The following is a 57,671-nucleotide window of genomic DNA, read 5'->3' on the forward strand; positions in this document are numbered from 1 at the left end:
TGTTACAAGCTAGCCTATCCCCAAAAATAATGTTACCAACATTCTATCAGACCCACTTAAAAAAACAACTGACACATGCTCAGTTTATTTTACTCACAATCTTGCTCTCCTTGATACAATCAGAAAAACAAGTGAGATTAGAACGGCTCTCCCGGGTATTTCCCTATCCAATTACAACAGAAAGTCGGCGTAGAAAACTACAAAGGTTTCTCGATTTGCCGAACTTAACTATCTCACTAATTTGGTTCCCATTAATTACTTATTGGTTGATTACTTATTGCCGTGTTGGTACTCGTTTATCCATTGCAATCGACCGCAGTCAATGGGGGCGCATTAATCTCTTTATGGTTAGCCTGATCTGGGAGCGAAGAGCAATTCCATTATACTGGTCACTGTTGCCCAAATTGGGAAACAGTAACTTTGAGTCACAAACTACCAATTTACAGCAAGTCTTACCATTATTTTCAGAATATAAAGTCATCGTTTTAGGAGACCGTGAATTTTGTTCTGTCGATTTGGGAAACTGGCTGAGGGAAAAGGGTGTATTTTTTTGTTTAAGACTGAAAAAAAAATCATTGTATGGAAACGGAACATTTAGTTTGGCAACGGCTAGATGAATTAGGAATAGTACCAGGAACCTCTTTATATTTTCAAGGTAAAAGAGTGAGAAAAACTCAGCCTGCTACTGGATTTGATGTTGCTTGTAAGTGGAAAAGAAACTACGGGGCATGGAAGGTTGATGAAGCGTGGTTTATACTCACAGATTTAGGGTCATTGCCGGCAGCTATCGATGCTTACAAGCAACGGATGGGCATTGAAGAAATGTTTCGAGATTGTAAAACAGGAGGCTACGATATTGAAGGAACTAGCTTAAAAGGAGACCGACTTATTAACATGATTTTGCTCATGACGCTCGCCTACAGTTCGGGAATATTTCAAGGCACTGAAATGAGGAAAAAGCAGGTACAAAAATATGTATCTCGCCGCAAAGAACCTAAAAAAAGATATCGAAGACGGAGTACATTTGGTGTTGGTTTAGATGGAAAAAAGTGGGTTAATTATCTCGAACAATATTCTGACGAGGTAGAACAGTTAATGAAGTTAACTCCTTCTAAACGCCGCTTTTATCAACAAGGTATGCGGGCAGCAACCCTTATACAGTCTATCTCGTAGACCTCTTTGTCACCCCCCCAGGCGGGCAATGCAGTCATTTATCGAACTCGATTTGCCTGAAAGTTTAGCTAACGAGATTGGTGACATCTGTTCGACCTGAATATTTGAAGCTGTGTAGAAGGGTTCAGCCCCGCCGAGAATAGTTTTTTCGGGATAGCGCCTTATTTTTGAGTGAGATACGACGCTAGTTCTGGAATTTCACCGGCGCGCTGCCACTCGGCTTCCCCGCGCCGCACTTTGGTTCGGGCTGTGATTTCCTGAACCTCCCATAATTGCAATTTGGTATAGGGCCCTTTGGCTTCACCGCTGCGAAACACGTACCATTGAGCAACTTCAGGAGTTGGCTGGGTCGTCTCACAGGCTTCATCCGATTCATTCCAGTTGTGGCTTTGATTGAGTGCCAGTTGCGTAAGTCCTGTTTAACTTTTTATGTTGAAAAAGGATTAAGATTAGGATGAGGCTAATATTTTCCAGGAATAACAAGTTTTTGACTTACAACCGCAGAAAAACACAAATGACAACAGATGGATATAGGCTTTGGCAGCATTCTTAAAAAATTCTCTACATCAAACCCGACTCTTTTTCACCACCACTTCCAACTTTTCCGTCGTCCATTCCTCACTCGCATCAGTCACAACCGTAATCTTCCGCTTAGGATTTTCTTCATCCACAACCGCTGTTAATAACTGTTCTAAAGCATTGGTCGGTTTTTTATCCCCAACTCCTGGTCGAGGTTGGTCTAAAGCCGGCAACTCTAACAATTGAAAATTTGTTGCATCCACCGTCGCAAATACCTTAATAACTTCTACCCCTTCCCGATAATTTTCTGGTAATGATATGTTGAGTTTTCTGTTTATCTCTTTTTCAGGAGCCAAACATTCATAATCTGCTTTTTTGGGATAACTTTTAACTATACTAAAATCCTCCTGAAGATCCAACATGGTGATATTTAATGTTAAATGAGAGTCATTGCGAATCACTAGGGTAACATTCTCTTCACCTTCTTCTAAAATCGGCACCTTACCATCAGCATTCAAAACTATTTGTTCTCGTTTTACTGATTTAACTAACTCAACCTTAAGTTTGCCATTTAAGGGAGCAAAAGCATCCTCATTATCCAGCTCCCAAATAGTCTCATATCTGGCAACATGGATTAAGCGATTAATTAGCCTTGCTGTGGCTTCAGGTTCATCAATTCTTATCGGAAAAATCAGATTTTTGAGGGGTTCTTTATTTGCATCTAAAATCCCATATTCCCCTTCTGAATTGAGGGCAACAAAATAATCTACATTCTCATCTGTTTCTGTTTCAGAGCAAAATTCTATCCAGCGATGACCTTCTACTTCCTGTTTTTGAGTTTCGATACTATGAGAAAGTGAGGCTACATTATGGACACCAGGAAATTGTGGTAACGGGTCAGGTAAGAGAAGGCGAACTTTGCGAATTTGTTTTAATCCTGGCCCTAAATAGACAGCAGGCGAACCGATTTCGAGCATTCCTTCTGCTAATTTATTATTGATGGTTCGGAAACCAAATAGCTGTGTTACTTCTGCCCAACAGTCCGATGCTCCCAATTCTACTACTTTAGCGGTTGCGATGCGGTTCTCACTATCTTTAAAATCCCTAGTTCTGAATTTAAAAATATCAAATTTTGCCCCTTTTTTAATACCGCTAGCTTGACCCATTTGTAGTTGTACTCGGTTTTTATTAATATCTACTTTCATCACCGGCACCTTACGGCTAGCACCAACAGATTGACCACCAAAAAAAGTGCGATCGGTCTCTCCCATCAACATGGGTGTTTGTCGTACAAATTCCTTGTGAACTTGATTAGAAATTTTATCGAACACATCCTCTACAGAAATTTCTGTCCCGTGTTGCCGCAAAGCTTTTAATAAAAAATAAGTCAAAGCACCGTTGCGTTCCGTCCCTTCAAAAACCTTTTCATAAGCAAATTCATGCTCCCGGCAAGCAGCGATTAAGGTATAACCTTTCGGTTCGGGTAACAAGCCATTGACAACCGTAATATTGCGGCTATTTTCTGTTGCAGTTTGCCAATTTTGGGCTAATTCCTGAAGCGATGCGACTAAACTATCCCTAGGTCGAGGAGTGGTATCAATAAACCCTTCCCCGCGAATCCGGTCATCTCCGCTCATTTCTCTCGTTGCACCACCGGAATGACAGCTATCGAGTACGAGGGTGACAACCAACTCTTTTTCCACCATTTCTTCCAGCAATTTAGCAAATTCCAAATCGCGCAAATAGCGGGAATTGGGTTGACCGATATCTGTCGGAACTAAGGCTTCATCTAAACCCCCAAAACCCTTGAGGCTTTCAAAAATTGTTTTCGCCCGTCCGCCGTGACCAGAGTAGTGAATATAGACTCGATCTTGCGGTTGGGCTTTAGCTGTTATTTCTTTTAATTTAGCAACAATATTTTCATAAGTGGGTAAGATGTCTGGGGGTTCTTTGGGTTGGTTGGGATTTTCATAAGCAGTTGCAGTGAGTTTAATAATTTGGTCGGGGGTGAGGTTAAAAGTAGTTTTTAAATAGGTTTCGATATGGTTGATATCTTGGACGCATCCCCGCAGGTTTTTGTAACGTCCATCGGGTAACTCATGGGGAAAATAAAAATCGATACCGATGAGGAGGGCGTAGAAGTTGGGGGTTTGGTTTGTCATGGTAGAGGCTGGGTAAGGGGTTTAGGAAAGATTTTATTTTTATATAGGAGTAAAGTGGGGGTTTTTATGCACTTTTCTATCTAAAACTATCAAAGCTTCTTGCATAAATTTCTGTCAATTTCCAGGGCCTCTTCATCATTAGGATTAGGTATGAGGTAATTGTCTATAAAATTGCATCCTTCCTTGAGTAAATAATCAAAATCTAACCGCCACAGTTTCACGGTGTTGTCAGCACTGCCAGTGGCCAGCAGCTTGCCATTGGGGCTGAAACTGACAGCATTAACCCAGGTTGGATACCCAGTGAGGGTTTTAATTTCCTTGCCGGTGGTGGTATCCCACAGTTTCACGGTGTTGTCAGCACTGCCAGTGGCCAGCAGCTTGCCATTGGGGCTGAAACTGACAGCACTAACCGGGTTTGGATGCCCAGTGAGGGTTTTAATTTCCTTGCCGGTGGTGGTATCCCACAGTTTCACCGTGTTGTCAGAACTGCCAGTGGCTAGCAGCTTACCATTGGGGCTGAAACTGACAGCATTAACCAAGTCTGTATGCCCAGTGAGGGTTTTAATTGGCTTGCCGGTGGTGGTATCCCACAGTTTCACGGTGTTGTCATCACTGCCAGTGGCCAGCAGCTTGCCATCGGGGCTGAAACTGACAGCCCTAACCAAGTTTGTATGCCCAGTGAGGGTTTTAATTTGCTTGTCGGTGGTGGTATCCCACAGTTTCACGGTTTTGTCAGAACTGCCAGTGGCTAGCAGCTTACCATTGGGACTGAAACTGACAGCATTAACCCAGTCTGTATGCCCAGTCAGGGTTTTAATTGGCTTGCCGGTGGTGGTATCCCACAGTTTCACGGTTTTGTCAGCACTGCCAGTGGCCAGCAGCTTGCCATTGGGGCTGAAACTGACAGCTAAAACCCAGTTTGTATGCCCAGTGAGGGTTTTAATTTCCTTGCCGGTGGTGGTATCCCACAGTTTTACGGTGTTGTAATCACTCAGTGGCACGGTGTGGTCACCACTGCCAGTGGCCAGCAGCTTGCCATTGGGGCTGAAACTGACAGCTAAAACCGACTTATACTCAGTGAGGGTTTTAATTTGCTTGCCGGTGGTGGTGTCCCACAGTTTCACGGTTTTGTCAGAACTGCCAGTAGCCAGCAGCTTGCCATTGGGGCTGAAACTGACAGCTAAAACCCAGTCTGTATGCCCAGTGAGGGTTTTAATTGGCTTGCCGGTGGTGGTGTCCCACAGTTTCACCGTGTTGTCACCACTGCCAGTGGCCAGCAGCTTGCCATTGGGGCTGAAACTGGCAGCCGTAACCCAGCCTGTATGCCCAGCGAAAGTTTTAATTGGCTTGCTGGTAGTGGTATCCCACAGTTTCACGGTTTTGTCAGAACTGCCAGTAGCCAGCAGCTTGCCATTGGGGCTGAAACTGACAGCTAAAAGCGGGTTTTTATGCCCAGGGAGGGTTTTAATTTGCTTGCCGGTGGTGGTATCCCACAGTTTCACGGTTTTGTCAAAACTGCCAGTGGCCAGCAGCTTGCCATTGGGGCTGAAACTGACAGCCCAAACCCTGTCTGTATGCCCAGTGAGGGTTTTAATTTGCTTGCCGGTGGTGGTATCCCACAGTTTCACGGTGTTGTCACGACTGCCAGTGGCCAGCAGCTTGCCATTGGGGCTGAAACTGACAGCATTAACCGAGTTTGTATGTCCGGTGAGGGTTTTAATTTCTTTGCCAGTGGAGGTATCCCACAGTTTCACGGTGTTGTCAAAACTGCCAGTGGCCAGCAGCTTGCCATTGGGGCTGAAACTGACAGCATTAACCGAGTTCGCGTGTCCCCCCAAGGTGTTTGGTGCTGCCACATTGGAAACTGTATTTAATAATGACAGTTCTACTTGGCTGTGAGTATCAGCATCTACCCAGGGTGTACGTTGCATTTGCACAACCGCTTTTAAAATTGTTTTGACAGCTTTTGACCCAGTAAGCACATCGGAATATTGAGCCAGAAAATTAATTTCATTAATAGCAGCACGCCACAAACCAAAACTAGCTAACCCTGCTAAACCCAAAGTTATCGCCGAAAAGCCACTTAGCCCGATAATCGTTAGTCGCCGTCCGCGTTCCCGTTCCTGTCTCTCTCTATCCCGTTCTTTAACGCTAACCTGAATAAAAGCTTGCTCCTCCTGCGTCATTTCATCTGCGCGTTTACGCAACCACTCTTCTGCCACACTCAATAACGCGCCCCACAACAAAGCCCCAGCGTCATAGTTATTATTTTTCCACTCCCGCAGGGCCACCTTCAACCGTTCTTGCCAAGTCCGAAACTCACGGTTCGTATTCATCCACTCGCGCAAAGTTCCCCACTCTCGAATTAGCGCTTCATGCACTACCTCTACCGTATCTTCCGGTTCAAGCCGTCCCGTCACTACCAAACGCGCTGGATATCCCGCCAAATAACTGACCAAATTCCAGTTATCTTCCCCCACTTCCGCACGGGTAGCAACGCGCCTAGTATCCTCTGTTCCTTCCCCCGGACGCACTAATTGCACAAATATTCGCTGTGCCTGCTTTTTCTGTGTTTCACTCAATTTTTGATAAACCTGTTCGGCATGATTGGCAATGGCTTTTTTCACCCCGCCAATTTCTTCATAAGCTTGGTGAGTTAACTCTCGATTGATTTGCTTTTCCCACAAGCGAGTTAGGGCAAATTCTAATAATGGCAAATTCCCCGGTTCTTGCCCCACATCATCGAGAATGCGTTGGGTTAATCGCGGTTCTAACTGTACTTTCAAATTTTGAGCGGGTGATTCAATTGCTGCCTGTAATTCTTCCCGCTTCATGGAACTGAGTAATTGCGGTGTATACTCTTGCAAGGCATCCCGCAACGGACGATAGGAAAGCACATAACCGTAAAAGTCAGCCCGTAACGTCAAAACTAAGGTAATATTTTCTTGAGCGATCGCCCTTAGCAACTCATTAACAAAGCGTTCCTGTTCTTCCTTCACCTGACAAAGCGTGTACAGTTCCTCAAATTGGTCTGCAACCAACAACAACCGTTTACCTGAGTTGCGCTCTAAAATCCGAGATACCGCTTGCTGCAAAGTGATTCTACCTTGCTGCAGATCGCCTGCTAATCCCACCGCTTCCCGCAGTTGTTGAGTTTCACCTGCTTCTGGTTCTAATTGCCGCACCAAGGCAGACGCTAACGGCAAAAACGGTTCTTTCCCCGGACGGAAAATTTCAATTAACCAGTTTCCCTCTTTTCGCAATTTGGGAATTAATCCCGCAAATACCACAGAAGACTTACCGCTGCCACTTGGCCCAACCACCGCCACCAACGGTTGTTTGTGCGTTACTTCCGCTAAATTATTCACAAATTTTTCTTGCCCAAAAAAGAAGTCTGCATCTTCTTCTCCAAAGGCAGCTAATCCTTGGTAAGGGTTAGGCGGAATAACTTCTTCAAAATTAATTGCAATATCATCAATCGCCGAATTAGGTAATTTTTTTTTGTGGAGAACAGGAATTTCGTTTTCCCCAAAGCTCATCATCTGAGAACGACCTAACTCGCATGCTTCTTCTACCTCCCACCCAGCCGCAATCGCATCATAAAACGCTACAGCAAAGGCAACGGCTGCTCTATCTCCTACGGCTCTCTTCATGCCAACTACATCATTAACGTATTGGCTAATTGCCTCCGCCTGTACTTCCGAATAACAAGCATTGAGAACTACGCAATCTACACCTTTTTTGGCAAACGGTTTAAACATATCGGCGAGGGCATTTGTCTGCACCAGCTCCATTTTTCCAGTATCATCTTCTAGGACTATTCCATCTTCTCCCGCACCATGTCCGCAAAAGTGAACAATATTCGGTTGATAATCTAAGATAGCCCGGTAAAAGTCACGGGAACGCACTGCCAATTTTTGTTCTAATTTATACAGTTCTCGTTTATTGGCCCGTCGTAATCCTTCGTCAATTTCCCGGATTTCTCGCTCCAATCGCAAGGGAGCAGTGTTTTTGGGATTGGCTGCCAGAATCAGAATTGTTTTGACGCGGGGGCTGTTACTCATAAGACAAACGAATAAGAGGAGAATTTGGCGTTGCTTAATCAGGGTATGAAAAAAATAAGTTAGAAACTCAAAATCCTTGTGGATACTGGTTTGTATGATTTCTATAGCACCCATTTAACATCTATTGCTGTAAACGTAAACTTTGTGTGATATGGCTTTCAGCTTTTTTGCCACCATCGCTTCATGATTTCTCGTCTTGTGGCTATTGACTTATGTAAGACGGCTTGTTTGTGTGCCTCATTTTTTAAGAAAAGATGTCAAATGGGTTCTATATTTAGCTTTTCATACCGTAACCAGCAACTCCGGAAGGATTATTTAGAAGCGCTAGCAGAAGGTAACAATTCCGTTTATGGAAATGCCACAACCTCACTCTCCTCCGTTTATGGAAATGCCACAACCTCAGTCTCCTTGTGGATACTGGTTTCTATAACTGGCATATTTAGCCTTTCATACCGTAAATCCGCAACGCCGAGAATTTTTCAACAGGCTAGACGGCTATCCTGAGTTTTAGGTGATTATAAAAATAAAACTTCCCGTGGTACAGGCCGGAAATCCTGCGTCAGCGAGACGCTCACACTACCGTTTCCACCACAAATCCAGAAGAGCTATTCATCCAAATTAAATGTATACTTATCTTGATTTTTTAGATACCAGAGAAACTTTTCATTGCGGGGTGAAAAGAACTTGCTGCCCGCAACTCCCGCGCCGTAATTCCAGACAACTTCTTGAATCAGATAAAAAGGCACTTTGTCCCAAAGCAGGTAGGAAATCGGAATTGCTTTTGCCCGATCGCGAATTGACAAATAGCCTAAATTCAGCCCAAACGCTCCTCAATCGAGCGTTACCCGGTAAACCTCTGCTATCCACTGCTCGCACCAGTTTAAATACTCATCTAACACCAAGGATTTTTCGTACTCTTTGCCGATGTTATAAGGCGGGCTGGTAACGGTTAAATCTACAAATTGATCGGGCAGCAGCTTCAATGCTTCCAAGCAATCCATGTTATAAATTAAGCAATTAGGAGCTTGAAAGTACGGTTTACCTAAAATCTTCGCGATATCAGTCAAGCTCATGAAATATTGGGGAGATATTTTGTTGACAAAGTGTAAAATTTATAGTAAGTGAGTTTAGAAATATTGTCAAACTCATCTGGACTGCGGAATCGCCCTGTCGGAAACAAAAGGTTACAATCACAAATACATTCTATTTCCATAACATTTTATAGCTTGAACTCCTCAGTGCCAAATAACAACTCCTCAACACAATTATTTCAATTTGACTCGATCGACAGCGCCCTCGCAGACCTCAAAGCAGGTCGCATGGTGGTAGTAGTCGATGACGAAAATCGCGAAAACGAAGGCGACGTGATTTGTGCCGCCCAATTCGCCACCCCCGACAACATCAACTTTATGGCCGTGAACGCGCGGGGTTTGATTTGTCTAGCCTTGAGTGGCGAAAGGCTCGATCGCCTGGAACTGCCCCTCATGGTCAGCAAAAATACCGACAACAACCAAACTGCCTTCACTGTCAGCATCGATGCAGTCAACGGCGTCAGTACCGGTATCTCGGCCGAAGACAGAGCCCGCACCATCCAAGTAGCCATCCACCCGGACACCAAACCTCAAGACTTGCGCCGTCCCGGTCACATTTTCCCCCTGCGGGCGATCGACGGTGGCGTCCTCAAACGCGCCGGTCACACCGAGGCCTCCGTTGACCTCGCCAGACTCGCCGGCCTGTATCCCAGCGGCGTGATCTGCGAAATTCAAAACCCCGACGGTTCGATGGCGAGGTTGCCGGAATTAATCGAGTACGCCAAACTCCACAACCTCAAAATAATCAGTATTGCCGACTTAATTAGCTACCGACTCAAGCACGATCGATTCGTCCGCCGCGAAACCGTCGCCAAATTGCCCACTCAATTCGGCGAGTTTATGATTTACGCCTACCGCGACACCCAAGACAACTCAGAACACGTTGCTATTGTCAAGGGCGACCCCGCAGAATTTAAAGACAAACCCGTGATGGTGCGGGTGCATTCCGAATGCCTGACCGGCGATGCTTTGGGTTCCTTGCGCTGCGACTGCCGGATGCAACTGCAAGCGGCACTGAAAATGATCGAAAATGTCGGTTCTGGCGTCATCGTTTACTTGCGCCAAGAAGGTCGGGGTATTGGATTGGTAAATAAACTAAAAGCTTACTCGCTGCAAGATTTGGGATTGGATACGGTAGAAGCCAACGAACGGTTGGGATTTCCCGCCGACTTGCGGAACTACGGCGTCGGAGCACAAATGCTCAACGATTTGGGAGTTAAAAAAATTCGGTTGATTACCAACAACCCGCGCAAAATTGCGGGTTTGAAAGGTTACGGCATTGAAGTAGCCGATCGCGTCCCCTTACTAATTGAAGCCACAGATTACAACTCGATCTATCTGGCAACAAAAGCCGAAAAACTCGGTCATATGCTACTGCAAACTTATTTAGTAACAGTGGCTATTCAGTGGGACGAAACGAAGGAAGAAGGTAGAAGCCAGAAAGCAGAAGGAAAAGAGGAAGATTCTGCCATTCAAAATCGGTACGAACACCTCGAAAAGTTGCGGCATTTGGCTGCTAGCCAGCACTTGCTGCTACAAGAAGAAGCGCGGCCGGTGGGAATAGCCCTTTTCGGAGAAGGCTCTCTCATCGTTCACCTCGGCTTCGATCAAGCCGGACTCGCAGCCCCCGATTGGTACAAAGATCCAAACCATCCTTACGTCAGGGCGATCGGCAAAATTCTGGGCGAAATCAGCACTCAGCCGAATTTGCAAACATTAGAATTCATGGTTTCCTCCGGTGGAGATCCGCTCAAAACCCTGCAAGTCCAGCTCGATCGCGAGACATTCCTTTTGTCGGAATTAACCGGAATTTGCGATCGGCTCGAACCTCAAAAAATCTACAGTTTTGCTCCTGTTGCCTGAAGGCAGAAGGTAGAAGCCAACCCCCCCCTACCCCAGCGGGGGGGAAGGCAGAAGCCAAGAAAAACTGTGAATTTCAGAATAATACTTGTTGATACCAGCATCTTCCTTTCGTCAGAAAGCAGCCACCAATAAAAACAGTTAATAACAATGTTGATGGCAGTCTAACAAGTCGATGTAGCGAATACTTGAGAGAGAATCGTCGATGCACATTTATCTTCTTAAGCAGTATTAATAGTTCTTAAATTATTTACTAGGACTTTTAGTTAATGTTAATTTTTTTAGACATTGATGGTGTACTTATTCCTGACAGAAGAAATGAAAGAGCGAGCTTGCCAACAGATATAATGAAATTTAATTCAGGTTGCCATAATCACTTTAAAAATGTCCTTCGTTCCTATCCTAATGCGCGAGTAGTAATTTCATCTTCCTGGCGTGAAATATTCCCCTTCGAGGTAATCCCGCCATTATTTTCACCAGATATCGCTATGCGTATTATCGGAATCACCCCTTTTCTAAACCCCAAAAATATTCACCAACACAAATATTTACGACACCAGGAAGTTCTTGAGTATCTTCGACAAAATCAAGCAGAAAACTCACCTTGGGTAGCCATTGACGATATTCCAGAACACTATCCGCCAGATGCGCCAGTTGTGGCTATTGATGATTACAATGGTTTTGACCAGAACTCAGCAAAGGTACTTTCAGAATATCTAACTTGATTTCAAAGGTTAGGAAAAAAGTATCGGAATAGAGAGGGTGAATTTGACATGGAAATGAACGTTGGTGACTTTCTGCACCGACTCGACCTCAGGGGACAAGCACTTAAAGGCACCAACCTCGGCGGTGCGGAACTCCGGGGAGCCAACCTCAGAGGCACCGATCTCCGAGAAACTAACCTCAGCGGCGCTATGCTCAGGTATGCAGACCTGATTGAAGCCGACCTCAGCGGCGCTAATCTCAGCGGGGCGGATTTAGCTGAATCATTTCTTAATTTAGCTAACCTCACTAGAGCTGATTTGACTGGTGCTGTCCTCCGAGAAGCTAATCTCGTAGGAGCCGAATTCACCGGCGCCAACCTCAAACAAGCAAGTTTGATCAAAGCTAATTTAGTTGGAGCAAATCTCCATGAAGCCAACTTAACCAGAGCCAACCTCAGTGGGGCCGATTTGCGCGGTTCTCAGTTGAGCGGGGCCATTTTAGACAAGGCGGTATACAACAACCGGACTATCTTTCCCGAGGATATTGATCCGGGTGCAATGGGAGCATTTTTGCTAGCTCCCAATGCTTCGCTCCCTGGCTTAAATCTGGCTATGGTAGATTTGACCGAAGCCGATTTAAAAGGAGCCGATTTGCGGCGGACAAACTTATACAAAGCTATTTTATTTGGCGCAAAACTCGATCGGGCCAACTTAGCAGGAGCCAACCTCAGCGCAGCGGACTTGAGGGAAGCTAGTTTGAGCGGCACGATTTTGGAGAAAGCTGTTTACAGCAAGAAAACATTGTTTTCAGAAGGCATTGACCCCGCTCTGGGCGGAGCTTATTTAATTGCTCCCAACGTATCGCTGCAAGGGGTAAACTTAACCGGAGCCGACTTAAACGGGTCAGATTTAAGCGGAGCTAATTTGAGCGGTTCTAACTTAAGTTCGGTTAATCTCAAAAATGTAGACTTCAGCAGAGCTAGCTTAAAAAAAGCTTACCTCAAAGGTGCAAACTTGGAGCAAACAGATTTGAGAGGAGCCGATTTAAGCGGCGCAATTTTACACCAAGTAAACTTGAGTTCTGCTGACCTCCGGGGTGTAGACTTAACAAGGGCTGACCTCAGCGGCGCTAATTTAAGCGATGCCGATTTGAGGGAGACAGATTTCACGGGAGCTACTTTGCTGTTCGCTAACTTGAGCGGGGCAGACTTGAGAGGTGTAGACTTGACAAAAGCTGACCTCAGCGGCGCTAACTTAACCGAAGCTGACCTCCGAAAAGCAGATTTGATGAGAGTAAATTTGGAGGGAGCAGATTTAACTGAGGCAGACTTGAGCGATGCTCATTTATTCCGAGTTAATCTCAGAGGTGCTAACCTGAAAGGTACTAACCTCAAAGGCGCAAGTTTAAAAGGGGTATTTTTGACCGATGCTTATTTGAGCGAAACCGATTTGGCCGATATAGATCTGAGTCCGAGTTTTTTTTAAATTGCCACTAGGATCGGAATGGTAATTAGTTGACTGTTAACAATCGAAAATCTAAAATAAAAAATCGCCCATCGAAAATTGCTCGATTATTAACAATCTACAATCTAAAATCTAAAATCTAAAATGGATCGACCGTTAGGCTCTGTTATTCAAGGTTCTCTGAGCAAGGGATTAGAAGTGCGACTGCACGCCGACGTTTCGGTGGAAGATATGAGGGTGGGGAAATTTCTAGTAGTGCGGGGGGTGCGATCGCACTTTTTCTGTATGCTCACCGACGTGTCTCTCGGAACTTCTAGCGCCCGCATTTTATCCAATCCTCCCAATCCAGACGACGATTTTCTTCTCGCAGTGCTAGCCGGTAGCAGCACCTACGGTACGATCGAACTGTCGCCGATGTTGATGTTGACTGCTGAACGAGAAAAACAGCAGGCAATTTTCGACCCGACGAAAAACGGCGGAGTTCGCGAGAATAAGCTCGCGTTAGGAAATTTGGCTTCTTTTGAGTCACACACCGGTGCGGATATTGAATTGCTGCCTGTCAAAACTATTCCCAGCCACTTTTCGCAGGTGTTTGATGCCAAAGAAACTGATTTTCGGGCAGTTTTTGGCTGGGAAGATGACCCGTATCGCCGCAATTTTGCGATCGGCAAACCGATTGACATGGACGTTGCTGTGTGCTTGGATTTAGACCGATTTGTGGAACGCAGCAACGGGGTTTTTGGCAAGTCGGGGACGGGAAAATCTTTTCTGACTCGCTTGCTTCTATCGGGAATTATTCGCAAGCAAGCTGCTGTTAATTTAATTTTCGATATGCACTCGGAGTACGGGTGGGAAGCTGTTTCGGAAGGGAAACAGTTCAGCACTGTTAAAGGTTTGCGGCAGTTGTTTCCCGATAAAATTCAGATTTATACCCTTGATCCAGAATCGACCAAACGCCGGGGAGTCCGCGACGCTCAAGAGTTGTTTTTGAGTTTCGATCAAATTGAAGTGGAAGACATCGCGCTAGTGCAGCGCGAGTTAAATTTGTCGGAAGCTAGTATCGAAAATGCGATTATTTTGCGAAATGAGTTGGGAAGTGGTTGGATCAACAAGTTGTTGGAAATGACCAACGAAGATATCCAAATGTTTTGCGAAGAAAAGCGGGGAAATAAATCTTCGATTATGGCTTTGCAGCGCAAATTAGAGCGACTGAATGATTTGAAATACATTCGGAAACGCTGTCCGAAAAATTATGTAACTGAAGTCTTGCAGTGTTTAGATGGTGGAAAAAATGTAGTAATTGAGTTCGGTTCGCACTCGGATTTGCTGTCCTATATGTTGGCGGCAAACGTGATTACTCGCCGCATTCACCAAGCTTATGTGCGGAAAGCAGAGAAGTTTTTGCAGAGTAAAAATCCGTGCGATCGCCCGCAGCCGTTGGTGATTACCATAGAGGAAGCTCACCGCTTTCTCGATCCGGCGATCGTGCGATCGACTATTTTCGGTACGATCGCCCGAGAAATGCGAAAATACTTTGTCACCCTGCTGATTGTAGACCAGCGTCCTTCTGGCATCGATGCCGAAGTCATGTCGCAAGTCGGAACGCGCATTACTGCTTTGCTAAACGATGATAAAGACATCGATGCTATTTTTACCGGCGTTTCGGGAGGGCAGAGTTTGCGTTCAGTTTTGGCAAAACTCGACTCCAAACAGCAAGCATTAGTTTTGGGACACGCCGTACCCATGCCCGTAGTCGTGCAAACTCGCCCCTATGACGAGCAATTCTACAGAGAAATTGGGGATATTGACTGGCAAGAAATGCCCGATGAACAAGTATTTGCCGAGGCAGAATCTGCTAAAATGGATTTGGGATTTTAGATTGACAACTCCTAGATTCATTACAGAACTTAGGCAAATGTTACTGTAAATTAGTCTTTGGGAACAATTGGCGATCGCTGGTAATGACATAAATATCTAATTTTTGCCTCAGTTATAAACGAAAAAGTGCGATCGAACGTCAAAAAAATTAGACCCCAGCTTTCAGTCAGAAGCTTTTCCCCTTTCACCCCCTCACCCCTCATCCCTAACTGCCCAAAATTTGCCTAAGCTTAAACATGATGGAGATGATGGAGCCTCGCAGCACAATGAAAGTCAAACAGGGCAACAGCCAGCCTTTATACACCTTGTCGTTACTCGTAGCCGAATTTGGTTAACATATTTAAATAAAAATGTCAATAAATATTTTAAACAGTTACTCGCCTCTAATACGGCGATCGAGTTCGGTTATCTCGCATCCCAGCATCTAGGCAGCGAGAAAATTTCAAGCGATGATGGAACAGAGAGCAAAACAAAGCCCTCGAATTGCATGAGTCTGTTTGCATGAGTATTGTGAAGTTAAGTGGCAGTTAAAACTAACAGGGAATTCAAAACCTTAAGGAAAAATGTAGAATCTTGACCTTAAGACAGAGGTTTTTACCCTTTACGATCCTCAAAATTGGGAATAATATTGAGAAAACTAAACTCTTGCTCCACTTCGCCTTGAACTAGCCGTTAAAGCTAGCGAGCTACCGGAAATCGACGGGGATTACTGAAAAATCCAGCATAAAAGTAATCCCAAACAAAAAGCTTCTACCGATCGTCACCGATAAACAGGAGGGGAAACATCCCCTTTGTCGCAGTCTTTATCCCACTTGCAAAAGTGGGACAGGGTATCACCAACTTTTTATCTGTTGTTACAAGGAGTGCAATACTCACCCATGTCCACCATAACCCCCAAAAACAAAACAGTGAAAGCCGATCGCATGGGCAGCCGGCCATACTCCTCAACGGATACGGTTCGTACCTATCTGCACGAGATCGGTCGCGTACCTCTGCTAACCCGAGAAGAAGAAATTGTTTTCGGGAAGCAGGTGCAGCAAATGATGAAATTAATCGAAGCAAAACAAGCACTTGCTAAAGAATGGCAGCGGGATCTGACGGATCAAGAGTGGGCTGCCGAAATGGAGTTGACCGAACCCGAACTTAGCCGGATCTTACACATAGGGCGGCGCGCCAAGCAAAAGATGATTGAAGCGAATTTGCGGCTAGTAGTCGCGATCGCCAAAAAATACCAGAAACGCAATATGGAATTCTTGGATTTAATCCAAGAAGGCACCCTCGGTTTAGAACGAGGAGTTGAAAAATTTGACCCGATGCGGGGATACAAATTTTCTACCTATGCCTACTGGTGGATTCGGCAAGCAATTACCCGCGCGATCGCGCAACACGCCCGCACAATTCGATTGCCAATTCACATCACCGAAAAACTCAACAAAATCAAAAAAGTGCAGCGGGAACTTACCCAGCAGTTGGGCCGGTCTCCCTCCCCCGGGGAAATTGCCGCGGCCTTGGAACTGCACCCTTCCCAAATTCGGGAATACCTGCTGATGGCAAGACATCCAGTTTCTTTGGACTTGCGGGTAGGAGACAACCAAGATACCGAACTGCAAGAACTCTTAGAAGACGAAACTGCATCTCCCGACAACTACATTACCTCGGAATTACTGCGGCAAGACCTCGATACTTTGATATCAGAACTGACCCCCCAGCAGCGAGATGTGATAATTCTGCGCTTCGGTTTGGAAGACGGCACAGAAATGTCTCTGGCGAAAGTGGGAGAACGCCTCAATCTCAGCCGGGAACGGGTGCGGCAGCTAGAACATCAAGCCCTCGCCCACCTGCGACGCCGCCAATCTCAAGTCCGAGAATACTTGGCTAGTTAGTCACTAAAAAAGTTGAGATTTCCCAAAATCTCAACTTTTTTTACGTCTATACCAGTTTGAAAAAAAAATGTAACTGTAAGCCCGTGATTCACACAATTAGGCAAGAGGTCATTCCCAATTATTCCATTCTTTAATCTAAAACACGACTTACGCACTATCGAGCTTAAATCAAGGGTTTGAGATTGCTTCACTACGTTGTCTGCAGACAGAAAATCGTAGTATATGCGTCCAGGACTATAAAATTTAAAATCTAAAATGGTATCATTTGACGGCTCGATCGCCCGATCGGGGCGGACGCAAAATTTGTCCAAACTAATCTTACATTTAAGTTCAGGAACCGGGCGGGCGATTGTTCCTTCAAGTTAATAGCCAACATTAAGCCAAATACCCGGTTTCTCTACGATCTTTGTGAAACTGGTACAAGAGGCGCTTGGAACCAGGTATTTTAAATTTTGGGGTCTGGAGTGGTTTTGACTTATTTGATATTGACAGGAAGTTTAGAAGCGATTGCGATCGTGCTTGCTCTCTCGCCCGGTAACTTCAGCATCGCATTCCCCGCACGCCTGGTACAGGACTCGGACATCAAATCCGGCGTTTTAAGCTCGCAATCTCCCCCAAATCCTGCGCCAGATACAGCTAGCACAGGTTTAGCAGATGGCATTTACCTCTACGGCCAGTCGAGCAAGCCAGATGAAATTAAACAAGAATATTTGGTATTGGAAATGCGGCAGAGTAAGGTAGTCGGAGCTTTTTACCTGCCTCGGTCTGCTTTTTACTGTTTTTACGGCACAAGCGATCGAACTCAGTTAAATTTAACAGTAGTTGACAGTTACGACGGCAGTCGCTCTCCCTACTCCGTAAATCTGCAACAGTATTACCCAATTTCCACCATCAGCGACAACGATCGGCGCATCTTGGGTATTTGCAAAGAATCTCACAAACAGCAGGTGTGGGAAAAGTAGGAAACACGCGCTGCGCCACCAGTCAGGGTTCAGGAAACAGCGGTAAAATTGCTCCTGAGTTGAGAATTTCGGACGGACACCACACACATGGCAAGATGAAACTGCGTCGGAAAACACTATCGATCGTTGGCATTACCATCGCTGCATTGACTGGCATTCTGTATGTCGCCTCCTCAAGCATCCTCTTGGGCAGCCTGATCAAAGCAGAGGAACAAGAAGCCACACAGGTTGTCAAGGGAGTGCTCAGCGTATTCGGGCAAACGGCAGACGACTTCAACTCGCGCTTTGCCGACTGGTCGGCCTGGAACGACACCTACGATTTTATCCAAAACCGCAACTCAAAATTCATTGCCTCCAATTTAATTCCAGAAGGGCTGGCTAATATAAGAGTTAATATAGCCGTATTTGTCAATACTTCTGGCCAAATAGTTTACGGTAGGGGTTTAGACAGCGAAAAGCTGAAATTAACGCCTGTTCCAGAAGCATTAAAACGGCGCATTTCTCTCAGCGACCCGCTGTTGCAGCACCGCAACGCCAAAAGCAGCCTCGCTGGTATCCTGCTGCTACCGTCAGGGCCAATACTGATTACTTCCCGGCCAATTGTCAGGACTAAAAGCACCGGCCCGATCCGAGGTACGCTGATATTCGGGCGCAACTTGGATGCTGCGGGCATTGCGAAGCTTTCTAAAATTACTCGCTTGCCGCTAATCGTACACAGCGTTAATGAGCCTGGGTTGCCTGCTGACTTTCAGAAAGCGCGGGAGAAACTGTCGGAAAAAAAGCCGATTTTGGTGCGTCCTTTAAGCGAAGAGTCGATCGCGGGTTACGCCCTGATCCGCGATATTTACAACCAACCTGCGCTGCTGTTGCGGGTGGATATCCCCAGAGAAATATATCGGCAAGGTCAAATTAGTTTGCTGTACCTGCTGGGGTCTGTAGCGTTAGCGGGAGTTGGGTTGGTCGGCTGCACTCTGCTGCTGCTAGAGCGTCTGGTGCTGTCTCGGTTGAGCGGTTTGGCGAAAGCAGTGAACCACGTCAGCAGCAGCCAAGACCTCTCGGTGCGACTGCCGGTTACGGGTGAAGATGAGTTGTCAGACCTTGCCCATACTATCAACGGAATGTTGAGTGCGATCGCCCAAGCCGAAAGCGAACAACTTGAGGAAAAAGCCCGCTATCGAGCGGTAGTCGAGCAAGCTACAGATTGTATTTTCCTATGGGACGCTCAAACCAAACGCCTTTTGGAAGCCAATACAGCGTTTAGAGACTTGCTCGATTACAGTCTGGATGCGATTTCGCAACTAACTATTTACGATATCATCGCTTACTCTAAAGACATAATTGACAACAATATCGAGTTGCTGCTGACGAACAAACAATTCAGAATTGGCGAAGTTCTCTACCGCCGCCGAGACGGTTCCTGCGTGGACGTGGAAGTGAGCGGGAGCGTGATTTCCTACGGCGGCCGCGAGATTATTTGCACGGTTGTCCGCGACATTACCGAGCGCAAACAAGCCGAAGCCGAACTGCGAGCCTCGGAAGAACGCTACAGACTTTTGTTTAAAAATAACCCCCATCCGATGTGGGTTTACGATTTAGAAACTCTGGAATTTATAGCCGTCAATCAGGCTGCTGTCCAACACTACGGCTACACTCGCGACGAATTTCTCAACATGACCGTTGCGGACATTCGTCCCCCCCAAGAGCTGCCGAGATTGCTAGAAAACATCTCCCAAGTAGATGCCGGTATTGAGTTTGCAGGTCTGTGGCAGCACCAGAAAAAAGACGGAACAATTATTGATGTAGAAATTACTTCTTATGCTCTGGTATTTGATAGCAGAAATGCTGAATTAGTGCTTGCTCACGACGTGACCGACCGCTTGCAAGCCGAGGCAGAACTCTACAAGGCAAAGGAAGCCGCAGAAGCAGCTAGTTTGGCTAAAAGTCAGTTTTTGGCTAACATGAGCCACGAACTGCGAACTCCTCTGAATGCGATTATCGGTTACAGCGAGATTCTGCAAGAAGAGGCTTTAGATTTGGGCGAAGAAAATTTTGTTTCGGATTTGGAGAGAATTCACAATTCAGGCCAGCTTTTACTTTCTTTAATTAATGATATTCTGGACTTGTCGAAGATTGAAGCCGGTCACGCGGAACTTGAATTAGAAACTTTTGACGTGTCGGAGGCAGTTCAAGATGTAGCCAGAACTGTTGAACCGCTATTTTTGCGAAACACTAATCGCCTGAATGTGGAGTGTCCTAATAATATTGGCGAATTGTATTCCGATCAAACTAAGTTTACTCAAATTTTGTTTAATTTGCTCAGTAATGCAGCTAAGTTTACTCATAAAGGAACGGTTACACTCAGCGTTGAAAGAATAAAAAATAACGAGAATAGTGGGAATTGGGAACAGTTAATTATTAAGTGTACTGATACGGGGATTGGGATTACTCCTGAACAGCTACAAAAGTTATTTCAACCTTTTACGCAAGCTGATGCTTCGACTACCCGCAAGTACGGAGGTACGGGTTTGGGCTTGGCAATAGCGCAGAAATACTCTCAGATGCTGGGGGGAGAAATTACTGTGAGTAGCGAGTTTGGCAAGGGGTCAACTTTTACTCTGATGTTGCCAGCATAGCTCTTTTTTAAATTTTAGAGGGGCGCAAAAGTCTTGACTACAAACAACATTAATACTCAATGCCTGGTTGAGCTTTAATCCCTTGTTCTCGGAATGGATGCTTAACTAAAGTCATTTCTGTCACTAAGTCTGCCCGTTCGATTAGCGCTGGCGGGGCGCCTCTGCCTGTTAAAATAATGTGGGTTTCTTCTGGTTTTTGTTCTAACCCGGAAAGCACTTGCTCGACTTGCAAATAACCTAGTTTTAATGCTATATTGACTTCATCTAAAAGAACTAATTTAAATTCGGGATTGCAGATGAAAGTTAGGGATTTTTCCCAGGCTTTTTGAGCTGTTTCGATATCTCGATCGCGGTTTTGCGTGTCCCAGGTAAAGCCTTCCCCCATTGCGTGGAATTCTAGCTGTTTTTCCCAGAGTTGAAAAACGGCTTTTTCTGCGGGTTCCCAAGCTCCCTTGATAAATTGTACTATAGCGACGCGGTATCCGTGACCGAGCGATCGCACTACCATTCCCAAAGCGGCTGTAGTTTTGCCTTTCCCGTTACCAGTATTGACTATAATTAAACCTTTTTCTTTTGAGGAGTTAGCGATGCGCTGCGCCTGTACTTCTTGGCGGCGCTGCATTTTCTGTTTGTGCTGTTCGGCTGTTAGGGAAGTTGTTTCTTTAGTTTCCATTAGATTTTTTTAACGGCAGATGAACGCCAATAGACGCTGATGGATGCAGACTTTTTAGTTATTGCCAGACTAGCTGCAAGTTTAGCACGAAACCGGGCAAAACATCTTCTCCTAAAAGTTCGGCGGGAGATTCCAGTATTTCTACTTCTTGTCCTGGGCGATAGATTTCGACTCGGCGGGTTTTGCGGTTGATTAACCAACCTAGTTTTACTTGGTTGTTCATGTATTCTTGCATTTTGTCTTGGGTATCTTTTAAACTATCGGTGGGCGACATTAATTCCAAGACAAAATCTGGGGCGATGGGAGGGAATTTTTGTTTTTGTTCGGGAGTAAGTGCGTCCCATCTTTCCTTTTTTATCCAAGAGACATCGGGAGAACGATTTGCACCGCTGGGCAGTTTGAAGCAAGTTGAAGAATCGAAACAAATTCCCAGTTGGGTTTGTCGGTTCCAAATCACAAAATCCGCATTAATTTCTGAGTTATAACTTCCGGTTTCTCCTCCCGTAGGTGGCATGATGATTATTTCTCCTTTGGCGTTGCGTTCAAATTTGACATCGGGGTTTTCGCGACACAGTTGATAAAATTGGTCGTCGGTTAGTTTAACTATGGAGTTGAAGTTGATGGTAACTGCTATCATGGTATTTTATCAGGATGCGTTGGGATTTTTAAGCCACATAATGTATATGAATGCGGATAAATGCCGAGCGATGCAGATGCTGTAAATATTATTGAGGTGGGAAGAAGGATTTGAGTTGTATTTTTTGGGAGGCACTGGTGATATCATTATATCATCTACTTATAACTAACTCTCAAAATTTTTATATAAAGCTTTTAGGAGGAAACACTTACAGACATACCAATAATAAAACGCAATGTTGATTTCGCTAAACAATTTAGGTACTCCCTCTAGTAAGCTGGAAAATATTTTGTTTTTTAAATGCAGGGAATCGACGCCGATCGCAAAAAACAACAAGCCCAAACCAGCTAACAATATTGGGTAGGGAGTCAACTGTAGTTCTCGCCGAAAAAACCATCCGTAGGAGCACAAAACAACGGCGTACAAAAGGCTTACTCCTAGCTTTGGAATGCCTAAGGCTATCATATATATATGAATTCTGTAACTGTGATTCAGAAGAAATCCACCTGTTAAAAGAGCGGAGAAGAGAATAAATCGATTTGCGGAATTGCGCGGTTGAATACTTTGAGCTAGTCCATAGGTGAAAGTACAAACAATGACTGGTACAGAACATAAAATCTGGAATATCCGAGTTAACAAGGCGACATTGGGATTGGGAGAAAAATAAGGGTGAAAGAATAAATCGCTGACTTTTAAGCCGGAAAGTTGAGTTAAAAGTATCAGCAGCGCCACTAGGAAGAAGGATAAACAATTTAGTCGGACAACCAAGCGAGAAATAGTCATCAGCAATTAATACCAAAAATTAGGTTTACTGCCAAAATACAAAAAAATTATATCACCAATATCTCTGGAGATTTTGCTAAACTTAATCAGGAGTGTAATCAAAACAAGGAGACAGTCATGCTGTCAGTGAAAGAAGCAGAATCGATCGTTCTAAATTTGGCGCAACCCCTCGACAGTCAGCGGGATGTAGAAACTGTAGACTTGCTGGCAGCATCGGGGCGCATTTTGGCTGCCCCCGTAACTGGTTCCCTTGATTTTCCTTATTGGGATAATTCAGCAATGGATGGGTACGCGGTGCGGTTTGCTGATGTGGAAAACTGTAGCGCCGAAAAACCAGTGGTACTCGAAGTAGTTGAAGAGATTCCAGCCGGATATCAGCCTCAAAATACCGTCCAATCGGGGCAAGCGGCGCGAATTTTTACGGGTGCTATGATGCCAGCGGGTGCTGATACGGTGGTAATGCAGGAAAAAACAAGGCGTGAGGGCGATCGCATTTTTATCTTAGTTTCTCCTGAAAAACCGCAAGCATTTGTCAGGCACAAAGGCGCTTTTTATCAAGCAGGAACACCTTTGCTAACTCCCGGTACAGTTATCAACGCCCCAGAAATGGCGGTGTTAGCAACTGCCCAGTGCATTCAAGTTCCAGTTTATCGGCGGCTGCGGGTGGCAATTTTTTCTACGGGTGACGAATTGGTATCGCCTGACGAACCTTTGGCACCGGGGAAACTGGTAGACTCGAATCAGTATGCTTTGACAGTTTTGTTGGCCCAAATGGGATTTGAACCGATTCGATTGGGGATTGTTCCGGATAATGAAGATGCGTTAAACAAGGCGATATCCCGGGCTGTTGCGACGGCGGATGTGGTGCTTTCTACGGGGGGCGTCTCGGTAGGAGACTACGATTATGTCGAGAAAATTTTGGCGGATTTGGGAGGAAAAGTTCACATTAGTTCTGTGGCGATTAAGCCGGGGAAACCTTTAACGGTTGCTGAGTTTAAACGAGGTGAAAAAAGTGATGATTCTCCGAGTTTTAGTTCGGATTGTCTCTATTTTGGTTTGCCGGGAAATCCGGTTTCGGCTTTAGTCTGCTGTTGGCGGTTTGTTGTGCCTGCTTTGAGAAAAATTTCTGGGCTTGCGGCGGATGCTTGGGGGCCGGAGTTTGTCAAAGCTAGGTGTAATGCTGAATTGCGATCGCCTGGCCGGCGCGAAACTTATGTTTGGGGTAAACTACATTTAGTTGCGGGAGTGTGGGAATTTGAACCTGCTAGCGGCAGCCAAAATTCAGCGAATTTAATTAACCTCGCCAATACAAGTGGTTTAGCAGTTTTGCCACCAGCGGACACCTGGATTGTACCGGGCGAATTCGTGGAGGTTTTAAAAGTTAGTCATTAGTTAGTTGTTATTTGGTATTTGTTATTAGTTCGGTAGAAGTTCATGTAAAATATTAACAACTAAGTAATCTTCCTTCTTCCTTCTTCCTTCTTCCTTCTTCCTTCTTCCTTACATCCGTTACACAATCCGTTGCCGAACTTCCTTCGTATTATTATGAGAATTTTAATTGTTGAAGATGACCCGATGATGCAACTGGGATTAGAGCAAGTTTTAGCCGATTCCCCAGAAATAGAAATAGTAGGACAAGCAGAAGACGGGTATTTAGGCGTAGCAGCCGCACTGAAACTCAAACCTGATATTATTGTGATGGATATCGGTTTGCCGCGGCTCGACGGCATAGCAGCGACGCAGCAAATTAAAGCACAACTGCCAGAAGTTAGAGTAGTAATGTTAACTTCTCACACGGCAGAAACTGAAATTATTGCTGCCCTTTCTAGTGGTGCTGATGCTTATTGCATTAAAGGTGCTTCCGTAGACAGGCTGTTAGCAGCAATTGCAGCCGCAGCAGAGGGAGCTACATACCTTGACCCTCAAATTGCGCGCACTGTCATCGAGCACCTCAAACCCCCGATACCTGCCTCTACAACTACTTTTGGTCAGTTGTCGCAGCGGGAATTGGAGGTGTTAAAATTAATGGTGGAAGGTAACAGCAATCCCGAGATAGCAGCGGCGCTTTACTTGAGTCCAAATACGATTAAAACTCACGTTCGCGGTATTATGAATAAGTTGGCAGTGGATGACCGCGTGCAAGCAGCAGTTGTAGCGCTGAGAACTGGATTAGTGTAAAGAAGGAAGAAGGAAGAGGGAAGAGGCAAGAAGGAATAAAAATAATTCAACATTTTTCAGTTGCTTTCTTCCCAATTCCCCATTGCGGATTCCAAATTCCAAACACCAAATTCCCATTATCAATTACTAGAAATTTGAGTGATATAATCTATGTCTGAGTGGATAGAAATCGGTAAAATTGTAGCAGCTCAAGGTTTGGACGGGGAAGTGCGAGTCTATCCCGATTCGGATTTCCCGGAAAGGTTTATCGAAGCGGGGAAGCGGTGGATTTTGCGCCCTAACAAAAGTGAACCGGAACCGATCGAGTTTTTGGGCGGTCGCTACATTCCCGGCAAAGGGCTGTATGCTGTAGAGCTAGAGGGTGTGGAAGACCGCGATAGTGCTGAGGCGCTGCGGGGCTGTAAGTTGTTTGTTGAAAAGACCGATCGACCTTACCTCGAATCTGATGAGTTTTACGTCCAAGATTTGATCGGTATGGAAGTTTTTAACCAGTTAACCGGGGAAATCCTAGGCAAGGTAAGTGATATTATTCCTGCAGGTAACGACCTTTTAGAAGTAGAAACGAATCTAACGCCGCCGGAAACTGTCGCCGCAGAATTAGAAAAGCCAAAACAGCCGGAAACTCCCAAAGCCAACGCTGACCCCAGAAATACCCGCAAACCACGGAATATTCGCGTTAAAGAGCCTAAATCCACAAAAATTTTGATTCCTTTTGTGGAAGAAATTGTGCCAGTTGTGGACTTAGAACAAGGCAGAATTGAAATTATGCCTCCTCCTGGTTTATTGGAATAATATCATTTCTGGTCAATCGACCGGATATGATAGAGCAATTCTAAATAAGTCGTAAATTTTTTACCTCACCCCAACCCTCCCCTTGGTAAGGGGAGGCAGTAAGCAATTCACGAATGATGCGAGGATTGCTATATTAGTTATTTAAAATTCCCACTTCTCAATTCCCCATATTAATCTTTTTCTTTATTTGTGTACCGCACTATCAAGTAGCTGATAGAAAGCGCGAAAATTGCAATCGCCAAACCAATCAAGTCGGCTGCTGTTTTCTTTTCCAGGTCAAGAATGATTATTTTTCGAGATACTGCTATCAAAGAAGTTACAATAACTAGCTCTACTTGAATTACGTGCTTTTTCAGATAAGCTGTAATATTTTCCAAGATTTCCAGAGCAATTAAAACATTTAAAAATAACCCAAATATGACAAACAACGTGTCTTTTAACAAATTATCACTGTGGTTTACCAATTCTTTTGCTAAAAACACCAGCAAATCGCAAACGCTGACGATAATTACCAAAATCATCGCCAGTGATAAAATTTTCGATATTATTACCTCTACACTTTCCGTAAAATGCAGAAAATTTTCTTCATTCCCTAACTTAGAAATTTGCCTAAATATTTTTTTCAGCATACCGGTGATTTAGTCATCTTTCTTGATGATTCTGTCATTGTTCGGTACACTTTGCAAGGGTTTAACTCTGGGATTGCCTGGTTTCGCTGTGCCACCCTGGTGCTGGACAAGGGTTCTTTATCTACCTGTTATATTTTATAATTTTTCGTGTCACCTAGGGATCGATCGCACGCGATCGAACTCCTGATTAATAATTTTTGCCAGAAAAAAGCCTCAAACTATTGTCTAGCAATATTTTGAGGCTTTTAAGGCGCGGTGCAATCACTGAACTAACTATCCCTTCTCAACAGAGAATGATCGTTGATTCCCAGCTTGCTCCGACGCAATATACAAGATAGCTAAAAATTTAGCTCGGGTGGTTTAGTAGCGACGAGAATTGCCACCGCGATCGTTGTTACCCCAGTTACCACCACCAGCATTGGAACCACGTTCTTCACGGGGTTTTGCTTTGTTGACTTTGAGGTCGCGACCCATCCACTCAGCACCGTCAAGAGCCTCAATGGCTGCGGCTTCTTCTGCTTCAGTAGACATTTCTACAAAAGCGAAGCCCCGCATCCGACCTGTTTCCCGGTCAGCAGGCAACTGAACGCGCTTTACTGTTCCGTACTCTCCAAAAGTTTGGTTGAGGTGCTCCTGCGTTACTTCGTAGGATAAATTGCCGACATAGATTGACATTGAACATTCTCCAGAATCAGAGTGTGTAGAGATTTAAATCCGGAGGAACGCCGATCGAACGAACTGTACTGCCGAAAATAAAGCCTTGTAAAACCATCATAGCACCTTGAGGTGCAAACGGCAATTGTCTGACTCGATTAATTAAAAAGAAAGCAGAAGCTATTCGCCAGAAGGCATTCTGCGGAAGCAAAAACCCCCAATCAAGAAGGAACAACTCAGAATAAATAAATTTAATTTTTCTTGTTCCCGGGCTCTGCCGGGGAAACCCAGTTCTTAGGCTGCGTAATGGCATAACGATTTTAGGTTTTAGATCTGGGATTTGGGATTTAAGATTTATGTGTAGGGTATGTCCGGGTTCACAATTGCTCGATCGAAAGAGGTTGTTACCCGAAAAACGGATACAAGCCTCCCACTCCTGTCTTGGAGAGATCCCAATTTTAGACTCTTGTTCAAAATCCCACATCTATCTGTGGAGTAAATCTCAAATCGTTCGGCTCAGAGCGATTGACTAAGCGCTTGTCGAACGTCTCGCCGAACATCAACCCGGTTCATCCCCATGTCGATCGCCCGGGGCTTCCCGCTCATTCTTCGGTGAGTTGTAACATCCCGTAGTTGGACGGCAGCTCAAGAAGTGACGGCGAGGGTGGATTTTGCCCAATTAAATTCCTCAACTTCTGCTGCAACTTCTGATCCAACTTCCGCCGCAGTTTCTGCCCCAACCAGCACCAACTGCACCGCACAAGCTTTTAACTCGGGCTGTTTGGAATCTGGACAGCTTGCAGCATGAGTCATAGCATTGGCTTCAGCACCTTGAGCCCACAGAGAACCCCAGTGCATGGGTACAAATAGCGTACCTGGGGCGATCGCCTTTGTGAGTTTTGCCGGAAACTGCGCCTTGCCGCGGCGCGATCGAACTTCCAGCAAATCCCCCTCCTTAATCTGCAATTTGGCAGCATCGCGGGGGTGAATTTCCAAAAACGGGTCCGGGTGCAATTGATTAATTTTTTCTGTTCTACCCGTCCGCGTCATCGTGTGCCAGTGTCCGTAAACTCTTCCTGTCGTTAACACAAACGGATAGTTCGGATCGGGAGGTTCTGCCAGTCCCCGGGAGTGATAGGCCGAAAATCTCGCCCGCGCATCAGGAGTGTGAAAACGCCTGTCAGTATACAGCCGTTTCGCTTCGTTCGCTGGATGCACAGGCTCGTTTTCCCGGCAAGGCCACTGCTGTGGCCCTTCTTGGCGGATGTATTCGTGGCTCAGACCGGTCATGTCGCAAGGCTGGCCGCGCGTCAACTGCGCGTACTCTGTAAAAACCTCCGCACTGTTCTCGAAAGCAAAGTGTTCGGCAAAACCCAACCGCCGTCCCACCTCGGCGAAAATGCTCCAGTCGTCGCGGGCTTCCCCGGAGGGAGTGTCGAAACCGGGACAAAAGGTAACGCGGCGTTCGGAATTCGTCATTACTCCGGTTTTTTCGCTCCACTGCGTTGCCGGCAGCAGGATGTGAGCGTAGGCCGAGGTTTCAGTGGGATAGTAAGCTTCTTGATAAATAGTAAAGGGCGATCGCAGCAAAGCGGCTTTAGTGCGTTCCAAATCCGGCATACTCACCACCGGATTAGTAGCTGCAATCCACAGCAACTCGACTTCGCCAGTTTCCAAACCGGTGATCATATCCCAAGCTGTGCGGCCCGGATTCGGGGAAATGCTTCCCGGTGCGATTCCCCAAAACTCCTCGACTTGGGTTCTGTGTTCGGCATTTTTCACAAATCGGTAGCCTGGGAGCAAGTGAGAGAGTCCTCCGGCTTCCCGCCCTCCCATCGCGTTTGGCTGACCGGTGAGGGAAAACGGGCCACTTCCCGGTTTGCCGATTTGACCGGTCATCAAGTGCAAATTAATCAGCGATCGCACCTTTGCCGTGCCTTCCGAGGACTGATTCATCCCCATCGACCACAGCGACAAAACCCGCTGCGACTGTTCCCAGTAGTTTGCCGCGGTTTCTAACTCGCTGACAGTAATGCCGCAGCGCGAGGCTACAAACTCCGGCGTGTAGCTGCTAATAACCTCAGCAAAAGCAGAAAAATTCGCCGTGCATTCTTCAATAAACTCAGCATCTATTGCTTGCCTGCGTAACAGCAAATATGCAATTCCGTTAAGCAAATCTATATCTGTACCTGGTTTAATTGCTAAGTGCAAATCCGCCGCTTCAGCAGTCGGAGTCCGCCTTGGATCTACCACAATCATCTTGACATTTGGATGCTTTTTGTGGTATTTTGCTAATCGATTAAATACGATCGGATGGCATTCCGCTGTATTGCTGCCGATAATAAAAGCGCAATCTGTTAATTCTAAATCGTCGTAACAGCAAGGCGGCCCGTCCGAGCCAAAGCTTTGAACGTATCCAGAGACTGCTGAAGACATACACAAGCGAGAATTAGCATCAAAATTATTAGTACCCAGACAACCTTTCATTAGTTTCTGGGCAATATAATAATCTTCTGTTGCGAATTGACCCGAACCGTAAACGCACAAAGCATCGGGGCCGCTGGTGCTGCGAATTGTTTGGATGCGATTAACAATTGCATCAAGAGCTTCGTCCCAGCTAGCGCGGCGGAACGGTTGGTCGAGAGTATCTCGCATCATTGGATACAGTAGCCGATCGCTCCGAATCGACTCTGCTACGGTTGCTCCCTTAATACAAACCATGCCCTGACTCGATGGGTGATTGCGATCGCCCCGCACTTTCCAACTTTGTTTTTTGTCGGGAACAACTTCTAGACCGCAACCTACACCGCAGTAAGGGCAAAGAGTTTTTATAGTTTCCATCTGTTGATTTTAGATGCTAATTTTTGAAAGCTAATGGGTAATTCGTAATTTGTCATTATAGCCGGAACTGAGAGCTCCTGCAAATAACGTGTCAATCATTACTAAATTTTCCCATTTATACTTCCCAGAAACGGACAATACCCTGATTTAAAATTACCCGCTATCTTACTAAAAATCGCGCTTGCTCTCGCTTATAGTAAGCTTCTGGCTGCTCCTAAATCTTCCTCAAACAGAGGAAATTATAACCTAACTCTTGTCACCCCCAAGAAGGGGGGCTAAGAGGAATTTTTGCCTAGTTCTAACAGCGCCCAGGTACTACTTTTGACCTAGTTGTTGATAGCAATGTGAGATTTAGTGCGGGAGTTTTATGCCGCCTACTTCCCTGATTTTACTTCAAATACGCCACCGTTGGTGGGGCTAAAAGTTACTTGGAAGTCAGCAGTTTTTTCAGCGCCTGCTGTGGCACCGACAGGAGTTTGCAAAACAGGCAGAGGAGTTTCTTTGACGAAATCTTTAGCTGCTTTATTTGTGGGATCGAACTGTAGGATATCGCCGTTTTGTTTTACTTTGACCCGATAAGTCAAGCTTTCGGTAAATGTCGGAGTTGTTCTCCATTTTTGGTCGATTTGTGCATACAACTTCTGTCCGATCGCATCGAGTTCGGCTTGGTCAGAAATCTCTGATGTGGCACTGGTTGCTGCATTGGGCGCGACGGCGCTGTTAGCAGCAGCGATGGCTGCTGGGCTGGCATTCGGCGCAGGACTTGCAGCAGCGATGGCTGCTGGGCTGGCATTCGGTGCAGGACTTGCAGCAGCGATGGCTGCAGAGCTGGCATTCGGTGCAGGACTTGCAGCAGCGATGGCTGCAGAGCTGGCATCCGGTGCAGGACTTGCAGCAGCAGCGATGGGTGCAGGACTTGCAGCAGCAGCAGCGATGGGCGCAGGACTTGCAGCAGCAGCGATGGGTGCAGGGCTAGCATTCGGTGCGGCGATGGGTGCAGGGCTAGCATTCGGTGCGGCGATCGAACTTGCTGCGATTTGCGGGCTGGGGGGAGAACTCACAACCGCCGTCGCAGTCGCGGCCTGCGGTGCAGTTTCTTCTAGTTTCGCTTGCTTTAGCTGGCTGGAAACAACAGACATATTGACGGCAGCTAAAGTAAGCATTGCTACGAACCACGAGGCTGCCAGGATGCCGCGTTTGATCGGCGAAGCTTCTAGGGGTTCGGCAGCGTGAGACACAAAAGGTGCAGGTGCGATCGGCGTGTTAGCAACCGCAGGCTTTTTGCTAGCAGGTAATGGCATCGGTAGCGCGACGGCTTCTGTCTCCGAGTCCGTTGCTTCACCTTCTTCGTGGTGCGCGTAGCGAGAAAACAAGAACTCCAAAGCAAAGTTGCGAAGTTCGTAGTATTTCGGGTCTTCCATAATCCGCGCCCGGTTGCGGGGACGGCTGAACGGAACGTGCATATCTTCGCCGATGGAAGCTGCTGGCCCGTTGGTCATCATCACGATGCGATCGGCCAAAAACAAAGCTTCATCAATATCGTGAGTAATCATAATGACGGTAATTTTTTCCTTCCGCCAAATTTTAAGCAATTCTTCCTGCAACTCTTCCCGGGTAATCGGGTCTAGAGCTCCGAAAGGTTCGTCCAAAATCAACAGTTTGGGGCGAGTTGCCAGAGCTCGGGCGATCGCCACCCGCTGTTTCATCCCCCCGGACAATTGGCCCGGTCTTTTGTTACAAGCTTCGGTCAGCCCCACTAATTCCAAGTGTTCCTTGACGATCGTATTGTGTTCGTCTGCGGACTTTTCCGGGTAAACATTTTCAACGCCGAGGTGAATGTTTTCAGTAGCAGTCAGCCACGGTAGCAGCGAGTAGTTTTGAAATACCACCATGCGATCGGGGCCTGGTTCAGTAATCTGGGAACCTTCCAGGGCTACTTCTCCGTTTGTCGGCCCGTTGAATCCCGCAATCATATTCAGCAAAGTGGATTTGCCGCAGCCCGAGTGACCGATCAAACAAATAAATTCGCCTTCATTAATAGTCAGGTTTACACCGTCGAGAACGACGTAAGGGCCTTTAGGAGTTTCGTAGACTTTCGATACGTCTTTAATAGTAAGAAAGTCTTGCTTGGGCGTTTGAATTGTGGTGGTTGTTTGGGGGGTGTTTAGAGTTTGCATTTTTTCAGGATTTGGATTTTGGGTCGGGGAATTAGACATGACAGCTTTCGATTGAGAATTTGAAATTAGGGATTGAGGAAGGGGAAAATGTGGAGTCTTGTTTCCTGATTTCTTGCTCTTCATTCCCTCTTCCTATTTGCTGGTTATGCTGGCAGTTTGATGGAACACTGACTGCCTATTTGTTCAATTAAGATTTCTTCAATGCGGACGGCGCGCTTAATTTTGACATTCTGAAGATATTGGATCGGGTCGTCTAGATTAAACACAGTGCCGTCAAATAGCTCGATCGTCCGGCGATCTCTGGCGATATCCGGCAAGCCCAATTCGCGCACTGCTTGACCGAAAACATCGGGCCGCAAAACTCGATCGACCACTTCCACCCAGTTTTTCGGGAACGGGATCAGCCCCCAGCGAGCCATCTGCGCCATCACCCACACCATTTCTAGGCGGTCTGGAAAATTGGTTTTGTCAACGTAGAACTGGTTGAAATTGTAGAGCATCTCGGGTTCTGCCTCCGTACCGGAGTTGTACGGGTCGAGGAACCCCGGACGGATGTCTTTCGGATCGGCGCCGATGTATTGTTCTTGGCTAATCAATGCTAGGACTTCTTCGCGGTTGCGGCGGTCGTCGCAGTAGTCGCAGGCTTCCAAAAGTGCTTTGACGAGGGCGAGGTGGGTTTGAGGATATTTCTGAGCCCAATCTTCGGTAACACCGAGAACTTTTTCGATGTGTCCGGGCAAAATATCGAGGGAACGGGCCATGACAAAACCCGTACCGCTGTTGACTGCGTGGGAGTTCCAGGGGTCGCCTGAACAGTAGCCGTCAATGTTGCCTGCTTTTAAATTCGATACCATCTGCGGGGGCGGAATCACGGTCAAGCCCACGTCGAGGTCGGGGTCGATGCCGCCGGCGGCCAGCCAGTAGCGGAACAGCAGATTGTGCATGGAGGCGGAGTGTACCATGCCCAAGGTGTGAACTTTATCGGGACTCTTGGCGATCGCAGCTTTGAAATCCTCTAATGTCCGAATGCCTTGTTTGTAAAGGTCTTTGCTGAAAACAATTGAATTGCCGTTGCGCGACAGCGTGAGGGCGCTACAGACGGGTACAGGGGCTTGACCGTCCATGCCCAACAGCATGGCGATCGGCATTCCTGCGACCATTTGTGCCGCGTCTAGCCGTCCTTCGGCGACTCCTTGGGCGATCGCTTTCCAGCCCGGTTCGCGGCTGAGAGTAACTTCTTCCAAGCCGTGGGCTTTGAAAAATCCTTTTTCTTTAGCTACTACTAAGGGCGCGCAGTCGGTGAGGGGAATAAAGCCGATGTCGAGGTTGATTTTTTCCAGACCGTTGCGGGCGATCACAGGCGGTTGTTGTTTGGCCCTGCGCTGTTTGACCCGCTTTTGCTGGTTGAGGAAGTAAACCATTTCGTTACGCAGCGCGTAGTAACTCGGATGGTTGACAACTTCCATGCGCTTGCGGGGGCGGGGAATGTTCACTTCGAGGATTTGCCCGATTTGCGCTTCCGGGCCGTTGGTGAGCATCACAATGCGATCGCTCAGCAATAAAGCTTCGTCCACGTCGTGAGTTACCATCACGCTGGTGACTTTGCTTTCCTCGCAAATTTTCATCAACTGGTCTTGCAAACCGCCGCGAGTTAAGGCATCGAGGGCGCCGAAGGGTTCGTCTAGCAGCAGCAATTTCGGGCGAATCGCGAGGGCGCGGGCGATCGCAACTCTTTGTTTCATCCCCCCAGAAATTTCGCCCGGGCGTTTGTCCGCGGCGTGTCCGAGTCCGACCAATTTAATGTGGTGTTCGATCACCAACTCGCGATCTTCTTTAGAATTACCGCTGTAAATTTCCTCTACTGCTAGGGCAATATTTTCGCGCACCGTCAGCCAAGGTAGCAGCGAGTAATTTTGAAACACCACCATTCTGTCGGGGCCTGGATCGCGGACTTCGCGTCCTTCTAAAGTAATCCCGCCCTGACTTGCTTTGTCGAGGCCGGCGATGATATTTAGCAGCGTAGATTTGCCGCAGCCAGAGTGCCCAATTAAGGTGATGAATTCTCCTTTTTTTATTTTCAGTTCGATATTTTTAAGAGCGATGTATTGGTCTCCATTGGGCAAGTTAAATACGCGGTCAACGTGGTCTACTTCAACAAATACTGACATGGCAATTTTAGGTTAGTTTGTAATTTGTATGATGCTGATTATTAATTGGGCATTGGCTATTGGGCATTGGGGATTGGGCATTGGGCATTGGCCATTGGGCATTGGCCATTAATTTATAACTAATTTCTAGCAGTTTGTAGTGGGCAACCATTCCCCATTCCCCATTCCCCATGCCGGATGCCCCATGCCCGATGCCCGATGCCCGATGCCCTATGCCCTATGCCCAAATCCTATTTCTGTTCTTCAGGAACAACTTTGGAAGCGATGAAACCCACCATTCTGTCTAAAATCAAACCGACGATTCCTACATAAAGCACTGCTAGAATTACTGCACTGAGTCGAGAACTGTTGTAAGAGTCCCAGATGAAGAAGCCGATGCCGACGCCGCCGACTAACATTTCGGCAGCTACGATCGCCAGCCAAGACAAACCGATGCCAATTCTCAAGCCAGTGAAGATGTAAGGAACTGAAGAAGGGAGCAGGATTTTCCAGAAGTATTTTTGGTTGGGGAGGCGCAATACGCGGGCGACGTTTCTGTAGTCTTGGGGTATTTGTTGAACGCCTACTGTGGTGTTAATTAGAATCGGCCATATTGCTGTAATTAAGATTACGAAAAGAGCTGAAACTTCGTTAGCTTTCATCCCCATGCCTTCAAAGGGATTGAACTGTTGAAATACAGCCAGGGCGATCGGCAGCCAAGCCAGGGGCGGGATAGTTCTGAATACTTGAAACAGCGGGTCTAAAGCATCGAACATTAAGGAGTTTGTGCCGATGAGGATGCCCAAACTGATGCCGAGAACTGCGGCCAAAGTAAAGCCGATCGCCACCCGCTGCAAGCTAGCCAAAATTTGCCAGAACAAGCCTTTGTCTGTACCGCCGTTGTCGAAGAAAGGATTGATAATCAGCTCCCAGGTTTCTTGGACAGCTTTGATTGGTCCCGGCAAGCTGGACTCGGGACTGTGGCAGAGGATTTGCCAGATTATGAGCAGAACTGTAATTGCTACCAGCGGGCGGATGATTTTTCGGCGGTTTTTTTGAACGTGATCCAGAACGAAATTTACTGGATTTTTGCTTTTAGTAACAGCGAGATTTGTTGCCATTTTTGTTTTTGCAGTTTTGTGAATAATCGATTATTTGTAGATACTTGGAACAGAGTTCAACTGGTTTTGCCCCTGGAACGAACCCTGCGTTTCACTCGAGCCAACACCGTCAATCTTAGGTATTTGTCAACTGTTAACAGTCAACAGTCAACAGTCAACAAACTAATTATGCTTTTTTGATGGCCAGACCCTTCAGATATTCTTCGGGTTTTTCTGGGTCAAACTTCACGCCGTCAAAGAAGGTTTCGACACCGCGAGAACTGGTAGCAGGAATTTGGGCTGCAGGAACGCCAAGTGCTGTCGCTGCTGCTTTCCAAATATCTTCGCGGTTAACTTTATCAACCGTGGCTTTGATGTCGGTAGTTGCCGGGATATAACCCCAGCGAATATTTTCAGTTAAGAACCAAGCATCGTGACTCTTGTAGGGATAAGAAGCATTATCAGCCCAGAATTTCATAGCTACTGGGCTGGCAGCTTCAATGCGGCCGGTACCGTAGTCAACTTGACCTTTAGAGCGACCGATAATATCTGCTACTGGAACTTTTAACCACTTATCTTGAGAGATGATTTGGCACATCTCATCGTGATTTTCTGCCTTGTCGCACCACTGCTGGGCTTCCAGTACGGCCATTGTAATTGCTTTAGCAGCTTTGGGGTTTTTCTCAACCCAATCTCCTCTTAAAGCTAAAGCTTTTTCTGGGTGGTCTTTCCAAAGTTCTCCGGTTAATAAGGCGGTGTATCCTACCTTTTGAGTAACGAGCTGAGCATTCCAAGGTTCGCCTACGCAAAAGGCTTCCATGCTGCCAGATTTCATGTTCGCTACCATTTGGGGCGGCGGTATGGGAATCACGGAAACATCTGTATCTGGATTAATACCGCCGGCTGCTAGCCAGTAGCGCATCCACAAGTCGTGGGTACCGCCGGGAAAAGTTATAGCAACAGGAACGTTTTGATTGCCAAAAGCTGCTTTCAGGGGTGCGCTGTCTGTACCTACTTTTAAATCTAGGTATTTTTTACTGAGGGAAATTGCTTGACCGTTAGTATTTAACCGCGCCACAATGTTCATCGGCACTGGCTGATTGCCTTTGGTAATAGTGCCTAATGTCATGTGGTAAGGCATCGGGGATAAAATGTGGGCTCCGTCAATGCCGCCTTTGTCGGAACCGAGTTCTAAGTTGTCGCGAGTAACTGGCCAAGATGCTTGTTTAGTAACTTGTACGTCTTTCATGCCGTACTTGGCAAATAACCCTTTTTCTTGGGCGATGATTAAGGGTGCTGAGTCGGTGAGGGCGATGAATCCGAGTTTGGCTGCGGTAACTTCTGGGGCGTCGGCAGGGTTGATGTTGACTGCTGGGGCGGCGCTGGGTGATGGGCCGCCGGCTGCGGGGGTGGCACTTCCGTTAGATGTGGTGGAACTGGAACTGCAACCGTGGGCTAGGAGGGTGCCGGCTGCTGTTGCTCCGGCGGTGATGATGAATTTTCTTCTCGAAAGGTTGCTCATTTGTCTTGAATTGTTGTTGTACTTTGAGATGGTGGAAATGTGAGATGTGAGATTAATTCGCGACCTCGGCATCGCATCTCACATTGTGAGTTTAGGCGTCGATCGTCACTCTGCCGATCGCCCGCGCGCTGCAAGTTAAAATGAACCCTGGTTCTAAGCCGGCGGCCGCTTCGGGGTGGCTGTCGTAGGCGGCAATATTACCTTCTAGGAGTTTCTGCTTACAAGTGCCACAAACTCCCTTTCGGCAATCGCTGTCAAGTTCGACCCCGGCCCGTTCGGCAACATCGAGAATGTACTCATCTTCGCTGCAAGCAACTTCTTTGCCCGATCGAGCGAAAATGACAGTAGATGTCTGAGGTTTGGGTGCCTGGGCTGCCTTTTCGCCCTCCTCAACCGTCAATTCCAGTTGCCGGTGCAGCACAGCTACATCCCCTGTAATCTCTTTGGGAACTGCCCCAAACTGCTCGACTAACAGTTGATGCAGCAGCGGTTTGAGGTCTTCGCAAGGGATGCCTTTTTGGACGCAAGCACCCAAATGAGCCTCTTTGCCAACTGTGCCTCCCATGTAAATGTCTACACCTTCGAGGGTTTTCCCGTTCTTGCGAACTTTTGTTCCCATCAAACCGATGTCTGCTACTTGGGGTTGACCGCAGGAATTGGGGCAACCCGTCCAGTGAATTCTCACAGGTTTGGGAAGTGAAAGTTCGACATCAAGTTCCTCAATCATTGCCACAGCGCGACTTTTGGTTTCGATGAGGGCGAAGTTGCAAAACTTGGCGCCGGTGCAGGAAACCAAGGCTCGCATCAGGGGTGCGGGATCGATCGAAAAACGCTGCAACAGCGGTTCTTTGACCAGCGATTCAATCCGCGAGTCGGGAACGTTGGGAATAATCACGTTTTCTTCCACAGTGAGCCTGAGCTCGCCGCTGCCGTAAACCTCGGCGATTCTGGCCAAATCGAACAAATCCGATGCCTGCAGCCGTCCGACTGGAACGTGCAGCCCTACATAGTTGAGCCCTGATTGTTTTTGGGGGTAGATGCCGATGTGGTCGCGTTTGTCCCAGGTGATTTCATCTTTGGGCGCGGCGGCGGGCAAAGTGCGACCTAATTCTTGTTCGACTTCGGCTCGGAATTGTTCGATTCCGAGTTCGTCAATTAGCCACATCAGTCGCGATTTTTGGCGGTTTGCTCTCGGGCCTCGATCGCGAAACACAGTTAAAATTGCTTTGCACAAATCTACAACGTCGCTGGGACTTGCCCATGCGTTGAGAGGAATTGCAGCTTCGCAGCGTTTGGCTGAGAAGAAGCCGCCGACTAAAACGTTAAAGCCGATGTTGCCGTCTTTGTAAGCGGGTACGAAGGCGATGTCGTTGATTTCTGCGTGGACTGAGTTGTCGCGGCAGCCTGCGATCGCAATATTAAACTTTCTCGGCAAATTTGAAAACGCGGGGTTGCCTTCGCCGCTGTTCGTAATCATGTCTTGGACTTCGTTCGCCAGTTCCCGCGTATCAATCAGTTCGTCGGCGTCCAGGCCCGCGACTGGGGAACCCGTGATGTTGCGTACGTTGTCCATGCCAGACTGGATGCTGGTCATGCCCGCTTCTTTGAGGCGGCGGAAGATGTCCGGCACGTCTTCGATGCGAATTCCGCGCAGTTGCAGGTTTTGTCTGGTGGTAATGTCGGCGCTGCCGTCGTCGCCGTAGCGCTGTACGATTTCTGCTAGGGTTCTCGTTTGATTGCTAGTGATGATGCCGTTGGGCAAGCGCAGCCGCATCATGAATTTGCCGGGAGTTACTGGCCGAAAGAAGATGCCGAGCCATTTGAGGCGGTGCTCGCGATCGGTTTCGTCCATTGCTTCCCAGCCGATCTCGGCGAAGTGGTCGAGTTCGGCTTTTAATGCTAAGCCATCTTTTTCGGCTTTGAGTTTTTCAAACTTGTTCAGGCTCGCTTGGGCTTTGGGTTCTATTGTTTGGGTCATCGGTTTACCCTCGCTGCTGGCTTGTGGGGAGGTATTGACTTGGAGCATAAAGTGTGTGTTTCCTGCTAACCTTAGTGACTGTATGAATTTAAAACTGTATATTTAGTTACTAGATCGAATTTCTTTTAAGCATGGTTGGTCTTCTGTAAACTTGAGTTTGACTGGGCGCTGGCTCGAACGTCGCCAAACTATTTATGGTTATAGTTGCTACCGATGATTGGGTCGATCGCTGCGTTTCGATGCACCTTTGTTATGAGCTAATGTAAAGCCCACGATTGTAAATATTCGTAGCTATTTTTACAAAATATTGAGTTTTATGAATATTTCGCATAGAGCTCATGCGTTTTATACATGGGAAATGGGTAAAGACGCCCACAAAACCGAAAAATCTCTCTAAATCTTTAGATTTAGGAGGAGAGAGGGGGAAATTGGAATATCTAAAATTAATTTTGTGACTGCGATCGCAGACTTAAAACGAGCTCGTCACACAATTACAACGGTCGCTGTCACACAGTTTGCCTCAAAACATCACCTTGTGTGCTATGCCAGCGTCACTATTAATTTTCGGAGAACGAGAGATGATATAAGCATCGAATTCAGGGAACATCTCATGTTTTTAGTTCAACTTATCCCCGGCGCTATTTCCGAAATGGTTGCCTCTGTTACGGAGACGGGTTGTTTGACTTTAGCCGATCGCTACGGCTTGATGGCCGCTGTGTTGGATGACTCTCTCGACGAGGAATACAGACATTCGATCAACCGCCTGCTGCGTTCTGTGATTAAGGGAAGAGTCAAGATAGTCAACGAACTGTCGGCGATATATTAACAGCATTTAAAAATTTGATTGATTTATGCACCGCTGCAAGTGCAGAAACCACCGGCCCATTTAGAAGGAACCCACGATGCCTGCAGCGGATGTAGCGCCGGAAGTTTCTTGGGTGTTCTAAAAACTGGCGCTCGCTATTGCCGTATAATTTTTTTTGATTATCCAATTCTCACTTTGTGCGGCACTTACAGAAAAAGTGCTGATTCACAGTTTTGACAATCTATTGAGAGCCTGTTGGGTGGAACGCTTATGGTAAAATTAGTAAAATTGTGGGCCATCGGCATTTGAGGAGTTTCAGGAATGAAGTCATCCCAACCAACGTAATTATGATTATTCCACAGCGCTGGAAATGAAAGACAATTTATGAAAATTATTAATCAAACAATCGAATTATTAATAGAATCGGGCATCGGCATCTACAACATCACGCCCACTTTTGTCAAAATTCGTTGGTAATTGATAAAAAATCAATTAAGTCGATCGGTCGGAAAAAATAATAATATCTTGTAGGGGCCAGTCAAGCCTAGATATTGACTCGCAGACAGTTTATTGCTGCACTCAACCGTCTAAACCCGGTAGTGGGTTTATTTGCACCTATACAGGATTTATGCAGCCCTACTTTATACTGTGCCTGCATAAATCCTGTATTTAGTTACTGCCCTTGGTTAGTTTTTTTAACCAATATAGTTGATATAATGCGATCGCCCGACCAAATTTTTAGCAATATTTTAATATTTTCAGGCGAAATATATGATTGACTGAAAATTAAAAACAGTCGAGCAAGCAGACTTGACAATTTAACAATGATTCCCAGGGAGCATTTTATGAAATCCATTGCTAAAAACAGCATCCACTGGACTTACTCAGTGGCTATTTTCTGTGCCCTTTTCGCAATACAGCAACAAAAAGCTACAGCAGCAACGCTATCTAACGGCTGGAATTATGCGATCGATTCTTTCAACGACGGCGTGACAGGGCCCCAAATCGGCGGCGGGGAATTTGAATTTTACGGCATCGCCATCAAAGAAACATCAGATACAGCTTTCATCGCCATCAACTCCAATCTAAGTTTAGCAGGATATGCCGACCCGCTAGCTGAAAGAGGCAACATCAACTACGGCGATTTATTCTTCAATTTTTCCGGTCAAAACTTCAATACAGCTAACGCAAACGGCAGCTTGTTTGGTATCCGCTTTGCTGCGGGAAATGACTCCGGCGTGGCGACAACAGGCGTTTACAGAAATGTTACAGCGAAAAACGTCACCCAAACTAACTCTGGCTTTAGCAATTTAAATCAATTCAATACGGTAGTGGCATCTCAAGGCGGAACCCCATCAATGGGCGATTTAGCGGCCACAGATCCCTATTTTCAACAAACAGGAAACTCGACTATTCTCAACTCAATAGCTACGGGTACAAAAGTAGGAGAAATCAATTTTTTAACGCCAGCAACTTTGAGTGTCCTCGGTCTTAATTTCGCTCAGTTTAATGCAGTAGGTTCTCAAACAATTGGATTCAGTTTTAATAAATCCTCCATGCCTTCGGGGAACTATATTGCTAACTTTTTGGCCGAGTGCGCTAACGATGCGATCGCTATTCAAGGATCGTTTGAGGCTGTACCCGAACCTTCTACTTGGTTTGGTACTTTACTAGGATTGAGCTTTTTAGGTATTGGCGCAGCAAAACGCAAAATTAAGCGCAAAGTTTCCTAATTTAGGTAGGGTGTGCATTAAGTACCTTACGAATAGCTGTTATGCACACCTTACGAATAGGCGTAGTGCCTCACAAATTGCAAACAGTAGAGTAGATTATGGAGAGATAAAATGGGCCCAAACATTCCCATCTGGCCCAGCAACTTGATTGACGTAACTGTAAGGATACATCAACTTTCTCCCCTCAGTATCGCTGTAACCAGTGAGTGCATCTCCCCAAGGATCTTGCACGATATAACCCTGAGAATTGTAGCCAATTACAGTAAGAATGTGACCGGCAGCAGTAAAATCTCCGGCTAAAACTACTGGCCGCCGATTTAGCAATTCCGATCGCACTTCGGCCCATGTGCGAGTCGTACTAAAACTCGTCTTAAACCCGTAGGCCTGAATCAGCGCCGAAAGCACACTGTGATCCGTTTGAGAACCCTGGCCGGCATAATCGAAACACCACTGCAACAACTCATCCTCCAACTGTCCGCCCCACTGAGAACGAAGGCCGTAATAATAAAGCACCATGGCGATCGAAGTTACGTTGCAAGTAGACCAGTCAAAACGCGGATTGTCCCGCTGCGAAAAATACGGCACGTTCAATTCCACATTGTTCGGAACCGGATCGAAAATTTTATCTCCCCGCTTGAACTGAACAAAACTAGGAAAAACATAACCTGTATTGCCAAAATTCGGCAGTTCTTCAGTCAGGGAAACTTTCAGGTGAGATGCTTCCGCCCCGTAGCTGTTCACGCCGTAAACTCGACCTAAAGGCAGCGTAGTTCTCTCGGTACTGCTCAGGCTAGCAGAATCTACCGGCCGTTTTTTAAACACAGTTGCTTGCAGGATTGTCATCGTCAAAGCACTGGTGTCATAGGGAACTTCTTTGCCGTCTTTTTTAATTTTAACGTCCTGCCAATAAATAAATCCGATATTGCCGAAACCGGGAATAGGTTGGGCGAGAGTTACTCGGAAATGCCCCAAAATGCAGGCATAACCAGTAATGGCATAGGTGCTGCCTAAAGTTATTTGAGCAACTTGATTTGCAGACAGTTTAGAGGCATCTTCTGGTTGAGCTTTAATCTGAGTTGTTTGAATTACCAAAAGTTGAGCGCTGACGTTGCTATTCGGTACGTCGGCGAGGTCAAATTTTAGGATTTGAGTACCTTTAGCCAACTGAACGTCGGGTTCGTAAAAATAGCCAAAAGTGCCGATCGGTGAAATTGCTGAATCCACAACCACCTTGAGATGCCCGTCAATAAATCCGTATCTGCTAACCGTCAAAGTCTGGCCTGCTTTGACAAGAACTTTTTGCTGATTGTTGAGTCGAGAAGAATCAAGCGGAGCTACCTTAAACAAAGTGTCAGAAACTATCTTTAAGGTCAAACCTTGTCCCACAGTTAGCGGATCGGAACTTACGGTAATGTAAATTATTTGGCTGCCAGTAACGTTGCCTTTGCTGTCAGTTGCCCGCAACCTGAGCCACCGAGCTCCCGCTACGCTAAATCCTTTAGACAAATTAACTTGCCAAGTGCTGGCTTCTTGGTTTAGGGTGACGCTTAGGGGAAATGTATCCTCAGCTATCACGTCAATTTTTGCTGCTTGTTGTCGGTCAAAAGTACCCCGAAGGACGATCGGCTGATTTACTAAAACTTCTGACGGCCCTTGATAAGTTAAATTCACAGCGGGATTAAAAGATTTACCACCGCGGCTGAATTGCACAAAATCGGGATAAATGAAACCCGTATTGCCAAATTGCGGCAAATTCTCGGTCAGCGAGACTTTTATGTGGCTTTGTTCGATCGAGAATCCGGCAATTCCGTAAATCATTCCCGCCGGCAAGGTAATTTTTTCTTGGGGTGGCAGGCTAGCGGCATTTATCGGCCGCTTTTTAAACACAGTCGTTTTGATGATTGTCATCGTAACTGCATTTCTATCATACTCAATTCCCCTGCCGTCTCGCAAAATTTGGACGTGCTGCCAGTACAGAAATCCCGAAGTTCCTAAATTAGGAACTGCCCGAGCAAAAGCGACTCGAAAATGGTTTTCCACGCAAGCGTAGCCGAGAATATTGAAAGTTTCTCCCAGGTTAAATTGTAATTTCTGAGTTGATCCTAAAGTTCCAGAATCTGTGGGGTTGAGCTTTAACCAGGTCTTTTTGATCACCCACAGTAACTGCATTCCAGGTGGCGGGGCCGGCAACTCGGCGCGATCGAATATGAGAATTTTTGCGCCTTTGGTTATAACTACGTGTTTTTCGTAGAAAAAGCCAGAGGTTCCCACCGGAGGAATTGGATTATTTAGTTGAACATTCAGGTGACCGTCTTCTAACTCGTAGTCCCTAATTTGATAAGTTTTACCTGCTGGTATTTCCGCTTTTTGCAGGTTGTTGAGATTGCTTGCGGGCAGTGTTCCGACTTTGAATGCGGTATCTCTGAGAGTAATTAACGTGAAGAATTGAGCGGGTGACTGAGAAGCAGGATTAACTTTGATGTTAATTGTTTGTTGGCCGATAACTTTGCCGGTCTTATCAGTTGCCTTCACCTGCAGTGTGCGAGTTCCTGCGCTATCGAATCCTTTTTCTAAACTGATGTGCCAAAAGCCTCTAGAGAGATTGATCCCCACATTCAGCGCATTTGAGCCTTCTGCTGCTGAAATTGCTGCCACTAGATTTTTGTCAAAACTGCCAACTAAGACAGTGGCTCTATTGGCCTCAATTTCTCGCGGGCCTAAGTAACTCAAAATAATGTTGTTGGTTGTCATTATATATCCCTCTACCTACTTAGTTATTCAGCTAAAGCAAGGATAACTTCTGATTTTATCAAACACAATGACCCTAACCAGGACAAAATCGCCCCTAGATTCAGCCTACGGGCGGTTAATGCCTTTTCCAGTAAAGTTTTTAATTATTGGCGGGAGTTGCGTCACAAATCTAACTTTAGACGTACCATAAGCACATTAAGCGAATATATGCCTGGTTGAGCGGATTTGTGGTGCAAGTTTTGAGGGAAGGGATTTAGTTCGAGTAGGTTGCTTCCCCCTGTATCCTTGACCCCTCACTTGCTGAGTCAGGACTTACGAAAAAAACCCGGTTCCTACCAGAATATTGCTTATAGCAACGAGGCATCTAGGAAGAAACCGGGTTTTTAGCCGTTTGGTGCATCCAGGAAGGTTAGTGCGATCGGCTAAAATTCGACTAAACTATGGTGACAAGAATATCTTGAGCGTGAGAGTCAACTTTCATGGTTTCGCCCTCATAAACTTGAATGATTTTGCCGGTACCGTCGATGACGAAAGTAACGCGCTTGGCATAATCGCCTTTTTCGACATCGTAAGCTTTGGTAATCGTGCCATCAACATCTGCTAATAGCTGGAAAGGCAAACCGTATTTTTCTGTGAACTTTTGGTGCGATTCCTCGTTGTCTCGGCTGACACCGAGAATTACAAGATCTTTGCCCTTGTATTCTTCATAAGCTGCTTTGAAGCTTTGGGCTTGTCTTGTGCAACCGGGGGTGTCATCTTTAGGGTAGAAATACAAGATGACGGTTTTACCGGTGAAGTCGGAGAGGGAGACGGTGTTGCCGTTTGTGTCTTTGGCGGTAAACTGAGGGGCAGCGCACCCAACTGGTAATGTCATAGTTTTGTTTTTCTTGAGATTTATAATTGTAGTTTAATTGATTTTGGGCGGGCTAGGAGCAACGGCCCACAAGAAAATTTATTCTTTGTGGAACAGGCCGGAAAGCCTGTTCATGATATTTAATTAAACTTCAGTAGGTTGTTTGTGGGACTCTAGCCAGCGATCGTAAGCTGTTCGATCGCCTCCTTTATGAATCAATGGTTACGGGCGATCGCTCATATTGCTTGAGTGGAGTATTTTCTATTGGTTTGTAAGCGCAATAGCAAATACAAATTGAGTCAAACTCTGCACCATAGGGGGCGGGAATTTCAGGAGTGTATTCGTGAACTTTCACAACTTCCCAGCCACTGTCTCTGAAATGAGTTGATGCACTGGGAAACATTGGATCGATCGCACTTGGGACAACCACGCTTTCGGTTAAACGATAGCCCGGTGCTGGGGATGGCTTACCACTAGAGTCATAATGCTCGGCTATTGTCCAAATCGATGACTTAACCGATCCGGCATTAGCTACTCGGTAAAAGCTTTCTCCTACTTTTGTTTCCGTGAGTGAACGGTATTTTTCCAGTTCGCCTTTGTCTGCCCTGAAAATAATGTATTTACGCATTTTCTTTTTTCTCCTTCAGGTAATCACCTTGACCTGCCGGTGATTGCGTGTTAGATTATCGGTGTGTTTTCCTGATTGATCGATGCGAGTAAAATTAATTTACCAGATCAAATATGATTGATTTCTACACTGTGATTATCAGAAAAAGTGCGGATTATTGGGTTTCATTGTGTTTAGAAAATGGATTGGTGGGACAAGGCAATACTCCCGAACAATCTATTGATAAACTCAAACAAGCTATTGAGTCATTTTCCGAAGTATATGAATCAGAGCCTGATGTTTATCTCAGCCCTCTTTCTATCAATGAATTACACGAGTTTCTGACTTTAGAAGATGCAGAAGCCTCAGACACTTATGAATTAAGGAAAGTTTATGCCTAAAAACCTTCCATCTTTAAAGCCTAAAGCATTAATTAAGATTTTAGAACAAAACGGATGTCAGTTTTACCGAGAGGGGAAAGGGGATCATTGTTTGTATATGCGTGAAATTGAAGGCATAAAAAGGATTGTTCCGATTGATATGGGTGCTGGGGAAATGTCACCAGCTTATGTGTTGCGGATTTTCAGGCAATTTGGGTTTACAGATCCAGAAATTGAGGGGATGATTAGTTAAGTCCGCATTAATATGCTCCCTGGTTGGCTATTTCAACATTTGGAGTATAGCCTTTGCAACTCAGAAAAGCGATCGCCTAAAATGGCTTTTACAGCCAAACTCGTCTAACCTGTCCTAAAATATAAGAGAGCTCCTATATTAATTCCCTACCATGTCGATCGCAGTCATTAAAGAACATATCGAAATCACCCCAGGAATCTGTGGGGGAAAACCCCGTATCGCCGGACATCGCATCCGAGTTCAGGATATAGTTGTTTGGCACGAACAAATGGGAATGTCACCAGACGAAATTCTGTATCACTATCCGAGTATTACTTTATCTGATATCTATGCAGCTTTAGCCTATTATCACGATCGTCGAGATGAAATTCGCTCCGCAATCGAAGCAGATGCAGAATTTGCCAGCCAATTGAAAGCTCAAACCCCATCGCTATTGCAACAAAAATTAAAAAATCGTTTGTAATGAATTCACTGGGATTTTATACAACAGGTGGCAAACAGGGAGCGATAACCGGTAATCCCTCAGTTTCTCGCTGTGCAACTTCAAAATTTAATTCTAATAGAAACTTTAAGGGGTCTTGGTTGGCTTTGATACCGTAGGCTTTGCAAACGAGTTGGTCTAATTGGGCATGGAGTTTGGCAAGTTGGCTGGCGGGTTCATCAAAAAATTGGTTGTATAGTTGGGTAATGCCGCACTGTTTGCGCTCCATATACTCGGTGCGGTAGTCATGGAGAACCTGCATGGCTGCTCGAATTTCAGTTTTGGTTTTTTCTGGGCAATTTTGGGGAAAGGGAAATGTTTCAAAACAAGTGCTGTTAGTGTAACGTGTATCCGCTTTAAGGGTTGAGCTTTGCGCTTTGACCCATTGGCGATGTAGATTTGAAGTTAGGATACCAAGAACATAAAAGTCATCTGAAACTACTGCTCGCACAGCATTACCTGGAAGCCAACTATAGCAAGTCTATTTGAGTCATGAATGTAGAACCACGTGAAACGCTGGCGATCATTGAATCGATTGTTTACAAATCAAATGGTTTTGCTATAGACGGACAAACTGCATAAATTGCCCACTTTGAAGTTTCTGGTACTGCAAAGTAGCACGATAGGGAGATCAGCTCTTTTTTTAAAGCAGGTCTACTTTCACCATGTCTCCACCAATTATTTTTATAAGTATCTCTACGATTTTTGTCTCTTTCAGGTTTAACTGTTAGTTTTAAGTGTTCAAAAGGAAGTGTATAGTTACTAGCATCTTCAATACTCATATTATAAAAATCAATAATCCAGCGATCGGGTAAGCAGTTAGAGTTTTTTGTTAAATTATCACCTGTCGAAAAAAGCTTAAGAACTTCTTGATTAATGGGGTTGATACCAATCCCAGCTTTAACCTGTTGCTTAGTAACTATAAATCCTTTACCAATTGGAGTGACACCTTGAAAGCACCAGTTAAGATTTGCCTTCAGTCGCACTGCTTGAGAAACGTCAACCTCGGCTTTCAGAGAAGAGTTAATATTTGAGACAATTGTGTGATCGATACGGTAGGTTAATTCTTGAGCGTCAGAGGTTTTGAGCCAGTTGATAATACTGATATGTACTTTAGCTTCACCAGACCAAGGTTGTGTGGAGATGGCATCGTAAATGCAGCCGCCATTTTGGGCGATGTAATCTAGGGCAGCTTTACGACTTTTACCCTGAGAAATGGAATTGGTGGCGACTAAACCAGCGCGGCAATTTTCTCCTAAATGTTGATGGGCAAGACGGAACCAATAGGTGCAAAAATCCACAGAATCTTTTACTTCTGGAAATTTAGCAAAGATGCGATCGATATATTCATCACCCAAAACCAAGCGCATCTGCTTACCACCCAAAAATGGAGGATTCCCAATAATTACATCAACTTGTTCCCACTCGCAAAACAGGGCATCATCACGGCGGATATTGCGATCAAGATTATCCAAAGGTAATGCCCGATCGAGTTCCAGTGGCAGGTTCATTTGTACGACATTAAGCAACTGGTTTTCTTCATCTAAAGCTAACTTTTTAGCAAGCATCAGCGTCACTTTTGCCAATTCCACAGCAAAGGGTTTGATATCAATGCCGTAAAACTGGCTTGTCTTCACCAGGGACATCGTACCAATGGCATTAGCAGCACGAGAGAAATTCTCATGAATCTTGGTTAGCAATTGTGCCTCTAGCCGCTTCAGTTCCCGATAAGCAACATAGAGAAAATTACCGCTGCCACAGGCAGGATCGAGCACTTTAAAATCGAGCAATTCTTGCCGCAGTGCCAACAAATCTTTCAGCGTCTTCGCAGCTTCAATCCGTTCTCGCCACGGGCGTATAATCGTAGGCAAAACCACTTTTTGAATGTCGGCCTCGCTGGTATAATGAGCACCCAAGGCATGACGTTCCTCTTTGCCCATACTGGACTCAAACAATGCACCAAAAATCGCCGGTTCTACCTTAGACCACCGTTCCTTTGCTGCCTCCAATAGCAGATCGATTTCGCTGCGAGTCAGGGCGATGGGTTCCACAACTGAAAAAATACCGCCATTAAAATATGATACATCCCGATAGCGGCTGTCTTTAGGTGCGGGGCGCTCGCTCCCCATTTGCCGAAACAATCCCCCAATCAAGTCGTAGGAACTGACTCGATTCATCTGGCAATCACCTAAAAACTGGGTGAATAAACCGCGTGGCAACAAATCGATATCTTCAGCAAATAATGCTACTACACACTGAAGGATAAATCTTTGAGCCGTTTCTACTTTTTCGCCACGCTCTACTAACCGATTGAAAACTAGAGCAACTTTGTCAGCGGCAGTTCGCGTTACATCAATTTGGTTGTTATTGAATAAAGGCTGGCGATTTTCTGGAAAAAGAAAGTTAAAGGCTGTGAAGCGATGCGGTAACTCTTGCAGATTTACGCGGTCTACAGGTTCGCGCAGTTGTAAATCGAAGTCATAAATCCAAAATTCATAAAAGTTGCAAAGAACCACATATTTTGGACGTTGTGGCACCAGTTCCAGCCAGTATTCAAAAGCTTGTTGATAGTGTTTTTCCAGTTTTTCGCCCCGTTTTTTCATCTCCAGCAACAACCGGGGTCGCCACAGCAAATCAGCAAATTTAGTAGTTTTGCCTTTCGCCTTTACCCGAAATTCTAGTTCGGCTCCCGCTTCCTTGTAGCCCGCATGACCGAATGCCTGAAACAGGCGATCACAGAATACCTGAGCTTCCCCTTTCTCGTCTCCCTTCAAAGTACCAACGTATTCAACAAACTTGTTGATATTATTTAGTGTATCGGTCATAATAAGTCCCTACCTGTTAGGACACGGCATTGCCGTGTCCCTACCTATATCTGTAACAATTAAAAATATAGTACCTATTCAGAGGTTCTCTCAATGACTTTTATCCCATCCGAAGCATTTAAATCTATTAGTTATCCCAGCCGCACTGTCAAAAGAGCCGATCGCGCCGTTCGCTGTTCCCCTTTTCAATTACACTTCTTCCAGACCATCCGCGATAACAGTGTTTTCCTAAGTGCGATCGCCTCAAATTCCGGTGTCGAAAGTGGCTACACCCGATCGCCCGTATCCGAACTCGTAGCCGAAAACTCCCTACTGTGGCTGATCCAAGTCGGCGTGTTGCGGCGGGAAGTAGACGGACAAGGGATTACCGACAGTTTTCGCCTCACGCCCCTGGGCCGCCAACTCGTGGAAAAATGGGAACAGGAAGGACAGGGAGTGCCGGCCGCGTCATTGTGCGATCGTATGGGAAATGCCGTCAGCCGCGGGTTCGGACTATTTCTATGACCTTTTCTCGCTTGCTACAGTCCGACAGGGAATGAATTCCCTGTCTCATAGCTAAAGTCGGTTAAAACCGACTGCAAGTCTCAATTTAACTCGATGTTGAGTTTCGCATTGCACGTTAATCAACCTCCTCAGTCCTCTTGCAGAGGACTTGCGCTATGAGACAGGGATTTCAATCCCTGTCGGACTCGCCGTCAAACGAGTTAGACCGCGATCGCACTTGAGTTTCTTAGAAGGACTGGGGTGTGTTTTCTTTCGCGGAGAATCCCACAAGCAAATTTATGCTTTTTTGTGGAACAGGTCGGAAAGCCTGTTCTTAAAAATGGTGCAAGATGTGAGTATAAATTAAATTCGCGATCGCTTAACTAATACAAATTAAACTTAAATCAAATAAAAATAATGGTTCAAACCGCTTCTAAACCTTTGAGTCTCGATGAATTTCTCCAACTGTCGGAGACCAAACCCGCTAGCGAATTCATCGACGGTCAAATTATCCAGAAACCTATACCCCAAGGAAAACACAGCACAATTCAAAGCGATTTGGGTGCTGACATCAACCGGGTACTCAAACCCCAACGCATCGCCCGCGCTTATCCAGAATTGCGCTGTACCTTTGGCGGTCGATCGACAGTACCCGATCTTGCAGTCTTTACCTGGGAACGCATTCCCCGCGACGAAAACGGGGAAGTAGCCAACACTTTCGCCATCGCCCCCGACTGGACAATCGAAATTCTTTCCCCCGACCAAAGTCAAACTAAAGTCGTCCGCAACATTCTCCACAGTCTCGCCCACGGGACTCAGATGGGCTGGCTGATTGACCCGGAAGAAGAAGTGGTATTTGTCTATTTTGCCGATCGCACCATAGCAGTTTTTGAAGAACCGGGCGATCGCATCCCCCTTCCAACCTTTGCCGAATCCTTTAATCTCACCGTCGGTGAAATGTTCAGTTGGCTGACTCAGTAGCGCCACCTCGGTTTATGAATGATTTAACCGCAGAGGGCGCAGAGGGCGCGGAGGAGGGAGAAGAGAGATCGCCCTACGGATTTGCTCCGATCAAATGTGCGGTCGATCGCTTATACTAAAATATCTGGTTGTCAGCTCTTCAATGACGAGAGATGACTAAAGTTGTCACTACAAACTTAATTATGATTATTTAACCGGACTTGATATCATCTTTCAAATAACCGCTAACTACTAACAACTAACTACATAAAACGTTTCTCAAAAATGGAAGCTAAATCTTACAAAGACACGGTAAATCTGCCCAAAACCAAGTTTGATATGCGCGCCAACGCCACCAAACGGGAACCAGAATTGCAACAATTTTGGGCTGATCAAGAAATCTACGATCGCCTCTCGGAAAATAACCCAGGCGACTTGTTCATCCTGCACGACGGGCCCCCCTACGCCAACGGACAACTCCACATCGGCCACGCCCTCAACAAAATCCTTAAAGACTTTATCAACCGCTACCAAATGCTGCGCGGCAAAAAAGTCCGCTACGTGCCCGGTTGGGATTGTCACGGATTGCCGATCGAACTTAAAGTATTGCAAAACATGAAATCGGAGGAGCGGCTAAATCTTACCCCGATCGAACTCCGCCAGAAAGCCGCCACCTTCGCGCAGCAAACAATGGAACAGCAGCGCGAATCCTTCCAACGCTACGGCGTTTGGGGCGACTGGAAACACCCGTATTTAACCATGAAACCCGAATACGAAGCCGCTCAAATCGGCGTTTTCGGTCAAATGGTGCTCAAAGGCTACATCTACCGCGGCTTCAAACCTGTTCACTGGAGCCCGAGCTCGAAAACAGCCCTCGCCGAAGCGGAATTGGAATATCCCGAAGGCCACACGTCGCGCAGCATCTACGTCGGCTTCCATGTGAAAAAATTGTCAAAATCCTTGCAACAGAAGCTCAAACGCTATATGCCGAGCCTCTGGGCGGCGATTTGGACGACTACCCCCTGGACGATTCCGGCCAACTTGGCGATCGCAGTTAATCCCGAACTGACTTATGCGGTGGTGGAACCGCCGGCAAATTCCCACATCGCACAACAATTTATGTTAGTAGCTGTCGATGCGGTCGATCGGCTGTCGGCAACTTTTAACACTCAATTAAAAATACTCGCCACCTTCAAAGGCAAAGAATTAGAAGGTTGCAGTTACAAACACCCGCTGTTCGATCGTGAAAGTCCAATTGTTGCCGGCGGTGACTACATTACCGCCGATTCAGGAACCGGATTAGTGCACACCGCACCCGGCCACGGACAAGAAGACTTTATCGTCGGAAAACGCTGCGGTTTGCCAGTTTTAACGCCCGTAGACGAGAACGGAAATTTCACCGCAGAAGCAGGACAGTTTGTAGGTTTAAATGTCCTCGGAAACGGCAATGCCGCAGTCATTGATGCCCTTGCCGAAGCAAATTGTTTGATTAAAGAAGAAAGTTACGCTCACTCTTATCCTTACGATTGGCGCACGAAAAAGCCGACTATTTTTCGGGCGACGGAACAGTGGTTTGCTTCCGTTGAAGGGTTCCGAGATGAAGCCTTAAAAGCGATCGCCGAGGTGAATTGGATTCCCGCCCAAGGGGAAAATCGGATTACTGCAATGGTGGGCGATCGATCGGATTGGTGTATTTCTCGTCAGCGGACTTGGGGCGTTCCCATTCCCGTATTCTACGACGAAGAAACCAACGAACCGCTGTTAAATGAAGAAACGATCGCCCACGTGCAAGCCCTTTTTGCCGAGAAAGGTTCGGATGCTTGGTGGGAATTGTCGATCGATGAATTGCTGCCGGAATCTTACCGCAATAACGGCCGCACTTACCGCAAGGGAACCGACACGATGGATGTGTGGTTTGACTCGGGTTCTTCCTGGGCCGCAGTTGCCCAAGGTCGATCGGAATTAAACTATCCTGCTGATATCTATTTGGAAGGTTCAGACCAGCATCGCGGCTGGTTTCAATCGAGTTTGCTTACCAGTGTAGCAACAAACGGCGTTGCTCCTTACAAAACAGTTTTGACTCACGGTTTTGTGCTAGATGAAAAAGGCCGGAAGATGAGCAAATCTGAAGGCAATGTCGTCGATCCAGCAGCCGTAATTAAGGAATATGGAGCCGATGTTTTGCGGTTGTGGGTGTCTTCGGTAGACTACTCGGCAGACGTGCCTTTGGGCAAAAACATTCTCAAACAGCAGTCGGATGTTTACCGCAAAATTCGCAATACAGCTAAGTTTTTGCTGGGCAATTTGCACGACTTCGACCCGGCAAAAGATGGCGTTGCTTACGAGGAATTGCCGGAACTCGATCGCTATATGCTGCACAGAATGGGCGAGGTTTTTGCGGAAGTTCAAGATGCTTTTGAAAGCTTCCAATTTTCCCGATTTTTTCAAACTGTGCAGAATTTCTGCACGGTGGATTTGTCGAATTTTTACTTGGATATTGCCAAAGACAGACTTTACATCAGCGCGACAGATACCCTTCGCCGCCGCAGTTGTCAGACGGTGATTGCAATTGCTGTGGAGAATTTAGCAAGGGCGATCGCACCTGTTTTGTGTCACATGGCTGAGGATATTTGGCAGTACCTTCCCTATCCGACTCCGTACAAGTCGGTGTTTGAAGCCGGCTGGGTGCAAATTGATGCTTCATGGCACAATCCAGAATTGGCTACTCGCTGGCAGTATTTGCGACAAGTGCGCGGCGAAGTTAACAAGGTTTTGGAAAAAGCCCGGATGGAAAAGGCGATCGGTTCTTCTTTGGAAGCTAAGGTTTTGCTGTACGTTCCCGATGTGGAAAAAAGACAGCAATTGCAAGCTTTGAATCCCAGCAGCGAAGAATTGGTGGATTATGTGCGATCGCAAAATTCAGTCATCGAGTTAGCAGCAGAGGAGAAAGCAAAAGCAGCACAAGATCGACAGGAAGAACAAGCGGCAAAAGTTGCCAAAGTCTTGACAGAAAACACAATTTATGTTGAGGGGAAAAAGATCGCAGAAAAGGGCGATCGGCCTTCTCAGATAGTAGAGTATTCGGTCCCGGAACTGCCGGCTTCAGATTCTGGGCCAATCTTAGATCGAGCCGCCGAGTTGGTGGCTAATTTGCCTGAATACGCGGGCAAGTTTTTCACAGAATACCAAAAAGCGCTGGTAACACTTGGGCTGTTAGCCTCTGTGTTGATAACGGGCAGAGTAACGCTGGCGATTTTGGATACGATTAATCAGATTCCGATGTTGGGAGGCTTGTTGGAAGTCATCGGCATCTTATTTACAATCTGGTTTGCTTTCCGTCACTTGCTGTTTGCCGCCAACCGTCAACAACTGGCTCAAAAGATTGATTTTATGACAGCAGATGTGGTGGGGCGGACAAGCGGGCTTGTGCTTGTAGAAACACAGGCGATCGTACTCGCACCGCCCCTAGAGACAGCGCTTGTGCTTGTAGAAGAAACACAGGCGGCGATCGTACAAACAGCCCCAGTAGAAACGGCGCTTGTAGAAACACCCCAAATCCCGGAAGCAGAATTAGTTGCGATAGAGCCCAAACCTGAAATTCCTGCTTCCATAGCTGTAACGCACGATTCTACAATGACAGGCAAGGGTGTAGACGAACTGCGGTATTTGTTCATTACTTCGCAAGTGGAACTGGTAGAATCGAATGCAATCATGCAAGAATTGCCGTACAGTTATCAGTCTCCTGAGTTGGCGATTGGTGTAGTGAAAGCAGACGGGGAAAAGTGCGATCGCTGCTGGAATTACTCGACTCACGTCAGCGAGTCGATCGAACATCCGCTAATTTGCGAACGCTGCGTTTCAGCAGTAGACCACAAATTCTAACGTAGGCTGCGCTTCGGGAAAAATTCTTGAGTTTGTGGTAGGCACATTCAGCCCGAAGCGCACCTTACAATAACTTCATTTACTTATTTCTGATTAAAAAAACCGCAGACGATTTCACCAGGGTTGTTTTGTCCAAAGGTCAAAACTGTTCCATCTTTCTTAACTGTAGTGCGATCGCGGCAATTGTAGACTTCCAGAGGCTGTTTCACTCCATCAACACTCAGAATTACCCTGTATTCCCAATAATTTTTTGCACTGCGTTTGATATCGACAATGCAAATCTCGCGGCCTCGATCGTTGCGGCATACAGAGGCCTCAGCAGGAAGCGCCCAGAAAAAAGATATTAATAACAAAAAGTAGCAAACACATTTTATCATTCGCTATCTATTCCACTGCATAACCCGTATACTTCCGCATAAACGGCGGCTGAAATCCCCAAACAATATCCTCTTTTGGAACTCCGGCTATTACTAAATCTTCAGCAATATCATCTTCAGTGGCATTCCATTGAAGCCAAATTTTTCCGCCCTTGATATCTATGTGAATGCTACAGTGATGCACCCTAGTCTGCTTGTCCCAGCCCACATAAAAGATTTGGTAATGATCTCGTTCTGTATCAAGAATTGTCTCGACTTCAATGTCTCCGTGAGCAGGTTTGCGCTTGCCGTACTCCAGTAACATTTGCTGCACAATTTGCCGATATTTGCTTAATTTTTCCATGACCAACTTACTAAGTCCTATCTTACCTTTTTTGATAACCAACTGGCTCTATTTTTGCAAGCGACTTAGCAATTGGGTGCGCCCTCAAGTCGCGACATCATAAGATAGCTGAACCATACCAGAACTATATGTCTGACATCCAGTTAACTGCAAAGCTGTAGTATTTATGGGATTAACAAATAAAGGAATTCCCTCGCCTAAAATAAGCGGATGAACCGAGAGAATCACTTCGTTGACAAAGTTTTGATTCAGGAAATCGCGAATCAGCAGAGCACCTCCCACCAACCAAATATTCTTACCGTCAATCAAGCGCAAATCATTGACAAAACTCTCTAAATCTGTTACCATTTCGACATCAGAAGTGGCTTGAAAATCTAGATTTTTCGTAAAAACATAACTCTTTTTTTCCTGGTACGGATACTCGCCAAAAGTTAGAACTTGTTCGTAAGTCTTCCGACCCATGAGAACCGTATCGATGCTATCTAAAAATTTAGTATAACCGTAATTTTGGTCTGTAAACAGCCAGTCAATATCGCCATTCGATCGGGCGATATAACCGTCCAGACTAGATGCAATGAATAGTACAACTTTACGCATGGCAACACCGAGGTTTTGGGAATGATTGGGGCGATAATCGCCCGAATCACCTTAATTTTAAATGATTTAGTGTCGTGACGGTAGCTTGAGTTCGATACCCAGCTTTTGACCGACATCGATCGCCGTATTAGCAAAATCAGTCATGCCTGCGATGCCAACTCCGATCGCAGTACCCGCCGCTACAAGAGCTGTTAAGCTTTTCTTTAATCGAGTTTTATTCCATTGGTTCTCCGGTTTCTTGATTTCGGTTTCCACATCTTCAATATCGATAATTATCCCCTCGCGGATGTCTTCGGGAAACTGATCGGCGGTTTCACGCATCGAGGAAATCAGTTTCAGAAGTTCGGCGGTATTGGCGTTATTGTTTTGCAGGGATTGATTGCCAGCAACTTCGGCACTGTTCGACGAACCGCCGATATTGCCGGAGAAGTTAGCACCTTGAAAAGCACCTTGAAAGTTGTTGGTTTCAGAAGAATTTTGAGTCATTTTTGCTGAGGCTTTATTAATAATTGGTCTACTAACAGCTAGTTTAGCGATATCTACAAGGTCGTCATATTCTCTTCCGTATTTTTCCATTTCTCGATCGCCCATTTGGTTTCTGCGCCGAAGTTCGATCGACTCATAGCCATCCAGCAACTGCCGCAAATCGAGTTTGAGTTTAAGTTTGCCGACACGCACAGTATTTTCGCCCATATCCTCCAGCCCTAGCAATTCATCATAATCCAGCGGATCAGCATCCGGATAACCGGGAACCGGCACCCATTGACTGATTTCCAGATTGGCAAAAGAATTGTGGATTTTGGTAAACGTATCGCGAATCATGCTGAGGAAAGAACGCCGCGTCGATTCCCGCCCGCTAACGGCAATAAAGATTTTCTTATCTTCCGGGTCAGATTTGATCCGGGCGATGTTGTACACCTCAGCGCCTTCGGTGTACTCCAGCATAACCCCCGTGCGCCAGTGGGTGCAGTTGTGGATTTTCTCGTGCATGAGGACGATGAAGCGCGAGAGGATGCTGTCGGGGAGGATGCGGTAGTGATATTGAAATTCCAACGTTTCGCCTTGGAGTTCGGTATTTTCCGGTTGTTCTTTCGGCAAAATGCCGGGGATGAGGAAAGTCGGCCCGGGACAATGGCTGACGGGGAAGCAGAGTTCAAATTCGCCCATTAACCCGGTGAGGCAGTGGTAGCGGTGGCTGGGATATTTAGTTGAATCCAGGATAAGGCTGAGGTCGGTGTAGGTGAGAATGCCTTTGGTTTTGACTTTGAGTGCGTCGTCGCTGAGGAGGGCATAGATGCCTTCTGTCACCCAGTGGGGATTGAGGATGTTGGTGGATTGCAGGATGGGGTGTTCGCGGAAGTTGAGGACAATGCCCAGGTTGTGCAGGAGTCCGATCAGTTGGGTTTGGTCGGTTTCTGCCAGGATGTTTTCTGTGGCGCAGATGGTGGCGTATTCGCTGATGCTGATGATGTCTTTGTCGAGGTTTTCCAGGCGCTGCTTCACTTGGAACCAGCTTAGCGGCAAAAGATCGTAGACTTCTCTGAGTTGGGAGATTTCCGTGTGGATGGCGCTGCGGAGTTCCTCGATTCCGATGCCGCTTTGGCAAGAGGTTTCGATAATCGCTTTGATGTTGGGATATTTGTCGCGCAATGCTTTGCGGTTGAGATCCAGGGGTTGTTCGTCGCACTTGTTGCCGACGAGGATGACGGGGGAGGCGTCGCCGAAGCTTTCGATCAGTTTCAGCCAGTATTCGAGGCGGTTTTCGTCTTCGCTGGTGCGACAGTTGCACACGAGGAGGTAGAGGCTGCGTTTGGTAAGGAAAAATTGGTGGGTGGCG

45 protein-coding genes and 2 pseudogenes (1 of these 47 only partly in view) are annotated in these 57,671 nt (G+C 46.2%); 20 read left to right on the plus strand and 27 right to left on the minus strand.

The features are described from left to right. The first annotated feature begins 29 nt into the window (after positions 1-29). A complete protein-coding gene (locus QUA47_RS03715) occupies positions 30-617 on the plus strand; it encodes a hypothetical protein (RefSeq protein WP_333429762.1) in 588 nt (195 codons plus the stop codon). Then, entirely contained in the window at positions 580-1,173 is a 594-nt protein-coding gene (locus QUA47_RS03720) for a hypothetical protein (protein WP_333429763.1), read from the plus strand. The genes QUA47_RS03715 and QUA47_RS03720 overlap by 38 nt, the downstream gene beginning before the upstream one ends. Before the next feature lie 161 nt (positions 1,174-1,334). Here QUA47_RS03720 and QUA47_RS30925 read toward each other — a convergent pair whose 3' ends face one another. The 5 genes from QUA47_RS30925 to QUA47_RS03740 all read right to left on the minus strand — a co-directional run bounded on the left by QUA47_RS30925 (position 1,335) and on the right by QUA47_RS03740 (position 8,991). Continuing rightward, positions 1,335-1,490, minus strand: a complete 156-nt coding sequence (locus QUA47_RS30925; RefSeq protein ID WP_333372492.1) for a DUF4339 domain-containing protein — start codon at positions 1,488-1,490, stop codon at positions 1,335-1,337. 249 nt (positions 1,491-1,739) lie between these two features. After that, positions 1,740-3,854, minus strand: coding sequence for a caspase family protein (locus QUA47_RS03725; protein WP_333429764.1), 2,115 nt, complete (start codon positions 3,852-3,854; stop codon positions 1,740-1,742). Positions 3,855-3,943: 89 nt separating this feature from the next. Then, complete coding sequence (locus tag QUA47_RS03730) at positions 3,944-7,918, minus strand: nSTAND1 domain-containing NTPase (RefSeq protein ID WP_333429765.1); 3,975 nt, start codon at positions 7,916-7,918, stop codon at positions 3,944-3,946. A gap of 605 nt (positions 7,919-8,523) precedes the next feature. Then, positions 8,524-8,721, minus strand: coding sequence for a hypothetical protein (locus QUA47_RS03735; protein WP_333429766.1), 198 nt, complete (start codon positions 8,719-8,721; stop codon positions 8,524-8,526). Positions 8,722-8,748: 27 nt separating this feature from the next. Beyond that, the gene (locus QUA47_RS03740) at positions 8,749-8,991 is read right to left on the minus strand and encodes a DNA methyltransferase (RefSeq protein ID WP_333429767.1); all 243 of its coding nucleotides are present in this window, start codon (positions 8,989-8,991) and stop codon (positions 8,749-8,751) included. Between the two features lie 165 nt (positions 8,992-9,156). Between QUA47_RS03740 and ribBA the strand changes: the two genes are divergently transcribed. The 7 genes from ribBA (at position 9,157) to QUA47_RS03775 (ending at position 20,393) form a co-directional block, all read left to right on the plus strand. Beyond that, positions 9,157-10,872, plus strand: a complete 1,716-nt coding sequence (gene ribBA / locus QUA47_RS03745) for a bifunctional 3,4-dihydroxy-2-butanone-4-phosphate synthase/GTP cyclohydrolase II (RefSeq protein WP_333429768.1) — start codon at positions 9,157-9,159, stop codon at positions 10,870-10,872. Between the two features lie 266 nt (positions 10,873-11,138). Continuing rightward, positions 11,139-11,594, plus strand: coding sequence for an HAD domain-containing protein (locus QUA47_RS03750; protein WP_333429769.1), 456 nt, complete (start codon positions 11,139-11,141; stop codon positions 11,592-11,594). Between the two features lie 54 nt (positions 11,595-11,648). Further along, the gene (locus QUA47_RS03755; RefSeq protein ID WP_333429770.1) at positions 11,649-13,058 is read left to right on the plus strand and encodes a pentapeptide repeat-containing protein; all 1,410 of its coding nucleotides are present in this window, start codon (positions 11,649-11,651) and stop codon (positions 13,056-13,058) included. 123 nt (positions 13,059-13,181) lie between these two features. Beyond that, a complete protein-coding gene (locus QUA47_RS03760; protein ID WP_333429771.1) occupies positions 13,182-14,915 on the plus strand; it encodes an ATP-binding protein in 1,734 nt (577 codons plus the stop codon). A gap of 878 nt (positions 14,916-15,793) precedes the next feature. Then, positions 15,794-16,798 carry an RNA polymerase sigma factor, RpoD/SigA family gene (locus QUA47_RS03765; RefSeq protein WP_190662649.1) on the plus strand — a complete coding sequence of 335 codons (1,005 nt, stop codon included), beginning with the start codon at positions 15,794-15,796 and terminating at the stop codon, positions 16,796-16,798. A gap of 464 nt (positions 16,799-17,262) precedes the next feature. Continuing rightward, positions 17,263-17,760 (plus strand): hypothetical protein, encoded by a 498-nt coding sequence (locus QUA47_RS03770; protein WP_333429772.1) that lies wholly within the window; start codon positions 17,263-17,265, stop codon positions 17,758-17,760. Beyond that, positions 17,721-20,393: a CHASE4 domain-containing protein gene (locus tag QUA47_RS03775; RefSeq protein WP_333429773.1), complete on the plus strand. Its 2,673-nt coding sequence runs from the start codon at positions 17,721-17,723 to the stop codon at positions 20,391-20,393. The genes QUA47_RS03770 and QUA47_RS03775 overlap by 40 nt, the downstream gene beginning before the upstream one ends. Positions 20,394-20,442: 49 nt before the next feature. On the opposite strand, the gene cobO is transcribed toward QUA47_RS03775, so the two are convergent. Beyond that, on the minus strand, positions 20,443-21,066 hold the full coding sequence (cobO, locus tag QUA47_RS03780) for a cob(I)yrinic acid a,c-diamide adenosyltransferase (RefSeq protein WP_333214609.1): 624 nt from the start codon (positions 21,064-21,066) through the stop codon (positions 20,443-20,445). A gap of 58 nt (positions 21,067-21,124) precedes the next feature. After that, a complete protein-coding gene (locus QUA47_RS03785) occupies positions 21,125-21,703 on the minus strand; it encodes a Uma2 family endonuclease (protein WP_333429774.1) in 579 nt (192 codons plus the stop codon). A gap of 900 nt (positions 21,704-22,603) precedes the next feature. Here QUA47_RS03785 and QUA47_RS03790 point away from each other — a divergent pair. The 3 genes from QUA47_RS03790 to rimM all read left to right on the plus strand — a co-directional run bounded on the left by QUA47_RS03790 (position 22,604) and on the right by rimM (position 25,456). After that, positions 22,604-23,878, plus strand: coding sequence for a molybdopterin-binding protein (locus tag QUA47_RS03790; RefSeq protein WP_333429775.1), 1,275 nt, complete (start codon positions 22,604-22,606; stop codon positions 23,876-23,878). Positions 23,879-24,031: 153 nt separating this feature from the next. After that, complete coding sequence (locus QUA47_RS03795; RefSeq protein WP_006632834.1) at positions 24,032-24,664, plus strand: response regulator; 633 nt, start codon at positions 24,032-24,034, stop codon at positions 24,662-24,664. Between the two features lie 150 nt (positions 24,665-24,814). Then, the gene (gene rimM / locus QUA47_RS03800) at positions 24,815-25,456 is read left to right on the plus strand and encodes a ribosome maturation factor RimM (protein ID WP_333429776.1); all 642 of its coding nucleotides are present in this window, start codon (positions 24,815-24,817) and stop codon (positions 25,454-25,456) included. Between the two features lie 170 nt (positions 25,457-25,626). Here the strand turns inward: rimM and QUA47_RS03805 are convergent, their stop codons facing one another. The 10 genes and pseudogenes from QUA47_RS03805 to QUA47_RS03850 all read right to left on the minus strand — a co-directional run. Beyond that, the gene (locus tag QUA47_RS03805; protein WP_333286404.1) at positions 25,627-26,085 is read right to left on the minus strand and encodes a phosphate-starvation-inducible PsiE family protein; all 459 of its coding nucleotides are present in this window, start codon (positions 26,083-26,085) and stop codon (positions 25,627-25,629) included. Positions 26,086-26,445: 360 nt separating this feature from the next. Then, positions 26,446-26,760, minus strand: a complete 315-nt coding sequence (locus QUA47_RS03810) for an RNA-binding protein (RefSeq protein WP_333429777.1) — start codon at positions 26,758-26,760, stop codon at positions 26,446-26,448. Between the two features lie 16 nt (positions 26,761-26,776). Next, positions 26,777-27,052 (minus strand): hypothetical protein, encoded by a 276-nt coding sequence (locus tag QUA47_RS03815; RefSeq protein WP_333429778.1) that lies wholly within the window; start codon positions 27,050-27,052, stop codon positions 26,777-26,779. A gap of 332 nt (positions 27,053-27,384) precedes the next feature. Next, the gene (locus QUA47_RS03820; protein WP_333429779.1) at positions 27,385-29,580 is read right to left on the minus strand and encodes a nitrate reductase; all 2,196 of its coding nucleotides are present in this window, start codon (positions 29,578-29,580) and stop codon (positions 27,385-27,387) included. Positions 29,581-29,954: 374 nt separating this feature from the next. After that, the gene (locus tag QUA47_RS03825; RefSeq protein ID WP_333429780.1) at positions 29,955-31,796 is read right to left on the minus strand and encodes a nitrate ABC transporter ATP-binding protein; all 1,842 of its coding nucleotides are present in this window, start codon (positions 31,794-31,796) and stop codon (positions 29,955-29,957) included. A 104-nt stretch (positions 31,797-31,900) separates the two neighbouring features. Further along, positions 31,901-33,925, minus strand: coding sequence for a nitrate ABC transporter ATP-binding protein (locus QUA47_RS03830; RefSeq protein WP_333429781.1), 2,025 nt, complete (start codon positions 33,923-33,925; stop codon positions 31,901-31,903). 230 nt (positions 33,926-34,155) lie between these two features. Next, complete coding sequence (ntrB, locus tag QUA47_RS03835; protein ID WP_333214635.1) at positions 34,156-35,025, minus strand: nitrate ABC transporter permease; 870 nt, start codon at positions 35,023-35,025, stop codon at positions 34,156-34,158. A gap of 166 nt (positions 35,026-35,191) precedes the next feature. After that, positions 35,192-36,526 carry a CmpA/NrtA family ABC transporter substrate-binding protein gene (locus QUA47_RS03840; RefSeq protein WP_333286415.1) on the minus strand — a complete coding sequence of 445 codons (1,335 nt, stop codon included), beginning with the start codon at positions 36,524-36,526 and terminating at the stop codon, positions 35,192-35,194. Positions 36,527-36,617: 91 nt separating this feature from the next. Continuing rightward, a complete protein-coding gene (locus QUA47_RS03845) occupies positions 36,618-36,947 on the minus strand; it encodes a 2Fe-2S iron-sulfur cluster binding domain-containing protein (RefSeq protein WP_333286468.1) in 330 nt (109 codons plus the stop codon). Positions 36,948-36,965: 18 nt separating this feature from the next. Then, a pseudogene (locus QUA47_RS03850) lies at positions 36,966-38,504 on the minus strand (ferredoxin--nitrite reductase); the annotation flags it as partial. 610 nt (positions 38,505-39,114) lie between these two features. Between QUA47_RS03850 and QUA47_RS03855 the strand changes: the two are divergent. Both QUA47_RS03855 and QUA47_RS03860 read left to right on the plus strand, forming a co-directional pair. Further along, positions 39,115-39,330, plus strand: a complete 216-nt coding sequence (locus QUA47_RS03855) for a hypothetical protein (protein ID WP_333429782.1) — start codon at positions 39,115-39,117, stop codon at positions 39,328-39,330. Positions 39,331-40,154: 824 nt separating this feature from the next. Beyond that, complete coding sequence (locus tag QUA47_RS03860) at positions 40,155-41,042, plus strand: PEP-CTERM sorting domain-containing protein (RefSeq protein WP_333429783.1); 888 nt, start codon at positions 40,155-40,157, stop codon at positions 41,040-41,042. 96 nt (positions 41,043-41,138) lie between these two features. Here QUA47_RS03860 and QUA47_RS03865 read toward each other — a convergent pair whose 3' ends face one another. From QUA47_RS03865 to QUA47_RS03875, 3 genes are all read right to left on the minus strand, one after another. After that, positions 41,139-43,793: a C39 family peptidase gene (locus QUA47_RS03865; RefSeq protein ID WP_333429784.1), complete on the minus strand. Its 2,655-nt coding sequence runs from the start codon at positions 43,791-43,793 to the stop codon at positions 41,139-41,141. A 433-nt stretch (positions 43,794-44,226) separates the two neighbouring features. Next, a complete protein-coding gene (locus QUA47_RS03870; RefSeq protein ID WP_006632849.1) occupies positions 44,227-44,667 on the minus strand; it encodes a peroxiredoxin in 441 nt (146 codons plus the stop codon). A gap of 187 nt (positions 44,668-44,854) precedes the next feature. Continuing rightward, on the minus strand, positions 44,855-45,274 hold the full coding sequence (locus tag QUA47_RS03875; protein WP_333429785.1) for a hypothetical protein: 420 nt from the start codon (positions 45,272-45,274) through the stop codon (positions 44,855-44,857). A 113-nt stretch (positions 45,275-45,387) separates the two neighbouring features. Here QUA47_RS03875 and QUA47_RS03880 point away from each other — a divergent pair, with 113 nt between their 5' ends. From QUA47_RS03880 to QUA47_RS03890, 3 genes are all read left to right on the plus strand, one after another. Continuing rightward, entirely contained in the window at positions 45,388-45,654 is a 267-nt protein-coding gene (locus tag QUA47_RS03880) for a type II toxin-antitoxin system HicB family antitoxin (protein WP_333201273.1), read from the plus strand. Beyond that, positions 45,647-45,886 carry a type II toxin-antitoxin system HicA family toxin gene (locus QUA47_RS03885; RefSeq protein WP_333429786.1) on the plus strand — a complete coding sequence of 80 codons (240 nt, stop codon included), beginning with the start codon at positions 45,647-45,649 and terminating at the stop codon, positions 45,884-45,886. Before QUA47_RS03880 ends, QUA47_RS03885 begins: the two co-directional genes overlap by 8 nt. Positions 45,887-46,037: 151 nt before the next feature. Next, on the plus strand, positions 46,038-46,349 hold the full coding sequence (locus QUA47_RS03890) for a DUF433 domain-containing protein (protein WP_333429787.1): 312 nt from the start codon (positions 46,038-46,040) through the stop codon (positions 46,347-46,349). Between the two features lie 16 nt (positions 46,350-46,365). Here QUA47_RS03890 and QUA47_RS03895 read toward each other — a convergent pair whose 3' ends face one another. From QUA47_RS03895 to QUA47_RS03905, 3 genes and pseudogenes are all read right to left on the minus strand, one after another. After that, on the minus strand, positions 46,366-46,629 hold the full coding sequence (locus QUA47_RS03895; protein WP_333429808.1) for a hypothetical protein: 264 nt from the start codon (positions 46,627-46,629) through the stop codon (positions 46,366-46,368). 99 nt (positions 46,630-46,728) lie between these two features. After that, positions 46,729-46,818, minus strand: a pseudogene (locus QUA47_RS03900) (hypothetical protein); the annotation flags it as partial. 88 nt (positions 46,819-46,906) lie between these two features. Continuing rightward, positions 46,907-49,192 (minus strand): DNA methyltransferase, encoded by a 2,286-nt coding sequence (locus QUA47_RS03905; RefSeq protein WP_333429788.1) that lies wholly within the window; start codon positions 49,190-49,192, stop codon positions 46,907-46,909. A gap of 93 nt (positions 49,193-49,285) precedes the next feature. Here QUA47_RS03905 and QUA47_RS03910 point away from each other — a divergent pair, with 93 nt between their 5' ends. The 3 genes from QUA47_RS03910 to ileS all read left to right on the plus strand — a co-directional run bounded on the left by QUA47_RS03910 (position 49,286) and on the right by ileS (position 54,517). After that, a complete protein-coding gene (locus QUA47_RS03910; protein ID WP_333429789.1) occupies positions 49,286-49,696 on the plus strand; it encodes an Npun_F0494 family protein in 411 nt (136 codons plus the stop codon). 396 nt (positions 49,697-50,092) lie between these two features. After that, positions 50,093-50,656, plus strand: coding sequence for a Uma2 family endonuclease (locus QUA47_RS03915; protein ID WP_333429790.1), 564 nt, complete (start codon positions 50,093-50,095; stop codon positions 50,654-50,656). 264 nt (positions 50,657-50,920) lie between these two features. Then, a complete protein-coding gene (ileS, locus tag QUA47_RS03920) occupies positions 50,921-54,517 on the plus strand; it encodes an isoleucine--tRNA ligase (RefSeq protein ID WP_333429791.1) in 3,597 nt (1,198 codons plus the stop codon). Between the two features lie 83 nt (positions 54,518-54,600). On the opposite strand, the gene QUA47_RS03925 is transcribed toward ileS, so the two are convergent. The 4 genes from QUA47_RS03925 to QUA47_RS03940 form a co-directional block, all read right to left on the minus strand. Then, positions 54,601-54,894 carry a hypothetical protein gene (locus QUA47_RS03925; protein WP_333429792.1) on the minus strand — a complete coding sequence of 98 codons (294 nt, stop codon included), beginning with the start codon at positions 54,892-54,894 and terminating at the stop codon, positions 54,601-54,603. 7 nt (positions 54,895-54,901) lie between these two features. Next, a complete protein-coding gene (locus QUA47_RS03930; protein WP_190732840.1) occupies positions 54,902-55,237 on the minus strand; it encodes a XisI protein in 336 nt (111 codons plus the stop codon). Between the two features lie 84 nt (positions 55,238-55,321). After that, positions 55,322-55,834, minus strand: a complete 513-nt coding sequence (locus tag QUA47_RS03935) for a dihydrofolate reductase family protein (protein WP_333429793.1) — start codon at positions 55,832-55,834, stop codon at positions 55,322-55,324. 66 nt (positions 55,835-55,900) lie between these two features. Next, positions 55,901-57,671: the 3' portion of a leucine-rich repeat domain-containing protein gene (locus tag QUA47_RS03940; protein WP_333429794.1), read on the minus strand. The gene runs 1,037 nt beyond the window's last position; only the last 1,771 of its 2,808 coding nucleotides appear in the window; its start codon lies off the right edge, out of view; the stop codon is at positions 55,901-55,903.

Origin of the sequence: Microcoleus sp. MON2_D5 (genome assembly GCF_036701905.1) — a bacterium.
Lineage (GTDB): Bacteria > Cyanobacteriota > Cyanobacteriia > Cyanobacteriales > Microcoleaceae > Microcoleus.

Coding starts and splice junctions, on each gene's coding strand:
- QUA47_RS03885 (WP_333429786.1), top strand. CDS start 45,647: ATGCCTAAAAACCTTCCATCTTTAAAGCCTAAAGCATTAATTAAGATT.
- QUA47_RS03815 (WP_333429778.1), bottom strand. CDS start 27,052: ATGCCATTACGCAGCCTAAGAACTGGGTTTCCCCGGCAGAGCCCGGGA.
- QUA47_RS03795 (WP_006632834.1), top strand. CDS start 24,032: ATGAGAATTTTAATTGTTGAAGATGACCCGATGATGCAACTGGGATTA.
- QUA47_RS03740 (WP_333429767.1), bottom strand. CDS start 8,991: ATGAGCTTGACTGATATCGCGAAGATTTTAGGTAAACCGTACTTTCAA.
- QUA47_RS03750 (WP_333429769.1), top strand. CDS start 11,139: ATGTTAATTTTTTTAGACATTGATGGTGTACTTATTCCTGACAGAAGA.
- ileS (WP_333429791.1), top strand. CDS start 50,921: ATGGAAGCTAAATCTTACAAAGACACGGTAAATCTGCCCAAAACCAAG.
- QUA47_RS03880 (WP_333201273.1), top strand. CDS start 45,388: ATGATTGATTTCTACACTGTGATTATCAGAAAAAGTGCGGATTATTGG.
- QUA47_RS03755 (WP_333429770.1), top strand. CDS start 11,649: ATGAACGTTGGTGACTTTCTGCACCGACTCGACCTCAGGGGACAAGCA.
- QUA47_RS03720 (WP_333429763.1), top strand. CDS start 580: ATGGAAACGGAACATTTAGTTTGGCAACGGCTAGATGAATTAGGAATA.
- QUA47_RS03810 (WP_333429777.1), bottom strand. CDS start 26,760: ATGTCAATCTATGTCGGCAATTTATCCTACGAAGTAACGCAGGAGCAC.
- QUA47_RS03760 (WP_333429771.1), top strand. CDS start 13,182: ATGGATCGACCGTTAGGCTCTGTTATTCAAGGTTCTCTGAGCAAGGGA.
- QUA47_RS03730 (WP_333429765.1), bottom strand. CDS start 7,918: ATGAGTAACAGCCCCCGCGTCAAAACAATTCTGATTCTGGCAGCCAAT.
- QUA47_RS03865 (WP_333429784.1), bottom strand. CDS start 43,793: ATGACAACCAACAACATTATTTTGAGTTACTTAGGCCCGCGAGAAATT.
- QUA47_RS03840 (WP_333286415.1), bottom strand. CDS start 36,526: ATGAGCAACCTTTCGAGAAGAAAATTCATCATCACCGCCGGAGCAACA.
- QUA47_RS03790 (WP_333429775.1), top strand. CDS start 22,604: ATGCTGTCAGTGAAAGAAGCAGAATCGATCGTTCTAAATTTGGCGCAA.
- QUA47_RS03905 (WP_333429788.1), bottom strand. CDS start 49,192: ATGACCGATACACTAAATAATATCAACAAGTTTGTTGAATACGTTGGT.
- QUA47_RS03925 (WP_333429792.1), bottom strand. CDS start 54,894: ATGATAAAATGTGTTTGCTACTTTTTGTTATTAATATCTTTTTTCTGG.
- QUA47_RS03830 (WP_333429781.1), bottom strand. CDS start 33,925: ATGTCAGTATTTGTTGAAGTAGACCACGTTGACCGCGTATTTAACTTG.
- QUA47_RS03765 (WP_190662649.1), top strand. CDS start 15,794: ATGTCCACCATAACCCCCAAAAACAAAACAGTGAAAGCCGATCGCATG.
- QUA47_RS03725 (WP_333429764.1), bottom strand. CDS start 3,854: ATGACAAACCAAACCCCCAACTTCTACGCCCTCCTCATCGGTATCGAT.
- QUA47_RS03930 (WP_190732840.1), bottom strand. CDS start 55,237: ATGGAAAAATTAAGCAAATATCGGCAAATTGTGCAGCAAATGTTACTG.
- cobO (WP_333214609.1), bottom strand. CDS start 21,066: ATGGAAACTAAAGAAACAACTTCCCTAACAGCCGAACAGCACAAACAG.
- QUA47_RS03860 (WP_333429783.1), top strand. CDS start 40,155: ATGAAATCCATTGCTAAAAACAGCATCCACTGGACTTACTCAGTGGCT.
- QUA47_RS03910 (WP_333429789.1), top strand. CDS start 49,286: ATGACTTTTATCCCATCCGAAGCATTTAAATCTATTAGTTATCCCAGC.
- QUA47_RS03870 (WP_006632849.1), bottom strand. CDS start 44,667: ATGACATTACCAGTTGGGTGCGCTGCCCCTCAGTTTACCGCCAAAGAC.
- QUA47_RS03890 (WP_333429787.1), top strand. CDS start 46,038: ATGTCGATCGCAGTCATTAAAGAACATATCGAAATCACCCCAGGAATC.
- QUA47_RS03715 (WP_333429762.1), top strand. CDS start 30: ATGTTACCAACATTCTATCAGACCCACTTAAAAAAACAACTGACACAT.
- QUA47_RS03875 (WP_333429785.1), bottom strand. CDS start 45,274: ATGCGTAAATACATTATTTTCAGGGCAGACAAAGGCGAACTGGAAAAA.
- QUA47_RS03825 (WP_333429780.1), bottom strand. CDS start 31,796: ATGTCTAATTCCCCGACCCAAAATCCAAATCCTGAAAAAATGCAAACT.
- QUA47_RS03895 (WP_333429808.1), bottom strand. CDS start 46,629: ATGCAGGTTCTCCATGACTACCGCACCGAGTATATGGAGCGCAAACAG.
- QUA47_RS03805 (WP_333286404.1), bottom strand. CDS start 26,085: ATGCTGAAAAAAATATTTAGGCAAATTTCTAAGTTAGGGAATGAAGAA.
- rimM (WP_333429776.1), top strand. CDS start 24,815: ATGTCTGAGTGGATAGAAATCGGTAAAATTGTAGCAGCTCAAGGTTTG.
- QUA47_RS03915 (WP_333429790.1), top strand. CDS start 50,093: ATGGTTCAAACCGCTTCTAAACCTTTGAGTCTCGATGAATTTCTCCAA.
- QUA47_RS03935 (WP_333429793.1), bottom strand. CDS start 55,834: ATGCGTAAAGTTGTACTATTCATTGCATCTAGTCTGGACGGTTATATC.
- QUA47_RS03855 (WP_333429782.1), top strand. CDS start 39,115: ATGTTTTTAGTTCAACTTATCCCCGGCGCTATTTCCGAAATGGTTGCC.
- QUA47_RS03785 (WP_333429774.1), bottom strand. CDS start 21,703: ATGATAGCAGTTACCATCAACTTCAACTCCATAGTTAAACTAACCGAC.
- ntrB (WP_333214635.1), bottom strand. CDS start 35,025: ATGGCAACAAATCTCGCTGTTACTAAAAGCAAAAATCCAGTAAATTTC.
- QUA47_RS03820 (WP_333429779.1), bottom strand. CDS start 29,580: ATGGAAACTATAAAAACTCTTTGCCCTTACTGCGGTGTAGGTTGCGGT.